Annotated in this window: 56 protein-coding genes (1 of these 56 only partly in view); 17 read left to right on the top strand and 39 right to left on the bottom strand. The window is 71.4% G+C overall.

From position 1 onward, the window contains the following. The 13 genes from atpD to IXW69_RS02100 all read right to left on the bottom strand — a co-directional run. Positions 1-1,269, bottom strand: the 5' portion of a protein-coding gene (gene atpD / locus IXW69_RS02160; RefSeq protein WP_194784742.1) for a F0F1 ATP synthase subunit beta. 177 nt of this gene lie to the left of the window's left edge; 1,269 of the gene's 1,446 nt are visible here — the first part of the coding sequence; it begins with the start codon at positions 1,267-1,269; its stop codon lies off the left edge, out of view. A gap of 48 nt (positions 1,270-1,317) precedes the next feature. Next, the gene (locus IXW69_RS02155; RefSeq protein WP_194784741.1) at positions 1,318-2,268 is read right to left on the bottom strand and encodes a F0F1 ATP synthase subunit gamma; all 951 of its coding nucleotides are present in this window, start codon (positions 2,266-2,268) and stop codon (positions 1,318-1,320) included. Between the two features lies 1 nt (position 2,269). Continuing rightward, entirely contained in the window at positions 2,270-3,901 is a 1,632-nt protein-coding gene (gene atpA / locus IXW69_RS02150) for a F0F1 ATP synthase subunit alpha (protein ID WP_194784740.1), read from the bottom strand. 73 nt (positions 3,902-3,974) lie between these two features. Then, on the bottom strand, positions 3,975-4,790 hold the full coding sequence (locus IXW69_RS02145; RefSeq protein ID WP_194784739.1) for a F0F1 ATP synthase subunit delta: 816 nt from the start codon (positions 4,788-4,790) through the stop codon (positions 3,975-3,977). Continuing rightward, positions 4,787-5,362 carry a F0F1 ATP synthase subunit B gene (gene atpF, locus IXW69_RS02140; protein ID WP_194784738.1) on the bottom strand — a complete coding sequence of 192 codons (576 nt, stop codon included), beginning with the start codon at positions 5,360-5,362 and terminating at the stop codon, positions 4,787-4,789. Before atpF ends, IXW69_RS02145 begins: the two co-directional genes overlap by 4 nt. A gap of 1 nt (position 5,363) precedes the next feature. Then, positions 5,364-5,567: an ATP synthase F0 subunit C gene (locus IXW69_RS02135; protein WP_194784737.1), complete on the bottom strand. Its 204-nt coding sequence runs from the start codon at positions 5,565-5,567 to the stop codon at positions 5,364-5,366. A 105-nt stretch (positions 5,568-5,672) separates the two neighbouring features. Continuing rightward, positions 5,673-6,470: a F0F1 ATP synthase subunit A gene (gene atpB / locus IXW69_RS02130; RefSeq protein WP_194784799.1), complete on the bottom strand. Its 798-nt coding sequence runs from the start codon at positions 6,468-6,470 to the stop codon at positions 5,673-5,675. A 316-nt stretch (positions 6,471-6,786) separates the two neighbouring features. Then, entirely contained in the window at positions 6,787-7,281 is a 495-nt protein-coding gene (locus IXW69_RS02125; RefSeq protein ID WP_194784736.1) for a hypothetical protein, read from the bottom strand. Continuing rightward, positions 7,278-8,411, bottom strand: coding sequence for an MraY family glycosyltransferase (locus IXW69_RS02120; RefSeq protein ID WP_194784735.1), 1,134 nt, complete (start codon positions 8,409-8,411; stop codon positions 7,278-7,280). Before IXW69_RS02120 ends, IXW69_RS02125 begins: the two co-directional genes overlap by 4 nt. Continuing rightward, positions 8,408-9,136 (bottom strand): L-threonylcarbamoyladenylate synthase, encoded by a 729-nt coding sequence (locus IXW69_RS02115; RefSeq protein WP_194784734.1) that lies wholly within the window; start codon positions 9,134-9,136, stop codon positions 8,408-8,410. The genes IXW69_RS02120 and IXW69_RS02115 overlap by 4 nt, the downstream gene beginning before the upstream one ends. 56 nt (positions 9,137-9,192) lie before the next feature. After that, positions 9,193-9,675: a DUF456 domain-containing protein gene (locus tag IXW69_RS02110; protein ID WP_194784733.1), complete on the bottom strand. Its 483-nt coding sequence runs from the start codon at positions 9,673-9,675 to the stop codon at positions 9,193-9,195. A gap of 129 nt (positions 9,676-9,804) precedes the next feature. Next, positions 9,805-10,455, bottom strand: coding sequence for a response regulator (locus tag IXW69_RS02105; RefSeq protein WP_194784798.1), 651 nt, complete (start codon positions 10,453-10,455; stop codon positions 9,805-9,807). Positions 10,456-10,517: 62 nt separating this feature from the next. Then, complete coding sequence (locus tag IXW69_RS02100) at positions 10,518-12,032, bottom strand: ATP-binding protein (RefSeq protein ID WP_194784732.1); 1,515 nt, start codon at positions 12,030-12,032, stop codon at positions 10,518-10,520. A gap of 136 nt (positions 12,033-12,168) precedes the next feature. Here IXW69_RS02100 and IXW69_RS02095 point away from each other — a divergent pair, with 136 nt between their 5' ends. The 4 genes from IXW69_RS02095 (at position 12,169) to IXW69_RS02080 (ending at position 16,468) form a co-directional block, all read left to right on the top strand. Then, complete coding sequence (locus tag IXW69_RS02095; protein ID WP_194784731.1) at positions 12,169-14,148, top strand: PspC domain-containing protein; 1,980 nt, start codon at positions 12,169-12,171, stop codon at positions 14,146-14,148. 56 nt (positions 14,149-14,204) lie between these two features. Continuing rightward, the gene (locus tag IXW69_RS02090) at positions 14,205-14,717 is read left to right on the top strand and encodes a hypothetical protein (protein WP_194784730.1); all 513 of its coding nucleotides are present in this window, start codon (positions 14,205-14,207) and stop codon (positions 14,715-14,717) included. 202 nt (positions 14,718-14,919) lie between these two features. Beyond that, positions 14,920-15,465, top strand: a complete 546-nt coding sequence (locus tag IXW69_RS02085; RefSeq protein WP_194784729.1) for a glutathione peroxidase — start codon at positions 14,920-14,922, stop codon at positions 15,463-15,465. Between the two features lie 88 nt (positions 15,466-15,553). Continuing rightward, the gene (locus IXW69_RS02080; RefSeq protein ID WP_194784728.1) at positions 15,554-16,468 is read left to right on the top strand and encodes an aldo/keto reductase; all 915 of its coding nucleotides are present in this window, start codon (positions 15,554-15,556) and stop codon (positions 16,466-16,468) included. A 195-nt stretch (positions 16,469-16,663) separates the two neighbouring features. On the opposite strand, the gene IXW69_RS02075 is transcribed toward IXW69_RS02080, so the two are convergent. After that, positions 16,664-17,245, bottom strand: coding sequence for a DJ-1 family glyoxalase III (locus IXW69_RS02075; RefSeq protein WP_194784727.1), 582 nt, complete (start codon positions 17,243-17,245; stop codon positions 16,664-16,666). 151 nt (positions 17,246-17,396) lie between these two features. Continuing rightward, complete coding sequence (locus tag IXW69_RS02070) at positions 17,397-20,858, bottom strand: ABC transporter ATP-binding protein/permease (protein ID WP_194784726.1); 3,462 nt, start codon at positions 20,856-20,858, stop codon at positions 17,397-17,399. Between the two features lie 495 nt (positions 20,859-21,353). Here IXW69_RS02070 and IXW69_RS02065 point away from each other — a divergent pair, with 495 nt between their 5' ends. Continuing rightward, the gene (locus IXW69_RS02065) at positions 21,354-21,752 is read left to right on the top strand and encodes an MFS transporter (RefSeq protein ID WP_194784725.1); all 399 of its coding nucleotides are present in this window, start codon (positions 21,354-21,356) and stop codon (positions 21,750-21,752) included. A gap of 112 nt (positions 21,753-21,864) precedes the next feature. Here IXW69_RS02065 and IXW69_RS02060 read toward each other — a convergent pair whose 3' ends face one another. Continuing rightward, positions 21,865-22,047 carry a hypothetical protein gene (locus IXW69_RS02060; RefSeq protein WP_194784724.1) on the bottom strand — a complete coding sequence of 61 codons (183 nt, stop codon included), beginning with the start codon at positions 22,045-22,047 and terminating at the stop codon, positions 21,865-21,867. Continuing rightward, entirely contained in the window at positions 22,044-22,523 is a 480-nt protein-coding gene (locus IXW69_RS02055; protein WP_194784723.1) for an SIR2 family NAD-dependent protein deacylase, read from the bottom strand. Before IXW69_RS02055 ends, IXW69_RS02060 begins: the two co-directional genes overlap by 4 nt. A 230-nt stretch (positions 22,524-22,753) precedes the next feature. On the opposite strand from IXW69_RS02055, the gene IXW69_RS02050 reads away from it, so the two are divergent. After that, on the top strand, positions 22,754-23,209 hold the full coding sequence (locus IXW69_RS02050) for a hypothetical protein (RefSeq protein ID WP_194784722.1): 456 nt from the start codon (positions 22,754-22,756) through the stop codon (positions 23,207-23,209). Between the two features lie 63 nt (positions 23,210-23,272). On the opposite strand, the gene IXW69_RS02045 is transcribed toward IXW69_RS02050, so the two are convergent. Further along, positions 23,273-24,070, bottom strand: coding sequence for an alpha/beta hydrolase family protein (locus IXW69_RS02045; RefSeq protein WP_323745119.1), 798 nt, complete (start codon positions 24,068-24,070; stop codon positions 23,273-23,275). 127 nt (positions 24,071-24,197) lie between these two features. Between IXW69_RS02045 and IXW69_RS02040 the strand changes: the two genes are divergently transcribed. Next, a complete protein-coding gene (locus IXW69_RS02040; protein ID WP_323745118.1) occupies positions 24,198-25,640 on the top strand; it encodes a glycosyltransferase 87 family protein in 1,443 nt (480 codons plus the stop codon). Here IXW69_RS02040 and IXW69_RS02035 read toward each other — a convergent pair. After that, positions 25,570-26,163 carry a TetR/AcrR family transcriptional regulator gene (locus tag IXW69_RS02035; protein ID WP_194784720.1) on the bottom strand — a complete coding sequence of 198 codons (594 nt, stop codon included), beginning with the start codon at positions 26,161-26,163 and terminating at the stop codon, positions 25,570-25,572. The genes IXW69_RS02040 and IXW69_RS02035 overlap by 71 nt on opposite strands. Before the next feature lie 97 nt (positions 26,164-26,260). Between IXW69_RS02035 and IXW69_RS02030 the strand changes: the two genes are divergently transcribed. Then, the gene (locus IXW69_RS02030; protein ID WP_194784719.1) at positions 26,261-27,118 is read left to right on the top strand and encodes an ABC transporter ATP-binding protein; all 858 of its coding nucleotides are present in this window, start codon (positions 26,261-26,263) and stop codon (positions 27,116-27,118) included. A 3-nt stretch (positions 27,119-27,121) separates the two neighbouring features. Beyond that, complete coding sequence (locus IXW69_RS02025) at positions 27,122-28,714, top strand: ABC transporter permease (protein WP_194784718.1); 1,593 nt, start codon at positions 27,122-27,124, stop codon at positions 28,712-28,714. A 132-nt stretch (positions 28,715-28,846) separates the two neighbouring features. Here the strand turns inward: IXW69_RS02025 and IXW69_RS02020 are convergent, their stop codons facing one another. Further along, on the bottom strand, positions 28,847-29,518 hold the full coding sequence (locus IXW69_RS02020; protein ID WP_228524507.1) for a methylated-DNA--[protein]-cysteine S-methyltransferase: 672 nt from the start codon (positions 29,516-29,518) through the stop codon (positions 28,847-28,849). A 34-nt stretch (positions 29,519-29,552) separates the two neighbouring features. Between IXW69_RS02020 and IXW69_RS02015 the strand changes: the two genes are divergently transcribed. Both IXW69_RS02015 and IXW69_RS02010 read left to right on the top strand, forming a co-directional pair. Further along, complete coding sequence (locus IXW69_RS02015; RefSeq protein WP_194784717.1) at positions 29,553-29,921, top strand: VOC family protein; 369 nt, start codon at positions 29,553-29,555, stop codon at positions 29,919-29,921. Beyond that, positions 29,922-30,245: a VOC family protein gene (locus IXW69_RS02010; protein WP_194784716.1), complete on the top strand. Its 324-nt coding sequence runs from the start codon at positions 29,922-29,924 to the stop codon at positions 30,243-30,245. It begins immediately after the preceding gene. 99 nt (positions 30,246-30,344) lie between these two features. Here the strand turns inward: IXW69_RS02010 and IXW69_RS11970 are convergent, their stop codons facing one another. From IXW69_RS11970 to guaA, 6 genes are all read right to left on the bottom strand, one after another. Continuing rightward, positions 30,345-30,683 (bottom strand): DUF1905 domain-containing protein, encoded by a 339-nt coding sequence (locus tag IXW69_RS11970; RefSeq protein ID WP_323745117.1) that lies wholly within the window; start codon positions 30,681-30,683, stop codon positions 30,345-30,347. Positions 30,684-30,766: 83 nt separating this feature from the next. Beyond that, a complete protein-coding gene (locus IXW69_RS02000; protein ID WP_194784714.1) occupies positions 30,767-31,537 on the bottom strand; it encodes a carboxymuconolactone decarboxylase family protein in 771 nt (256 codons plus the stop codon). Between the two features lie 164 nt (positions 31,538-31,701). After that, the gene (locus IXW69_RS01995; RefSeq protein ID WP_194784713.1) at positions 31,702-32,841 is read right to left on the bottom strand and encodes a glycoside hydrolase family 3 N-terminal domain-containing protein; all 1,140 of its coding nucleotides are present in this window, start codon (positions 32,839-32,841) and stop codon (positions 31,702-31,704) included. A 126-nt stretch (positions 32,842-32,967) separates the two neighbouring features. Next, positions 32,968-33,993, bottom strand: coding sequence for an aldo/keto reductase (locus IXW69_RS01990; protein WP_194784712.1), 1,026 nt, complete (start codon positions 33,991-33,993; stop codon positions 32,968-32,970). 88 nt (positions 33,994-34,081) lie between these two features. Further along, complete coding sequence (locus IXW69_RS01985) at positions 34,082-34,903, bottom strand: SDR family NAD(P)-dependent oxidoreductase (protein ID WP_194784711.1); 822 nt, start codon at positions 34,901-34,903, stop codon at positions 34,082-34,084. Positions 34,904-35,193: 290 nt separating this feature from the next. Further along, on the bottom strand, positions 35,194-36,750 hold the full coding sequence (gene guaA / locus IXW69_RS01980; protein WP_194784795.1) for a glutamine-hydrolyzing GMP synthase: 1,557 nt from the start codon (positions 36,748-36,750) through the stop codon (positions 35,194-35,196). 90 nt (positions 36,751-36,840) lie between these two features. Between guaA and IXW69_RS01975 the strand changes: the two genes are divergently transcribed. From IXW69_RS01975 to IXW69_RS01965, 3 genes are all read left to right on the top strand, one after another. Beyond that, entirely contained in the window at positions 36,841-37,905 is a 1,065-nt protein-coding gene (locus IXW69_RS01975; RefSeq protein ID WP_194784710.1) for a LacI family DNA-binding transcriptional regulator, read from the top strand. A 138-nt stretch (positions 37,906-38,043) separates the two neighbouring features. Continuing rightward, positions 38,044-40,098, top strand: a complete 2,055-nt coding sequence (gene pta, locus IXW69_RS01970) for a phosphate acetyltransferase (RefSeq protein ID WP_194784709.1) — start codon at positions 38,044-38,046, stop codon at positions 40,096-40,098. A 38-nt stretch (positions 40,099-40,136) separates the two neighbouring features. Next, complete coding sequence (locus IXW69_RS01965) at positions 40,137-41,324, top strand: acetate/propionate family kinase (RefSeq protein WP_194784708.1); 1,188 nt, start codon at positions 40,137-40,139, stop codon at positions 41,322-41,324. Between the two features lie 93 nt (positions 41,325-41,417). On the opposite strand, the gene IXW69_RS01960 is transcribed toward IXW69_RS01965, so the two are convergent. Together IXW69_RS01960 and IXW69_RS12155 are read right to left on the bottom strand one after the other, a co-directional pair. Beyond that, positions 41,418-41,717 carry a hypothetical protein gene (locus IXW69_RS01960; protein WP_194784814.1) on the bottom strand — a complete coding sequence of 100 codons (300 nt, stop codon included), beginning with the start codon at positions 41,715-41,717 and terminating at the stop codon, positions 41,418-41,420. Further along, on the bottom strand, positions 41,636-41,923 hold the full coding sequence (locus IXW69_RS12155) for a helix-turn-helix domain-containing protein (protein ID WP_407646517.1): 288 nt from the start codon (positions 41,921-41,923) through the stop codon (positions 41,636-41,638). The genes IXW69_RS01960 and IXW69_RS12155 overlap by 82 nt, the downstream gene beginning before the upstream one ends. A 206-nt stretch (positions 41,924-42,129) precedes the next feature. Here IXW69_RS12155 and IXW69_RS01950 point away from each other — a divergent pair, with 206 nt between their 5' ends. Then, positions 42,130-42,732 carry an NAD(P)H-dependent oxidoreductase gene (locus IXW69_RS01950; protein ID WP_194784706.1) on the top strand — a complete coding sequence of 201 codons (603 nt, stop codon included), beginning with the start codon at positions 42,130-42,132 and terminating at the stop codon, positions 42,730-42,732. A 109-nt stretch (positions 42,733-42,841) separates the two neighbouring features. On the opposite strand, the gene IXW69_RS01945 is transcribed toward IXW69_RS01950, so the two are convergent. After that, positions 42,842-43,483, bottom strand: a complete 642-nt coding sequence (locus tag IXW69_RS01945) for a ribonuclease H family protein (RefSeq protein ID WP_194784705.1) — start codon at positions 43,481-43,483, stop codon at positions 42,842-42,844. On the opposite strand from IXW69_RS01945, the gene IXW69_RS01940 reads away from it, so the two are divergent. Continuing rightward, on the top strand, positions 43,482-44,066 hold the full coding sequence (locus IXW69_RS01940; protein WP_194784704.1) for a GRP family sugar transporter: 585 nt from the start codon (positions 43,482-43,484) through the stop codon (positions 44,064-44,066). The two genes, IXW69_RS01945 and IXW69_RS01940, sit on opposite strands and share 2 nt — an antisense overlap. A 77-nt stretch (positions 44,067-44,143) precedes the next feature. Here the strand turns inward: IXW69_RS01940 and IXW69_RS01935 are convergent, their stop codons facing one another. From IXW69_RS01935 to IXW69_RS01895, 9 genes are all read right to left on the bottom strand, one after another. Further along, complete coding sequence (locus tag IXW69_RS01935) at positions 44,144-44,401, bottom strand: hypothetical protein (RefSeq protein ID WP_194784703.1); 258 nt, start codon at positions 44,399-44,401, stop codon at positions 44,144-44,146. A 38-nt stretch (positions 44,402-44,439) separates the two neighbouring features. Then, positions 44,440-46,122: a sodium:solute symporter family protein gene (locus tag IXW69_RS01930; RefSeq protein WP_194784794.1), complete on the bottom strand. Its 1,683-nt coding sequence runs from the start codon at positions 46,120-46,122 to the stop codon at positions 44,440-44,442. Positions 46,123-46,282: 160 nt separating this feature from the next. Continuing rightward, a complete protein-coding gene (locus IXW69_RS01925; RefSeq protein ID WP_194784702.1) occupies positions 46,283-47,308 on the bottom strand; it encodes a GNAT family N-acetyltransferase in 1,026 nt (341 codons plus the stop codon). Between the two features lie 40 nt (positions 47,309-47,348). Continuing rightward, a complete protein-coding gene (locus tag IXW69_RS01920) occupies positions 47,349-47,993 on the bottom strand; it encodes a MarC family protein (protein ID WP_194784701.1) in 645 nt (214 codons plus the stop codon). Between the two features lie 137 nt (positions 47,994-48,130). Next, positions 48,131-48,397: an HPr family phosphocarrier protein gene (locus tag IXW69_RS01915; RefSeq protein ID WP_194784700.1), complete on the bottom strand. Its 267-nt coding sequence runs from the start codon at positions 48,395-48,397 to the stop codon at positions 48,131-48,133. Between the two features lie 221 nt (positions 48,398-48,618). Beyond that, positions 48,619-49,989 carry an ABC transporter substrate-binding protein gene (locus IXW69_RS01910; RefSeq protein WP_194784699.1) on the bottom strand — a complete coding sequence of 457 codons (1,371 nt, stop codon included), beginning with the start codon at positions 49,987-49,989 and terminating at the stop codon, positions 48,619-48,621. A 9-nt stretch (positions 49,990-49,998) separates the two neighbouring features. After that, positions 49,999-50,961 carry a carbohydrate ABC transporter permease gene (locus tag IXW69_RS01905; protein WP_194784698.1) on the bottom strand — a complete coding sequence of 321 codons (963 nt, stop codon included), beginning with the start codon at positions 50,959-50,961 and terminating at the stop codon, positions 49,999-50,001. A 17-nt stretch (positions 50,962-50,978) separates the two neighbouring features. Next, positions 50,979-51,890 (bottom strand): carbohydrate ABC transporter permease, encoded by a 912-nt coding sequence (locus IXW69_RS01900; protein ID WP_194784697.1) that lies wholly within the window; start codon positions 51,888-51,890, stop codon positions 50,979-50,981. A gap of 118 nt (positions 51,891-52,008) precedes the next feature. Then, entirely contained in the window at positions 52,009-53,133 is a 1,125-nt protein-coding gene (locus IXW69_RS01895) for a GuaB3 family IMP dehydrogenase-related protein (RefSeq protein WP_194784696.1), read from the bottom strand. Positions 53,134-53,199: 66 nt separating this feature from the next. On the opposite strand from IXW69_RS01895, the gene IXW69_RS01890 reads away from it, so the two are divergent. Continuing rightward, the gene (locus IXW69_RS01890; RefSeq protein WP_194784695.1) at positions 53,200-53,955 is read left to right on the top strand and encodes an exonuclease domain-containing protein; all 756 of its coding nucleotides are present in this window, start codon (positions 53,200-53,202) and stop codon (positions 53,953-53,955) included. A gap of 141 nt (positions 53,956-54,096) precedes the next feature. On the opposite strand, the gene guaB is transcribed toward IXW69_RS01890, so the two are convergent. Beyond that, the gene (gene guaB, locus IXW69_RS01885) at positions 54,097-55,626 is read right to left on the bottom strand and encodes an IMP dehydrogenase (protein ID WP_194784694.1); all 1,530 of its coding nucleotides are present in this window, start codon (positions 55,624-55,626) and stop codon (positions 54,097-54,099) included. Positions 55,627-55,697: the final 71 nt, after the last annotated feature.

Genomic DNA, 55,697 nt, shown 5'->3' with positions numbered 1-55,697 from the left:
CATGTTCTGGGAGAGGAACTGCTCGATGCGGCGGGCACGGTTGACGGTGACCTTGTCCTCCTCGGAGAGCTCGTCGACACCGAGGATCGCGATGATGTCCTGGAGCTCCTTGTTCTTCTGGAGGATGGACTTCACGCGCGTGGCGACCTCGTAGTGCTCCTCACCGACGTAATGGGGGGCGAGGAGGCGCGAGGACGAGGCCAGCGGGTCGACCGCGGGGTAGATGCCTCGGGAGGCGACCTCGCGGGAGAGCTCGGTGGTGGCGTCCAGGTGCGCGAAGGTCGTCGCCGGGGCCGGGTCGGTGTAGTCGTCCGCAGGGACGTAGATCGCCTGGAGGGAGGTGATCGAGTGCCCGCCGGCGGAGGTGATGCGCTCCTGGAGGAGGCCCATCTCGTCGGCCAGGTTCGGCTGGTAACCCACGGCGGAGGGCATGCGCCCCAGCAGCGTGGAGACCTCGGAGCCGGCCTGCGTGAAGCGGAAGATGTTGTCGATGAAGAGCAGCACGTCCTGGTGCTGCACGTCGCGGAAGTACTCGGCCATGGTGAGGGCCGAGAGGGCGACGCGCAGGCGCGTGCCCGGCGGCTCGTCCATCTGGCCGAACACGAGCGCGGTCTTGTCGAAGACGCCGGCCTCGCCCATCTCGACGATGAGGTCGTTGCCCTCACGGGTGCGCTCGCCGACGCCGGCGAAGACGGACACGCCGTTGTGGTTGAGGGCGACTCGCTGGATCATCTCCTGGATGAGGACGGTCTTGCCGACGCCGGCGCCGCCGAAGAGACCGATCTTGCCGCCCTGGACGTACGGGGTGAGCAGGTCGATGACCTTGACGCCCGTCTCGAACATCTGCTCCTTCGACTCGAGCTGGTCGAAGGCCGGGGGCTGGCGGTGGATGGGCCAGCGCTCGGTGATCTCGAGGGACTCGCCCTCCTCGAGGTTGAGGACGTCACCGGTGACGTTGAAGACGTGGCCCTTGGTGACGTCGCCGACGGGCACGGAGATCGGGGCGCCGGTGTCGCGCACCTGGGTGCCGCGCACGAGGCCGTCGGTGGGCTTGAGGGAGATGGTGCGCACGATGTTGTCGCCCAGGTGCTGGGCGACCTCGAGCGTGATCTCGCGGTCCTCGTCGCCCTCGCCGGTGCCCTTGATGGTCACCTTGAGGGCGTTGTACATCTCGGGCAGCGCCTCGGGCGGGAACTCGACGTCGACGACGGCGCCGATGATCCGCGTGACGCGGCCGGTGCCCGGCGTCGGGTTGGTGGTGTCAGCCATGGTTCGTTCTTCCGTGTCCGTTTCTGGCAGTGGTCGTTGGCCGTGCGCTCACTCGGCGCCGAGGGCGTCGGCACCCGAGACGATCTCCGTGATCTCCTGGGTGATGTCGCCCTGTCGCGCCGCGTTGGCGAGGCGGGTGTAACGGGTGATGAGGTCCTGGGCGTTGTCCGTGGCCGTGTGCATGGCCTGCTGACGGCTGGCGAGCTCCGAGGCGGCGGCCTGGAGGACGGCGTCACGGATGCGGCTGCGTACGTAGCGGGTGAGGAGGGCGTCCAGGACGACCTCCGCGCTCGGCACGAACTCGTACAGCGGCTGGAGCCCGCTCGCGTCGGGGCGCTCCAGGACCTTGGCGCCCTCCTTGGAGACGTCGGCCCAGCTCACCTCGTCCCGGTCCTCGAGGTCCACGACGGTCAGCGGCAGCATGCGACGCACCTCGGGGACCTGCTTGACCATGGAGACGTAGCGGGTGAACACGACGTGCACCTGGCTGACGCCGCCGTCGGTCGCCGGGGCCAGGAAGTAGCGCAGCAGGACGCTGGAGACCTCGTCGATCGTCGCGTCGGTCGGGCGGTCCGACTCCCCCACCCAGGAGCGCTCGACGTCGCGCCCGCGGAAGGTGAAGTACGAGTGGGCACGGCGTCCGAAGGTGAAGACGACGGGCTCCTTGCCCTCCTCGACGAGCTGGTCGATGAGGCGCTCGGACTCGCGCAGGATCGTCGCCGAGTAGGCGCCGGCCATGCCGCGGTCCGAGGTGACGACGAGGACGGCGACGCGCTTGGTGTCGGTGCGCTCCTGCGTGATCGGGTGGTCGAGGTTGGAGTAGGTGCCGACGGCGGCCACCGCCTGGGAGAGGGCGTGGTCGTAGGGCCCGGCCTCCTCCGCGTTGCGCCTGGCGGCACCGATCCGGGAGGAGGCGATGAGCTCCATGGCCCGGAACACCTTCTGGAGGGTCTGGGTCGACCGGATGCGCTGCTTGTAGACGCGCTGGTTGCCTGCCACGTCAGCCCCTCTTGAGGACGATCTGCTCGCTCGTCCGCTCGGCCGGGACGTCCTCCTCGCCGGGGGCGACCTCGCCGGACAGCACACGGTCGCCCGCCATGTAGGTGTTGCGGAAGGTCTCGACGGCGTCGCGCAGGGAGGCCTCGGTCTCCTCGGACAGGTCGCCGGACTCGCGGATCGTGGTGAGGACGCCGGTGTTGCGGCGCAGGTGGTCGAGCAGGGCGTGCTCGAAGGGCAGCACGTCCTTGACCTCGAGGTCGTCGAGGTAGCCGTTCGTGCCGGTCCAGACGCTGACGACCTGCTCCTCGACCGGGTACGGCGTGTACTGCGGCTGCTTGAGGAGCTCCATGAGCCGCTCACCGCGGGTGAGCTGCTGACGGGTGGCGGCGTCGAGGTCGGAGGCGAACATCGCGAAGGCCTGCATCGAGCGGTACTGCGCGAGGGTCAGCTTGAGCGTTCCGGCGACCTTCTTCATGGCCTTGACCTGGGCGGCGCCACCGACTCGGGAGACGGAGACGCCGACGTCGACGGCGGGGCGCTGGTCGGCGTTGAAGAGGTCCGACTGGAGGAAGATCTGGCCGTCGGTGATGGAGATGACGTTCGTCGGGATGTAGGCGGACACGTCGTTCGCCTTCGTCTCGATGACCGGCAGACCCGTCATCGAGCCGGCGCCGAGCTCGTCGGAGAGCTTGGCGCAGCGCTCGAGGAGGCGCGAGTGCAGGTAGAAGACGTCACCGGGGTAGGCCTCGCGGCCCGGCGGACGGCGGAGCAGGAGGGACACCGCTCGGTAGGCCTCAGCCTGCTTCGAGAGGTCGTCGAAGACGATGAGGACGTGCTTGCCGGAGTACATCCAGTGCTGGCCGATGGCCGAGCCGGTGTACGGCGAGAGGTACTTGAAGCCGGCCGGGTCGGAGGCCGGGGAGGCGACGATCGTCGTGTACTCCAGGGCGCCGCGCTCCTCGAGGGCGCCGCGAACGGCGGCGATGGTGGAGCCCTTCTGGCCGGTCGCGACGTAGATGCAACGGACCTGCTTGTCGGGGTCCCCGGACTCCCAGGCCGCCTTCTGGTTGAGGATCGTGTCCAGCGCGATCGCGGTCTTGCCCGTCTTGCGGTCGCCGATGATGAGCTGGCGCTGGCCGCGGCCGATCGGGATCATGGAGTCGATGGCCTTGAGCCCGGTCTGCAGCGGCTCGTGGACCGACTTGCGGGCCATGACTCCGGGAGCCTGGAGCTCGAGGGCGCGGCGCCCCTCCGTCTGGATCTCGCCGAGGCCGTCGATGGGCCGACCGAGCGGGTCGACGACGCGGCCGAGGTAGCCGTCGCCGACGGGGACGGAGAGGACCTCGCCGGTGCGGCGGACCGTCTGCCCCTCGTCGATACCGGTGAAGTCGCCGAGCACGACGACGCCGATCTCGCGCTCATCGAGGTTCATCGCCAGGCCGGCGGTGCCGTCCTCGAAGGTGAGCAGCTCGTTGGCCATGACGCCGGGCAGGCCCTCGACGTGGGCGATGCCGTCCGCGGCGAAGATGACGTGCCCGACCTCCTCGGCGGCGACCTCGGAGGGCTTGTAGGACTCGACGAACTCATCCAGGGCGGAGCGGATCTCCTCCGGCCTGATGGTCAGTTCAGCCATCTGTCGTCTCCTTGCGGTTCGTGGGTGGTGCCGGGCGGCGGCGCCGTCGGCACGGGTTGTCTGTGGGGCGGGCTCAGCCCGCGAGGGCGGTGCGCAGCTCCGCGACGGAGGAGCGCACGGTGGAGTCGATGACGAGGTCGCGCACCGAGACCCTGACCCCACCGACGACGGCGGGGTCGACCTCGGTGTTGAGCTCGACCTCCGTGCCGAGGCGCCGCGAGAGGATCTCGCGCAGGCGGGTCTCCTGGGCGGTGGTCATGGGGACGGCGGTGACGACGTCGGCGATGGTGCGGTTCTGCAGGCCGGCGGCGAGCTCGGCGACGCGGCGCAGGTTGCGCGGCACGCCTCCCTCGGCCTCGTGACGCACGCACCAGGTGACGAGGTCCATGGCGGCCTGGGACAGGTGCGGGGCGAGGAGGCGCTGTGCCAGCCGGACGCGGTCCTCGGTCCGGGTCGTCCGCGAGGGCTCGAGCGCCTGGCGCAGCTCCGGGTCCGAGTCGAGGGCCTGGGAGACCTCGAGGACCTCCTGCTCGACGTGCGAGATCGACTCGTCGGCCTGAGAGCCCACGAGCACGGCCTCGATGCCGAGGTCGTGGAGGGCCGAGATGAGGTCGACTGGGCGGGACCAGCGCCCGCGCACGAGCGCCTGCAGGAGGGCGACGACGCGGTCGTCCACCTTGCCCGCGAACAGCCTGGAGGCGAGCCGGGCCTTGTCCTCGGCGGTGCGCCCGGGGTCGGTCAGCGGGCCGCGGAGCCCCTTCGACGCGATCTCGTGGGCGACGGCGAGGATCTGCCCGCCCAGGACACGGCCGTCCGCGCCGGCGGAGCGCAGGACGGGCGTCCAGGCCTCGGCGGCGGCAGCTCGGGTCGCGGCGCTTCCGGTGTTCACCGGATCGCCTCGCTCGAGGTGATGGCGCTCGCGTCCGAGGGTGCCTGCTCGAGCTCGTCGAGGAAGCGGTCGATCGAGCGGCTCGCGGCGGCGGAGTCACTGAGGTGCTCACCGACGATCTTCTCCGCGAGCGAGGTGGCCAGCAGACCGACCTCGCTGCGCAGCGAGATCTGGGCGGCCTGCTTGTCCGCCTTGATCTGACGCTGTGCGGCGTCCATGGCCTTGCCGGCCTCGCCGGCGGCCTCGGTCCGTGCCTCTGCGACGATGGCCTTGGCCTCCGCCTGCGCCTGGGCGCGGATGTCGGCGGCCTCACGGCGAGCCTTCTCGACGAGCTGCGCGGCCTCGATCTCGGCGTGCTTCTGATCGCTCTTCGCCTTGTCCGCGAGGTCGAGACCCTCCTGGATCTTGCGCGAGCGCTCGTCGAGCGTCGTGTTGAACCGAGGAAGCGTCCTGGCGACCGCGATGGCGATGATGATGAAGCACAGGGTGCCCCAGATCAGATCCGGCCACGCTGGCAGCAAGACCGACGGGGACTCCTCGGCCCCCGACGCGGCGATGATCGTGGCGAGCATGTCAGAAGACGAAGCCGGCGGCGAAGCCGATGAGCGCGAGGGCCTCGACGAAGGCAATACCGATGAACATGTTCGTGCGCAGGGCGCCGGCCATCTCGGGCTGGCGGGCCATGCCCTCCTGCGTCTTGCCGACGATGGTGCCGATGCCGATGCCGGGGCCGATGGCGGCGAGACCGTAGCCGACGGCCATGAGTGATCCGGACATGTTGTCTCCTCTGGTGGAACGGGCAGGGACCGCGTGCGCGGACCCTGGCGCTTGGTGATGGTCGCCGCGACGCGACGACCGCTGGACGGAACGGCTGACCGGCTGTCAGTGCTCCGAGATGGACAGGTCGATGTAGACGGCGGTGAGCAGGGCGAAGATGTACGCCTGGAGCGCCGCCACGAAGATCTCGAACAGGACGAAGGCGAAGCCCAGGCCGAGGGTGAGGACGCCCAGGACCTTGATCTTGGCCGCGGCCTCGAAGAAGAAGAAGCTCGTGCCGACGTAGCACAGGACGAGCAGGAGGTGGCCGGAGATCATGTTGGCGAGGAGTCGGATCGTCAGCGTGAAGGGCCGGATGATGAAGGTCGAGAAGAACTCGATCGGCGTCAGCAGGATGTAGAGGGCCTTGGGCACACCGGCCGGGAACAGCGAGGAGTGGAAGTAGCCGCCCCACCCCTGCTCCTTGACGCCGGCGACGATGAAGGCGACGTAGGCGACCACGGCGTAGATGAGCGGCATGCCGATGATCGACGTGCCAGCGATCTGGAGGCCCGGGATGATGCCGGAGATGTTCATGAAGAACACGCCGAGGAAGATCGTCGTGATGAGGCCGACGTACTTGCGTGCGTTGCCACCGAGGATCTCCTCGGCGATGTTGGTGCGGATGAAGCCGAGGCTCATCTCCATCATCGACTGGCCCCGCGAGGGCACCAGACGGACGCGGCGCGAGGAGATCGCGAGGATGAGGACGAGGACCAGCGTCGCGATGATCCTCACGAAGAGGATGCGGTTGATCGCGAAGGGCGTCCCGGTGAACCAGAACGCGTCGGGGAAGAACTCGTCGATCGACGGCGGGTTGAAGGCCGTTGCCGTGACGGCGGGAAGGGCGGAGCTCACGAGCATCGACACCGAACGGTCCTCCTAGGGGTTCATCCACAGCCTTGGGGAATGGCCGTCGCCGGGGCGAGCCGCCGGCGGTCACCCTTGCGGGCACGAGGGAACCCTAACGCACTTCACGGTCGTGGCGGAGGTCGGTGCGCGCGCCTCCGCGTGGCGCACACCACTCATAGCACGTCGTACCCGGTGGCGGCCACTGAGCACGGCCTCGGGCCGGGGCCGTTGGTCCCCGTCAGCGGGTTCCGAGCCTCACGTCAGGGCTCGCCGGCCCCTCCCGACCGTGCGCACCGTCGGCTCCGACACGGCCGTCCGCCAGACGCTCTCAGTGGTCCGGGCGGGCACCGGGCTCGACGACGGGGGCGCGCCGCGAGGCGAGAGCAACCGCCTCGACGAGCATCGAGACGAGCACCCCGACGACGATGACGAGAAAGGTCGTCAGGTGGGAGAAGCCGCCTCGGTGGGCGAAGGCGAGGACGACGACGCCCACGACGACGAGCTTGCTGACGAAGGAGACGAGCGGCGCGACGCCGGCGAGGAGTGGACGCCGCTCCCAGGGCACGAGGAGGATCCCGACGCTCACGGCGCTCAGGAGGAGAACGGTGCCGCCACCGAGGAGGCCGCCCATCAGCCCCTCGTGTCCCGCGAGCAGCGCCCCGAGGCCGGTACCGCCGATCGCCACGAGAAGTCCCGTGAGGGCGACGAGTCGCGCCGCTCGGCGGTAGAGCGCCGAGTAGGAGACGAGCGCGGAGGCGGATCCGGCGAGCCCGGGTGCGTCGTCGCGCTCGCCGTCCTCGACGGGGTCGGTGGGTGCGCTCATGGGCGTGGTGCCTCCTGGGACTGGGCGCCGCCCCGTGCCGCGCGACGGCGGAACAGGCCGGGCATGGCGTTGAGCGTGACCGCCACGGCGAGCGCCACCCCGACGGCCGCGGCGAGCAGCACCCAGCCGATCGGGAAGAAGGCCATGGCGGCGAGCGAGAAGGCGGCGACGGCGGTCCACGTGTACATGACGAGGACGGCGCGCTCGTGGGAGTGCCCGGCCGCGAGGAGCCGGTGGTGCATGTGCATGCGATCCGGGTGGAACGGACTGTGCCCGGCCCGGGTGCGACGGACCACCGCCATGACCATGTCCGTCAGCGGGAGCACGAGGACCGCCAGGGGCAGCAGCACGGGAAGGAAGACGGGGATCGCCGTCGAGGAGGAGAAGGAGCCCGGATCCACCTGCCCGGTGACGATGATCGTCCCCGCGGCGGAGATGAGTCCGAGCTGCATGGAGCCGGAGTCGCCCATGAAGATCGTCGCCGGGTGGAAGTTGTGGGGCAGGAAGCCGGCGCAGATCCCGATGAGGGCGGCGACGACGGTCGCGGCGAGGGACGTGTACGAGTCCGGCGAGGTCTGCCGGGTGAGGACGTAGACGTAGGCGAGGAAGGCGGTCGCACCGATCCCGATGATGCCGGCGGCCAGCCCGTCGAGCCCGTCTACGAAGTTGACGGCGTTCATGACGACCACGACGACGAGGACCGTCGAGATGAGGGAGAGCCTCGAGGAGCCGATCGTGAGGCCCCCGACGGGGAAGGTGATGAGCTGGACGCCCTGCCAGGCCATGACGCCGGCGGCGAGCACCTGCCCGGCGAGCTTCGTCATCCAGTCGAGGTCCCACAGGTCGTCGACGACACCGAGGAGGCAGACGAGACCGGCGCCGAGGACGACGGCCCAGGCCGAGGAGTCGATGACGCCGGAGAGGTAGGGCACGCGGGAGGCGACGGTGACGGCGGTCGCGAAGCCCGCGAACATGGCCACTCCGCCGAGGCGCGGGGTCGGCGTGGTGTGGACGTCGCGGGCGCGGACCGGAGTGAGGGCGTTGGAGACGAGCGCGACGTGCCGGACGATCGGCACGGCGACGAAGGTGACCGCGGCGGCCACGAGGAGGATGAGGAGGTAGACCCTCACTCGCCGCTCCCGATCACGGGTGCACCCGCGGCAGCGAGGACCGGGTCAAGGACCTCGGCGAGCTGGGCCCGCGTGAGGACGCCGTCTCGGACGAGGGCGGGAGCGAGGGCCTTGTCCCCGGCGAGGGACACGATGGAGCTCGGGACCGGGCCGGGCGTGGGGCCGCCGTCGAGCAGGAGGATGTCGACGTCGTCGGCCGCCTCGGAGGCGGGGGTGACTCGTCCGGGGAAGGCCGCGGTGCCGCTGGTGGCGTCGGTGGCGGGAGGCTCGCCGGTGTGGTTGGCGCTCGTGACGGCCATGGGGCCGGTGGCTCGCAGGAGGGCGAGGGCGGTCGGGTCGTCCGGCATGCGAACGGCGATCGTGCCGCCGGTCTCGCCGAGGTCCCAGCCGAGGTCGGGGGCGGCGTCGAGGATGATGGTCAGGGCGCCAGGCCAGAAGGCCCCCATGAGGGCACGGGCCGTGTCCGGGACCTCGGCGACGACCCCGTCGAGCTGCTCGGGACCGGCGACGAGGACGGGCGGCGGCATCTGGCGGCCGCGTCCCTTGGCGGCGAGGAGACGGGAGACCGCGTCGGCGTCCGAGGCGATGGTCCCGATGCCGTAGACGGTGTCCGTCGGCAGGACGAGGAGGCCGCCCGCGGCGACGTGCGCGGCCGCGCGGTCGAGGAGCTCCTGGCTCACGGAGGCGCTGGACGGGGTGATGGACTGCTCGCTCACGGCCGTCATCCTCCCACGGATCGTGGTGAGCGCGGCTGAGCGGCCCGGGGCGGACGGGCCGCCGGTCAGCCCCAGATGAGCCCGGCACCCCAGGCAGCGGTGGCCACGAGGCAGCCCGCGAGCTCGAGGAGGATCGCGAGCCCCTGCGCCTTGACAGCCGCCCAGGCGGCGGAGCGCCCCGCGCGCTCGGAGCCCTGGCGGGCGGTCTCCCAGAGGTAGACACCAAGGGTGAAGCCGAGCGGCAGGCCCACGACGGGGACGACGAAGAAGCCGAGGATGCCGAAGATCCCGCCCACGAGCATCGAGGTGCCGGGCACGCCGGCTCCCTTGAGGTGCCGTCCCATGAGGAGGTACTTGCCGACGGCGGTGCCGGCGATCGCAAGCGCGCTCACGGCGAGGACGCCCCAGCCCCACGGCCCGCCCGTGACGACCGCCCACACGGCGACCGCCGCGAGGACGACGAGCGGCCCCGGGTAGAGCTGGGTGAGAGCGCCGCCGAGCCCGACGAGGATGACGAGGCCGACGATGACGGTTCCGAGGGTTCCCACGGGCGCAGCCTCGCACAGACCGCTCGCCGCGGTCGGGCCCGGGCGCCTCGGCGCGGCGGGGCGCACCCCGCGGAGCGCACGCGAGTGGGCGTCCGGTCAGTGCGGGCACTGCCGTCGCCCTCCAGGGGCTCAGACGATCCGGCGCGCGGCGGCCCAGCGCGTGAGCTCGTTGCGGTTGGAGAGCTGAAGCTTACGCAGGACGGCGGAGACGTGCGTCTCGACGGTCTTGACGGAGATGTAGAGCTCGGCGGCGCACTCCTTGTAGGTGCAGCCGCGGGCGATGAGGCGCATGACCTCCCGCTCCCGGGCGGAGAGGCGGTCGAGCTCGGAGTCGGCAACGGCGACCTCGCCGGTACCGGCGCCGAAGGCGTCGAGGACGAAGCCGGCCAGGCGCGGGGAGAAGGCGGCGTCCCCACCGGCAACACGCCGGACGGCGTCGGCGAGGTCCTCGGGACTGATCGCCTTGGTGACGTAGCCGCGGGCGCCGGCGCGGATGACGGCGACGACGTCCTCGCTGGCGTCGGAGACGGACAGGGCGAGGAAGCGCGTGGCGGGGACGTCGTGGCAGGAGCGGACGACCTCGGCCCCTCCCCCGCCGGTGCCGCCGGGCAGGTGAACGTCGAGGAGGACGACGTCGGGCGTCAGGGCGTGGACGGCGGCGACGGCGCCGTCGACGTCGTCGGCCTCGGCGACGACCTCGAGGTCGGGAGCCGTGGCCTCGATCTCGGCGCGCACGCCGGCGCGGACGAGGGCGTGGTCGTCGACGACGAGGACGCGCAGGCGGGGGCCCGTGGCGTCGGGCCGGGACGGGGAGCCCGGACGGGCGGTGGGGTCGGGGGCGGTCACGCGGTCTCTCCGGGAGTGCTGGGGAACGGGGACGGGACGGGCGGCTGGACGTTTCCGGAGGGCCGGGCGGGCAGGTCCGGCGCGGGCAGGACGAGGCGGACCTCGGTGCCGTGCTCGAGGCGGCGGACGGCGCCGAGCCCGCCATGACGGCGCATCCGACCGACAATGGACTCGCGCACACCGTGGCGGTCGTGGGCGACTGCGGCGGGGTCGAAGCCGGGTCCGCGGTCGCGGACGAAGACCTCGAGGCGCTCGGGGCTGATCTCGGCGTAGACGGAGACGGGCGGGGCGCCGTGGCGCACGGCGTTCGAGAGGGCCTCCCGGGCGGCGGCGATGACGACCTCGGTCTCGCGGTCCGGCGCACGGTCCCCGACGACCACCAGCTCGACCTGCGCGGCGTAGCGGTCCTCGATCTCGCCGACGAGGTCGCGCAGGGCGTCCGCGACGGAGGTACCGGCCTCGGGACGGTCCGTGTAGAGCCACGCTCGCAGCTCGCGCTCCTGGGAGCGCGCGAGCCGGGCGACGGTCTCGGGCTCGTCGGCGCGCTTGCGGATGAGGGTGAGGGTCTGGAGGACGGAGTCGTGGAGGTGGGCGGCGATGTCGGCGCGCTCGGCCTCGCGGGCCTCGGCGGCTCGGGTCTCGGTGAGGGCCCGGTTGGTGCGCAGCCAGAAGGGCGCGAGGACGAGCCCGACGCCGAGTACGAGGGCACCACCCGTCGCGGCGCCCGTCATGAGGACGCGCGGCGGGGTGTCCGCGCCGACCCACAGGAGGATGCCGACGACCGCGAGCACGACGCCGCCCGCGAGACGCAGCACCGCGCCGGTGTCCCGGTCGGGGCCGGTGACGTCGTCGACCTGGGACCAGGCGAGGGCCGCCCCGCAGCCGACGACGAGGACAGGGAGGAGCCAGCTGCCCGTCGCCAGGCCCGCGAGCGCGTCGGCGCGCCAGGCCAGGAGCAGGATCGCGGCGGCGAGGAGGGCGGCGCCTCCGGTGAGGGTCGACAGGCGGCCCGAGGTCGAGCGGCTTGACCGGGGGCGGGCGGCGAGGCGAGCCCGGGCCGGCGGGACGACACCCGCGACCTCCGCCCACGGGTCCCCAGCGGGGACGGAGACGGCGAGGAGGAGGTAGAGGAGGGCGCCCGTGCCCCCGACGAGCGTGAGGGCGACCATGAGGAGGCGGACGCGTGCGACGGGCTGGTCGAGGTGCACCGCGAGCCCCGCGCAGACACCGGCGAGGACGCGTCCCGCGGGCCGCGGCCGGAGGACGGGGGCGCCGTCGCGCCCGGGCCGCACCGCCCACGCCGGCGGGACGGGGGCGGGGCGGTACGGAGGACGGCGCAGGGGCGGTCGGGTCAGGACGGGGGCGGGGGGCTGGGCCGGGGCCGCCCCGACGCCGGCAGCGAAGTCGATCGGGTGGGCGGGATGGCTCCCGGGCACGGGCGCGCCCGGGGCACAGGCCACGGGGCCGGGCGCGCCGGGGCGCGGTCCGGGTGGCGGTGCCGTCGTCGTCATGGCGCCATCGTGGCACGGCGGAGGGCGTCGGAGACCGCCCGGAGGGTGGAACCAGGGGCGCCGGGGACGAGAACCAGGGGCCGCTCAGGGTGTCCCCCGATCCTCCCGCCGTCCGGCGCCCACGACGATGGATGCCATGAGCAACCCCCAGCCCTCCCCCTACGGCTACTGCCCCGCCGGCCAGCCGCCGCGTCCGCCGGCCGCCGGCTTCTTCGACTCGCTGCGCCGCACCGGTCTCCTGCGCACCCGGGAGAGGTGGGTCGGCGGCGTCGCCGGCGGCGTGGCCCGCCGGCTCGGCGTCGACCCGGTCCTCGTGCGCTGCGTCTGGATCGTCCTGTGCGTCTTCACCGGTCTGGGCCTCCTGCTCTACGGGCTCGGCTGGGCGCTCCTGCCCGAGGAGGAGGACGGTCGGATCCACGCCCAGCAGGCGCTCACCGGTGACCTCACCGCCGGGCTCGCCGGTTCGGTGATCGCGACGATCGCCGGCCTGTCCTCGACGGACCACGGGCTGCTGCCTGTCTGGTACCTCGACGTCCAGACCTACAGCGCCATCCGAGCCCTCTGCTCGATCGCGATCACCGTCCTCATCGTGTACGGGATCGTCGCCGCCGTGCGGCGCTCGCGTGAGCGGCGCAGGCGGGCGGCCGGCTGGACGCAGCCTCAGCCGGGGCAGCCGACGCCGCACGCACCGGCCACCGCTGCCGCCCGGTGGCAGTCAGGTCCGCTGCCGAGCACGCAGCCCCTCGGCCCCACGGACGCCACCCGTACGGAGGACCACGGCGCTCCGTCCGGCCCCGCCCCCGCCGCCTCCGCCCCGTCAACCAGCGCACCAGCGGCCTGGTCGGGCACGACCACCCCCACGAGCGGTTCCCGTTCGGTCCCCGCCTACCCCACCCCAGTCGCACCGGGCGGGCCGGCGCCTCAGTCATGGGCCGTACCGGCACCGGCCCCCGCGCCGCGCCCTCGCCGTCCGAGGCGCCCCGGCCCGGGACGCCGCACGAGCCTCCTCGTGCTCGGGCTCGTCCTCCTTGCCGTCGCCGGCTGCGGAGCCGCGGCGGCCTCCGGTGCCCTGGGCCCCGTGGGCGCCGGGCTCCTCGCCGCAGGAGCCGTCGTCGCGGGTCTCGGACTCGGCGTCCTCGTCTCAGGGCTGCGCGGGCGCCGCGGCGGGTGGATGAGCTGGGTCGCGTGGCCCGTCGTCCTCCTCCTCGGCCTGCCGGCTCTCGCCGTCGGCACCCTCATGCCCGCGTCGACCGTCAACGCGCCGGTCGCGACCGGCGACGTCGTCCTGCGCCCGACCACCAGCGAGCTCGAGGGCGCGCGGCAGCGCACGGGCTCGCGAACCGTCGACCTGGGCCGCTACTCCGCGGGCACCGTCACCCTCGACCTCACCGGGCTCGACGCCTCGCCGACCACCACGACCATCGCGGTCACCGTGGGAGTCGGCAGCCTCCACGTGCGCACCGCAGAGGGCCAGTCCGTCGAGGTTCGCGCCACCAGCACGCTGGGCGGCGCAGGCGGGACCGTCGGTCCGGGCTGGGCGGTCAAGGGGGCCCGGACCTCATCGGACGTGTACGACGGCGGGGTCTCGAGCGAGTACGACGCCGACGGCACCACCTTTACGAGGACGTGGATCTATCCGGGCGCTCCCTTCCGGTCGCACGTCGTGATGAGCTCGCCCGCGGCGCGCGCTGCGGCTGGTCCCGACGTCATCGTTGAGGCGACCACCGGCGGCGCCGCCATCGACGTCACCGAGGCGCAGCGTCACGCCACGTGGGAGGGCGCGAAGTACGACGGCTACTGGGTCGTCGGGTCCTGGACGGACTCGCGGGGCCGGCCCCACGACGGGGACTCGCTTCCCGTCGAGGGGATGACCCACCGGGCCGTCTCCGCCGACGCGCTCCAGACCTGCATCAGCACGGTCCTGCCGGACTCGGCCACGGACGACGGCTTCTACGCCTCCTACACGGACCTCGGCTCACTCACCGCTGGCCAGCGGGCGAAGGTCGACGACTGCGTCGACGAGGCGATCACCGCCGGCGGCGGGACGACCGCCACGACGGTCCCGACCGACGCCCCAGCCCCGTCGGCGTCAGCGTCAGCGTCAGCCACCCACTGAGCGCGGGCCGGCCGCGCCCGCATCGACCACTCCCCCTCACTGAGCAAGGAGCTCCCATGACCACCGATGACACCCCCACGACCCAGTTCCCACAGACGCCCGCCTCCCCCTCCTCCAACGACGTCCCGACGACGGCGCTCACCCCTGAGGAGGTCGAGGCGATCGGCCTCACCGACACCATCACCCGCCCGTTCCCGGTCGTCGAGGGCGGGGACGGCACCGCCTCGCCCACGACTGCGACCGACGCCTGGTCCGCGCCGTCGGGCTCCGCGCCCTCCCCCGACGCCTCGCCGGCGTCCAACGCGCCACGCACGGGGCCGGGCGGCACCGACGCCGTGTGGCACGGCCCGATCGCGCCGCTCGACACCGACGCGCCGAGCGGACCCAACCCGCCCGCGATCGTGTGGGGGCTCGTCCTCCTCGTCGTCGCCGCGCTGCTCGTCGCCGTCGTCGCCGGAGCGCGGATCGACCCTGTCACCGCCGGGATCGTCGTCCTCGCGGGCCTGGGAGCCGCCCTGCTCCTCGTCGCACTCGTGCCGCGCGGGCGTCGCGAGCGCTCGGTCGACTGAGCGGACGAGCCGCCCGTTCACGGTACCCCCGGGGCATGACCCCACGCCCACCCCCGGCGCCGTCCGGACCCGTTTGCGGGTTCGGACCGCGCCGGTTCTCATCGGGCCCCGACGCCCTGCGCCCAACTCACCCCCGCACGATGCAGGCCCGTCTCCGCCCCGGAGGCCGTTGCGGTCACCTTCGCCCGGCACCCTGGCTCCCATGACATCGATCTCCAGCTTCACGGTGACCGGCCAGGACGGCGCCGACGTCGAGCTCTCCCAGTACGCCGGCAAGGTCCTCCTCGTCGTCAACACGGCCACCGGCTGTGGCTTCACCCCTCAGTACGAGGACCTCGAGCGGATCTACACCGAGCACCGCGACGCGGGCCTCGAGGTCCTCGACTTCCCCTGCAACCAGTTTCACGGGCAGACTCCGGGCTCCGACGAGGACATCCACGAGTTCTGCACCCTCACCTACGGCACGGACTTCCCCCAGTTCTCGAAGATCGAGGTCAACGGCGAGGACGAGTCCCCGCTGTACACGTGGCTCAAGGAGTCCCGTGGCTTCGAGGGCTTCGGCAAAGGGCGCAAGGCTCTCGCGATGAAGGCGATGATGCTGGCGTCGGACCGCGCCTACGCGAGCAAGCCGGACATCAAGTGGAACTTCACGAAGTTCCTCATCGGCCGCGACGGGCAGGTCGTCGCCCGCTTCGAGCCGACCGTTCCCATGGAGGACGTGGAGCGGGCGGTCGTCGCCGCGCTCTGAACGCACGTCGCGCCGAGCGCGAACACGCTCAGCGGGCCGAGCGGACCAGATACACCTATAATGAAGGCGAACGGAAGGATTCTTATTCATGATCACCTCCATCGCTGACACCGTCCGACTCTCCAACGGCAACGAGATCCCCGGCGTCGGCTACGGCACCTGGCAGATCACCGACGCCTCCCAGGCCACCGAGGGCGTCAAGGCCGCCATCCGCGACGGCTACCGCCACATCGACACCGCCGCCGCCTACGGCAACGAGGAGGCCGTCGGCAAGGGCATCGCCGAGGCCCTCGAGGAGAACGGCCTCACGCGCAAGGACCTCTTCATCACGACGAAGCTCTGGAAGGAGGACTTCCTCGGCGCCGTCATCGAGGACGCCGAGACCTCCACCGAGGACCTCCCCGGCCTCAAGGAGGCCGCCGTCGCCGCCTTCGAGACCTCCCTCGCCCAGCTCGGCCTCGACTACGTCGACCTCTACCTCATCCACTGGCCGGCCAACGCCAAGGGTTACGACAACTGGCGCGAGATCAACGCGATCCTGTGGTCCGCCCTCGAGGAGGTCTACCGCGCCGGCAAGGCCCGCGCCATCGGCGTCTCCAACTTCCTCGAGCACCACCTCCAGGCGCTCATCGAGGACGGGGACGTCCCGCCCATGGTCAACCAGATCGAGTACCACCTCGGCTTCGCCCAGAAGGCCGCCGCCGACTACGCGGCCGCCAACGGTCTCGTCGTCGAGGCCTGGAGCCCGCTCGGCTCCGGCAAGGTACTCGACAACGAGGTCCTCGGCCAGGTCGCCGACTCCCTCGGGAAGACACCCGCCCAGGTCGCGCTGCGCTGGCTCCTCCAGAAGGACATCGTCGTGCTGCCCAAGTCGGTGACCCCCGAGCGGATCGCCTCCAACGCGGAGCTCTTCGACTTCGAGCTCGACGCGGCGCAGATGGCGACGCTCGACGCCATCGAGATCGAGGGCGACCACCCGGACCCGGACACCATCACCTTCTGAGTCCCTGATCCCCACCGGTCGACCGTCAACGCACCCGTCGACCGCCTGATTTCCAGGAATCAGACGGTCGAGCGGTGAGCAGAGGGTCGACCACGGATGGGGCGAGAACGACGACGGCGCCGCGCCCCTGTCACGGGGACCGCGGCGCCGTCGCGTGCTCGGGCGGTCAGTCGGGCGCTCCCGCCCGACCGGGGCTCAGCCCTGATAGACGATCTTCTTCTTGACCTCCTCGACGGCCTCGTCGCCGAGGTAGTGGCGGACGATCTCGAGGCCGAAGTCGGTGGCCGTGGCCATGCCGCGGCTCGTGATGAGGTTCCCGTCGACGACGACGGCGTCCTCGCTCACCTCGACGTCGTTCTCCTCCAGGACGTTGACGAAGCCGGGGTTCGCCGTGGCACGGCGTCCGGTGATGAGGCCGGCGCCAGCGAGGATGGACGGCGAGGCGCAGATGGCGGCGACGGGCCGGTCCGCCTTGACACGGGCGGAGACGGCGTCGATGACGCGGGAGTCGCCCTTGAGGTTGGGCATGCCCGGGATGCCGCCGGGCAGGACGAGCATGTCGTAGTCCTCGAGGCTCGCCTCGTCGAGGGTCCGGTTGCAGGTGACGACGACGTTGTGGGACGAGGTCACCTCACGGCTGCGCGTAATCGAGACGAGGTCCGTGGGCACGCCGGCGCGCCACAGGACGTCGAGGGGAGCGAGGGCCTCGATCTCCTCGAGGCCGGGGGCGACGAGGATCGCCACCTTCTTGGTCGTTGCCGCCTTGAAGTCCGCCACGCTTCCTCCTGTGGGTCGGCGCCGGGACTCGGCCGACGCGTCGGGGTCGTCGCGACCGATTTTAGCCGCCCTGCGCGCCGCCCCGACAGGCCTTCCGACCTGCGGATTCGTCCGATGACCGAGCCCTGCGCAGGCGCGACGACAGGGCGGCTCACTCGCTGCGCAGCGCCTCGACCGGGTCCTCTCGCGCGGCCTTGCCCGACGGGATGAGCCCGGCCAGCACGGTGAGGGCCACGGAGATGAGGATGAGCACGACGCCGGCCGTCCACGGGAGCTGCGCGATCGGGTAGACGCCGAAGCGGTCGTTGACGATCGCGTTGACGGGCAGGCACAGCAGGAGCGTGATGCCGACGCCGAGGAGGCCGGCGAGGAGCCCCTCGATGACGGTCTCAGCGTTGAAGACGTGGCGCACGTCCGGCTTCGAGGCGCCGATGGCGCGCAGGATACCGATCTCCTTCTTCCTCTCGAGCACGGAGATGTAGGTGATGATCGCGATCATGATGCTGGAGACGACCAGCGAGATCGCGACGAAGGCGATGAGCATCCAGCTGATGATGTTGACGATCCGGGTCACCGAGCTCATGAGGGTGCTGACGACGTCGGTGTAGGTGATAGCGCGGTCCTTGTGCCCCTCGGCCGTCTGGTCGGAGCTGTAGTCGGCGAGGAGTGTCTTGACCTCGTCCTTGGACTCGAAGTCCTTGGGGTAGATGTCGACGCCGGAGGGGTTCGCGGGGTCCGCCCAGCCGAGGTCGGAGAGGTTCGTGTCGTAGGTGGGCGTGTCGGTCGTGACGAGCGTGCTCATGAGCTCGGCGAGCTCGGTCGGCGTCATGTCGAGCGTGAAGGCGTCCTTGAAGGCCGACTGGTCGACCGTCATCGCGGCGGGGATCTGCTCGGTCACGCGGGTCATGGCCGCCTGGACCTGCGTCTGGATCTGCTGCTGGACGGCCGTCATCATCTGCGTCATCGCCTGGCTCATGGCCGCCTGGACCGAGGCGGCCAGGGCCTGCGTGATCTGGCTGCCGACCTGCTCGGCGACCTGCTGGCCGATGGCGGTGACGAGCTGGTCGCGCACGGAGGCGGAGACGTCGGCGACGGCGGCGTCGTCGCCAAGCGCCTTGGTGAGGTTCTCGGTGAGCCGCGCCGAGTCGATGACCTCGCCGGAGCCGAGGGTGTCGGAGATCGTCCTCTGGACGGAGGGCTGGGCGAGGTAGTCGGCCGTGAGGGTGGCGAGGTCGGGGTCGTCGGCGGGGTCGGAGGCGTCCGCGCCCGCGGCGTGCTCGGCCTGGTAGTCGGCGAAGCCGGCGATGACCTGCGTCATCATCTGCGAGACGCGGCCGCTGGCGCCGTCCTTGATGACGCCGTCGGCGAGGGCGGTGCTGATGAGGGTCGGGTAGTCGACGTCGGCGAGCTCGGGGTACTGGGTGGCGAGGCCGGACAGGCTCGTGGAGGACAGGTCGATGCCGCTGAGGTCGATCTGCGGGTTGGCGTCCTGGAGGGCGGAGAGGTCGAGGCGCGAGAGGTCGAGGGGCTCGCTCGTGATCCCGCTCAGGTCGAGCCCGGACAGGTCGAGGGCGGAGGCGTCGATCTTGCTCGGGTCGATGGAGAAGGCGCTCTTGAGCTTGGACGAGTCGATGGTGAAGAGGCTGGAGAGGTCGACGCTGTCCGCGCCCTTCCCGGCGGCGAGGTCGGCGAAGGAGGTGCCGGAGAAGACGTCCTTGTCGGGGTGGGCGAGCTGGTCCTTGACGATGTCGGCGCCGTCGGCCACCTTCATGAGGTGGCTCGTGAGGGCCGGCGTGTAGTAGACGCCGGGGTTGAGGGATCCCTGCTTGTCCTTGGCCTGGATGACGCCGACGACCCGGACGTCCTCACCGGAGTCGACGAGGGACCCCATGAAGGAGGCGTCGTCGGACTTGTCGACCCAGACGCCGCGGGCGTCGTCGTGCTGGTAGCGCTCGTAGGCCGGGACGAGCTTGAGGGTGCGGCCGATGAGGTCGTTGCCATGGAGGGTCCGCTCGGCGGGAGCGGCCGTCGACGTCGCGGCAGGGGTAGCACCTGCCGACGCCGTCGCGCTCGGTGCCGCACTTGCCGTCGTCGTCGGGCTCCCGGTCGGGGACGGCGTGGACGCACTCGAGGCGAGGGGCGACCCGGACGCCTGCCCGGAGGCATAGGTCTGCATCATCGCCTCGAGCTCGGCGTGGTCGCGCAGGCCCAGGGCGTACTCGGTGGCGTCCGTGACGCGACCGTCCGGCGTGAGGACGACGACGAGCTCGTTCGCACCACTCGGCCAGCGCCCGGAACGGAGCCGGTACTGGTCCTGGTAGAGCGAGGTGTCCGAGGCGAGCTGCTTGAAGGTGCTCATCTGGCTCTGCCGTGACAGGGCCCCGAAGGAGGAGAAGGCGGAGTCGGGGTTGACCTGGGTCGGGGCGCCGCCGAGGCCCGTCGTGCCCGCGTCGCGCGGCAGGTAGAGCTGCGGGGTGACGTCGTAGCGGTACTCGACGGCGTTGGTGAGGGCGTCGATCCCGCCGCCGTCGTGGTCGAGGTAGGTCTTGAGGTGGGCGAGGTCGTTCGTCGTCGCCGAGCCGAACATGTCCTTGAGGGTGCGACGCTCGCCGATCGCGCCGCTGGGGAGGTCCGAGGCGCTCGAGCTGTCCGCCGCCTGGGACAGGATCGCGGTGTAGTCCATGCCGAGGCGCTCGATCTGGAGCGGGTAGCTCGAGAGGGTCTCCTCCTCGGTGCGGGCGATGTAGCCGTTGACGCCGTTGGCGAGGGCGAGGATGAGCGCGATCCCGATGATGCCGATCGACCCCGCGAAGGAGGTCATGATCGTGCGGCCCTTCTTCGTCATGAGGTTGTTGAAGGACAGGGCGAGGGCGGTGAGCGCCCCCATCCGGGTGCGGCGGGCCGCCTTGGCGCGGCGCTCGAGCGCGGCGTCCGGCTCGAAGGGGTCGGTGTCGGAGACGATGGAGCCGTCGGCGAGCTCGACGATGCGGGTCGCGTACTCGTGGGCGAGCTCGGGGTTGTGGGTGACCATGATGACGAGGCGGTCGCGGGCGACCTCGCGCAGGAGGTCCATGACCTGGACACTCGTCGCGGAGTCGAGGGCGCCGGTGGGCTCGTCGGCGAGGAGGATCTCGGGGTCGTTGATGAGGGCGCGGGCGATGGCGACGCGCTGCATCTGGCCGCCGGAGAGCTGGCTGGGGCGCTTGCCGACGTGGTCGGCGAGTCCCACCTGTTCCAGGGCGGAGAGCGCCCGCTGCCGTCGCTCGGCACGCGAGACGCCGGAGAGGGTGAGGGCGAGCTCGACGTTGGCGAGGACGCTCTGGTGCGGGATGAGGTTGTAGGACTGGAAGACGAAGCCGATGCGGTTGTTCCGGTAGGCGTCCCAGTCGCGGTCCCTGAAGTCCTTGGTGGAGACGCCATCGATGACGAGGTCGCCGTCGTCGACGTGGTCGAGGCCGCCGACGACATTGAGCATGGTGGTCTTGCCGGAGCCGGACTGGCCGAGGACCGCGACGAACTCGTTGTCGCGGAAGGCGACGCTGACGCCGTCGAGGGCGGTCTGGGTGAAGGTCGAGGTCCGGTAGGCCTTGACGATGTCGCGCAGCTCGAGCACGGGGAGCCTCTTCCGGGACGACGGGACGGGTGGTGCGGGGTGGCTCGAGCCTAGCCGGGCGCACGCCAGCGGCTTCCGGGTCCCGGACGTCCCTGCGGGCCCGGTGCCGTCCCGGCCACATTTCCGGCGTGACCTCCCCCGCTACTCCCTCACCCGCCGCGCGTCCGCTGCCACTCCCCCGCGGCACGCTCGTCGGACTGACGATGGCCGCCTGCCTCGTCTACGGCCTCGGTGCGGGGACGCGCTCGAACTTCGGGATGCTCGTCCAGCCGCTCGTCACGGCGACGGGCCTGTCCTACGACCGGATCAGGCTCGTCATGGCGGTCACGCAGCTCGCGTCGGGACTCGCGGGGCCCCTCGCCGGGGCGATGGCGCTGCGGACCTCGGACCGGACGGCGCTCGTCACCGGAGCGCTCATGGTGGCCGGCGGGCTCCTCGCTGCTCGCGGCGCTCGGGCTCGCGGCGGCGCTGTCCGTCCTCGCGGCACCGGCTCTCATGGCGATCCCCGTCATCGCGGGCTGGCTGTGCGGCCACCTCCCCATGCGCGTCGTCCTGGTGGCGACCTACGGCTCGCGCGCCGTCATCGTGGCGGTCTTCTTCGCCCTGGCGACCTCCTCGGTCACCCTGGTGGGCTTCGCGATCCTGCTGGGCCTCACCGGGAACTCAACGGTGCCTCCGACCTCCGGGATCATCGAGGAGCGCTCCGGGGCGGCGAGCCTCGGCACGCTGTTCGGGGCGGCCTTCCTCTGCCACCAGGTGGAGGCCTTCGTCTCGGCGTGGCTGGGCGGCGTGACGGCGACGGCGACCGGGAGCTACGGACTCATCTGGGCGATCGCCTCGGTCCTGTCCGTCTCGGCAGCGGTGGGCTCCTGGTTCGTCCCCGAGCGGGGCTGACCGACGCCGCCCGTGCCCGCGCCGGGACCGTGCGACCGTGCGCCCGCCTCTGAGCCCACCGCACCGGGCGGAGGCAGCCCGCCGCCGCCGGGGCGGAAGGGGCACCGTCGGGTCAGGATCCGAGGCGCTCTCGCAGGCCAGCGAGGACGGGCGCGGATCCCGATCGGAGGACGACGGAGCGGTCGACGATCTCACGGACCGTGACGGCCTGCGGGTCGACGCTGGCGAAGGTCGCCTCTGGGTTGTCGTGGACCCGGCGCCAGAACGGGTACTTGATGATGGCGGGGGTGTTCATGCCGACGCCGAGCCCGAGGTGGAGGACTCTGCCGGTCCGGTGCGTGTCGGCCCAGTCGCGGTAGCGCTCCGCGGCGGCGTACCAGTCCTCTCCTGGACGAAGCGGTCGTCGACGCGCAGGTTCGTCGTGAGCGGGGCGCCGCAGCGCGGGCAGGTCGGCAGGGTCTCCGCGGGGACCCGGAGGCCGTCGTCCGTGCCCTCCTGTCCTGCCACCATCGCCTCGACGTAGCGGCGCGCGTCGAAGGTGACCTGGGCGCATGGCACGGAGCACTGGAGGAGGCCGTAGTCGCCCTGGGTGGAGAAGAGCCGCTGCTCGTCCCATCCGGCAGCCCGGAAGCGGTGGTCGACGTTCGTCGTGAGGACGAAGGCGTCGCGCTCGGCGAGGACGGCGTCAGCGGTCTCGACGGCGCGGACGAGAGCGTCGAGGCCGCCAGCCAGGGCGGGGTCGACGTCTGGGCGGGGATCGGTGCCGGTCACGCACCCCATCATGTCGATTCGATGCCTTTCGGTCCTGAAACGTTCACCCCTCCTCCGACCTTCATCCGCAGTATCGCAGTGCGACAACGTTTGACAGACGCGATTCACCCTCCGGCCTGCGCCGATACCGCGAGACTCAACCGCAATCGAATGGATACGCTCCTGAATCCGATAAGTCCCTTCGCGCAGGAGAGCATGGGCTCACTCATTCCAAGCCAGGAGAATGAAACATGTCCATCCAGTCAGCCACCTCGCGATCATGGATCGCTGAGGAGCTCACCACGCGCGTCCGCGCAGCCCTCGCCCAGGCCATCAGCCTCCGGCTCGACGAGGACCTGCTCCTCGTCCCGACCGTCGAGCAGCAGCTCGACCCGTCACCGCGACCGGCCGACGACGCCCGCGACTCCCACGCCCGCCGACTGTGGAACCTCGACGACCGCGAGGACACGACCGCCTACCTCAACCGCGTGTGGTGGGAGGAGGCCGAGGACGTCGTCCGCGACCACCTCACCGCCCTCACCGTCAACGTCGACGGCGACGTCCGCTCGCACGGGTTCTTCCCGGAGACGACCGACGCCGCCGCGCCCGAGCTCGTCGGGATCATGTACGGGGACCGCACCGAGACCCTGCGCACGGCGCTCGACCTGCACCGCGCGCGCGTCGCCTGGCAGATGCTCGTCGGCTGAGCACCTCGCAGCGAGCCCCTCCGCCCGCTCTCGGCACGGGTCGCGAGAGCGTGCGGAGGCAGGTCACTCCCCGAGCGCCCCGACCCAGGACAGGAAGCCCGTCGTCGCACCGACGGCGTTCTCCCAGTGCTCGCCGCCGAAGCCGTGCCCCGCACCGGGCAGGACCTCGAGGCGGGCGTCCGGCAGGACGCGCAGGGCGTGACGGGAGACCTCGAGCGGGACGGCTCGGTCGGCGTCCCCGTGCACGATGAGCACGGGGACGCGCAGACGCCGCAGCTCCGCGTCGACGTCGAGGTCCCACACGTCGAGGGCGTACCGCGCACCCAGCGGGACGGGGCGACCATCCACCTCGATCATGTAGGAGGCGGGCACGGCCTGGCGGGTCCGGAACCGCGAGCGCTGGGCCCCCGGCGACCCCAGGGCCGGGTACCACAGGGCCAGTGCGGCGATCTCGGTGCGTCGGCGCGACGCTGCCAGTGCGGCCACGAGCCCGCCGAGGCTCCGGCCGAACAGCGCCGTGCGCGAGGCGTCGACGAAGGGCCACGCACGGGCGGCGTCGAGGACGGCGCCGACGTCAGCCATCTCCGTGAGCACGCTCATCGTCGTCGTCGGACCGGCACCGTCCGCGCCACCGCCTCGGAAGGAGGGGCTCACGACGACGGCCCCCGCCTCACCGAGCCGGCGCGCCAACGGCGCGACCCGGAGTGCCGACTCCCCCATGCCGTGGCAGCACACGGCGAGCGGCGCTCGGCGACGGCCGGCAGCGACGTCGCGCGGCATGTGGACGAGGGCGGTGAGCCGGGTGCCGGCGCCGTCGTCGGGGACGGTGAGCGCGAGCTCACGGGTGACGCAGTCGTTCACGGATCCTCCTGGTGCGGGTGCGGACCCCAGGCTAGAGCCCCCGCAGCGCGGCGGCGCCTCGGAGGTCACGGGTCGGAGTCCAGTCGCTCCCAGCGGGCCCACAAGCCCGGGTGCCACAATGCCCGTCGTGCCTCCTACCGCTGCAACCCCCTCGGTCCTCACGGAGCCGGAGGAGGCGTCCGCACCGGAGGCGGCCGCCGCGGCCCGATCCGCCGGTCGCCCGGGCCCCGACTCGCGTCGCAGGCCCACGCGGCACCGCCGTTCCGTCAGGGCGGTCGCGCGGGCCCGGGGCCGGGCGGGCACGCTGCTCTCGCACCCGCTCACCGCCCTCCTCGGTTGGCTGAGCCTCATCTACCCGTGCTGGATCTGGTCCGTCTCCGACGGGCACCTCGTCTCCGACTTCGACGCCTCCGTGTACTACGGAGCCGTGCACGCGTGGGCGGGGGGCGCGAGCCTCTACGACTGGTACGCGTTCCCGTTCCTCAAGGAGTACCCCTTCACCTACCCGCCCTTCGCGGCATGGGTGCTGCGTCCGCTGACGGCCCTCGGCGAGACAGGGACGCAGCTCGTGCTCACCGCGCTCACCCCGACCTGCACGACGATCACCGTATGGGCGCTGCTGCGCGGTCTCGGGACGGAGCGCCGCCGGGCGCGCGGCCTCGCGCCGTGGCTCGCGCTCCTCGCGTGCCTGCTCCTGGAGCCCTACCGCGAGACGCTGTACGAGGGGCAGGTCAACGCGGTGCTCATGGCGCTCGTCGCCGTGGACCTCGTCCTCGTGCGCGAGCCGTCACGGTGGCGTGGTGCGCTGTCGGCGCTGGCGGCCTGCTTCAAGCTGACACCCGCGATCTCCGGTCTCGTGCTGCTGGCGCGCCGCGAGTACCGGGCGGCGGCGATGATGACGGGGACGGCGGTGTGGGTGACGGCGCTCGTGTGGCTGGCGAGCCCGTCAGAGTCCTGGCGCTTCTTCACGTCGGCCATGTTCGACACCTCCCGGACGGGCTTCGCGGAGTTCGCCGGGAACCAGAGCCTCAAGGGCACGATCGCGCGCCTGGCGCCGGAGTCGACGTGGGTGGCACTGTGGGCGGCGTGCGCGGCGACCGTGCTCGTGGGCGCCTGGCTGCTCCTGCGCCGCCTGGACGCCCTTCGCGGCCAGGACGACAGCCTCGCCCTGGAGCTGCAGCTGGTCGTCACGATGATGACGGGGCTGCTCGTCTCCCCGGTGTCGTGGACCCACCACTGGGTCTGGTGCGCCCCGGCGCTGCTCGTGCTCGCGGTGGCCTCGTGGCGGTGGCGCTCGTGGTGGTTGGGCGGCGTGACGCTGCTCGGAGCGGTCGTCCTGGGCACCGGGATCCAGTGGTCCTTCCCCTTCCAGAACCACGTCGAGCTGAGCTGGCCGCTGTGGATGAAGATCGTCGGCGCGGGCTACGTCTGGTGGGCGCTGCTCGCCGGGGCGGCGCTGTGGCTCGTGGCCGGGCGCCACGCCCAGGCACGCACCGCTCTCACTCGCCCAGGAGGACGTCGAGCCCCGGCCCTATCCGCGCCGCGAGCTCGGCGACGCTCAGCTCGGTGAGGACCGGGATCTCGGCGACGTAGCGCGCCATGGCGACGCCGAGGAGCTGGGCTCCGACGAGCCCTATGCGGCTCACGTCGTCGGCGGTGAGGTCGAGGGCCCGGGCGACGGCTGCGGGCAGCGCCTCACGCAGGATCATGCGGGCACCCTCGGAGGTGACGACCGAGGCGACGACGGCGGTGAGCGCGGGACGGACGTCGTCGTCCTCCCAGGCGCTGAGGTAGGCGAGCGCGAGCCGCTCCCCACGGCGCTCGCCGTCGTCGCGCAGCTCGGCGAGGACGTGATCGACGATGCCGGCGCGCGACATGACGGACTCGACGAAGAGGGACGACTTGTCACCGAAGTAGTGGCGGACGAGGGCGGGGTCGACGTCCGCGGCCGTGGCGATGGCCCGGACGGAGGCGCCCTCGTAGCCGCGCTCGGAGAAGAGCTCGACGGCGGCGTCGAGGATGTCCTGACGCGCGTCAGACCCCCCGGGCCGGCGCCCGGTCCGGCCCTGCCCCTTCGCTCCGCTCGTGCTCACGACCACAGCATATCCCCACTTGAGGAATTCCTCAGCCGGGGATTTACTGGTTCCGTCACCGGGCAACCGTCCCGCCCTCCGAGCACAGCGAGGAACCATGTCAGGCAAGCACGCCATCAGCACCCCGGAGTCCCAGGACTCTCCCGGGGCCCGCGGCCTCGCTGAGCGGGCCGCGGAGACCTCCGGCCCGCGCCCCGACCGGACCTTCAGCGAGCAGGTCATCAAGATCGAGGACCTCGTCAAGTCCTTCGGCTCCTTCCGGGCGCTCGACGGCCTCGACCTCCGACTCGGCCGCGGCGAGGTCCTCGGTTTCCTCGGCCCCAACGGCGCCGGGAAGTCGACGGCGATCCGCACCCTGCTGGGGCTCCTCCGTGCCGACTCCGGCACGATGCGCCTCTTCGGGCAGGACCCGTGGAAGCACTCCGTCGAGCTCCACAAGCGCCTCGCCTACGTGCCCGGCGACGTCAGCCTGTGGCCCTCCATGACCGGCGGTGAGGCCATCGAGCTCCTCGGTGAGCTCCGCGGCGGGCTCGACGAGAGGCGCCGTGAGGAGACCATCGAGCGCCTCGAGCTCGACCCCACCAAGCGCGGACGCCAGTACTCCAAGGGCAACCGTCAGAAGGTCGCCCTCGTCGCGGCGCTCGCCTCCGACGCCGAGCTCCTCATCCTCGACGAGCCGACCTCCGGCCTCGACCCCCTCATGGAGGACGTCTTCCAGCAGCTCGTCCGCGAGGCGGTCGACCGCGGCGCCTCCGTCCTCCTGTCGAGCCACATCATGAGCGAGGTCGAGAACCTCGCCGACCGGGTGAGCGTCATCCGCGCCGGCCGGATCATCTACGACGCCACCATGCCCGAGCTCCGCCACACCCTGGACGGCAGCGGGCAGGACCTCGAGGAGTTCTTCCTCAGCCTCTACGCGCGCAGCGCCGGCGACGCCACGAGCCAGGGGCGCTGAGCCGTGCGCACCCTCACCGGAACCCGTCCTCTCCTGCGGGCCTCACTGCGGCACGACGGGCGCCTCCTGGCACCCTGGGTCGTCCTCCTCAGCCTCCTGGGCGCCTCCATCCCCCTCGTCTACCCCCACGTCTTCCCGACCATGGCGGACCGGGAGGGGCTCGCCGCAGCCCTGTCCTCGAACCCGGCGATCGGTCTCGTCTTCGGACCCGCCGAGGTCCTCACCACCGTTGACGGCTTCAACGTCTGGCGCACCCTGTGCCTCGGCGGGCTGCTGGCCGGCATCGGCATGGCTCTCGCGGTCGTCCGCGCCACCCGCGCGCAAGAGGACTCCGGGCAGGCGGAGCTGCTCGCCTCCGGTGTCATGGGCCGCGGCGCGCGCCTCGCCACCGGCGTCATCATGGGCACCATCGGCTCCCTGCTGTGCGGCGTCGTCCCGGCCCTCGCCACGGTCCTCTCGGGCGGGGGCGCCACCGCGTCGTGGCTCATGTGCGCCACCTGGACCGTCACCGGCCTCATGGTGACGGGACTGGCCACCGTCGCCGGCGAGCTCGCCCCGGACCGCCGCACCGCCTCGACCATCACCATCGGGACCCTCGGCGCGCTCTACGCGCTGCGCGGCATCTCCTACTCCCTCACACTGCCCGACTGGACTGTGTGGGCCAATCCCCTCGGGTGGATGACGGAGGCGCGCGCCGCCTCCGACGCCCGCTGGTGGCCGCTGCTCCTCGGCGTGGTCCTGTGGGCGGTACTCGTCCCGCTGGCCTTCGTCCTGCTCGGACGGCGCGACTTCGGCCAGGGCGTCATCGTCCCGGGTCGGGGCCCCGCCGTCGGGCGCGTGCGCAGCGCGCTCGCGCTCGTCACCCGGCTCAACCGGGCGCCAGCGATCACCTGGACGCTGGTCGCCGTCCTCCTCGGCTCGGTCTTCGGCTACATGACGGCCTCCGTGGCGGACATCCTCTCCGGCGACGAGGCCGTCCAGAAGGTCCTCGCCTCCGGCGCCACGAGCCAGGACCAGCTGACGACGGCCTTCCTCGTGACGATCCTCAGCCTGCTCGGCATCATCCTGTCGGTGCCCGGGGTGCAGATCATGCTCCGGGTGCGCTCCGAGGAGATGGAGGACCGGCTCGAGCCGCTGCTCGCCACGGGCCTGTCCCGCCGCCGCTACTACGCCGTCCAGGCGCTCGTCGCGCTCGGCCTGGCCGCGACGCTCCAGGTGCTCGCGGGAGTCGTCCTCGGGATCGTCGCCCACGCCGCCGGCTCCACCGTCACGGTCGGTGACGCCACCGTGCAGGCGCTCGCGACCGTGCCGGCGACGCTCGCCGTCGTCGCCGTCTCGGTCATGGTCATCGGGGCGCGGCCGAAGGTGTCCGTCGCGTCCTGGGCCGGGGTCCTGCTCAGCTTCGGGCTCACGCTGCTCGGCCCGTCCTTCAAGCTGCCCGGCTGGGCGCTCGGGATCAGCCCGTACCACCACGTGCCCAACACGTCGCTGGACGACGCCACGTGGACGGGGCTCGCCGTCGTCGGCTGCGTCGCCCTGGCGCTGTCCCTCGTCGGGTGGGCGGCCTTCCAGCGCCGCGACCTCGCGCGCTCCTGAGTCGGTGCGCACCTCGAGATCGAAGGGTGGCTGCCCAGATCGCACTCGCACGGTGCGATCTGGGCACTGGCCCTTCGATCTCGGTGTCGGGGACCCCGGTATCGAGCTCGGGCGCCGGCTCGATGCAGCGCCTCACAGCCCGGGCAGGGAGTCCTGCGGGAGCTCCGGACCGGGCAGGTCGACGCCCTCGGCGAGCAGCAGGCGCGTCTTGCGGTCGGTGCCTCCGGCGTAGCCGGTGAGCGCGCCGTCGGCGGCCACGACACGGTGGCACGGGACGACGACGCTGAGCGGGTTCCGCCCGACCGCTCCCCCGACGGCGCGCGGGGACACGTAGTGGCCGGCGCGCTCGGTCACGGCCTTGGCGATCTGCCCGTAGGTGCGCGTCCACCCACGCGGGATGGCGCGCAGCTCCTCCCAGACGAGCTCCTGAAAACCGGTACCGGAGGGCGCGAGCGCCGGCCGCTCACCCGGGTCGCCGCCCGCGAGCGCGACGTCGAGCCACGCGCGAGCCCGGCCGAGCACAGCGGGCTCCTCCGGCTCCCCCGCCTCGACCGTGACAGCGTCGTCGGGCAGTCCGGCGCGGTCGTGGGCCTGCCCGTCGAACCAGACGCCCGTGAGCGCACCGCCCTCGGGGAGCTCCTCGCCGACGGCGGCCGCGAGGGTCATCGGACCGAGCGCGCCCTCGTAGGAGGTCACGAACACGGTCCGGTGCGGCGCGGACGCCGAGTCGGTTGCGGCGTCAGTCGCAGAGGCAGTCGCGCCGTCGGTCGCGGCGGCAGACTGGGAGGTCTCGGCGGTGCTCATGGGGCCAGTCTGCCCCGCAGGGAGCCTGCGAGGCATGACGCAGCAGGTCCCCGCGCCGTACCAACGCATCGTCCCGGCGATCTGGTTCGACCACGACGCCCTCGAAGGCGCCCGCTTCCACGTCGAGGCGTTCCGCTCGACGCTCGGGGACCTCGCAGGTGACGAGGCCGCCACGGGGCTCGTCACCGTCACCCACTACCCCACCGGCGAGGACCTCCCCGACTTCCAGAAGGGCTTCGCGGGCGCGCCGCTCGAGGTCCGCTACCGCGTGTGCGGCCTCGAGCTCTCCGGCATCAACGCCGACGACACCTTCGCCCTCTCCCCCGCGATCTCCGTCTCGGTCGCGATCGACGCCGACCTCGTCCCGGACGCCGCAGAGCGCGTCACCGCCCTGCACAGGTAGGTGGAGGTCATCGGGCGCCTCTACCCCGACGAGGACACGCACCTGGACCCGATCGCCCGCTACCAGCGAGAGGGCTCCGACGAGGCGGATGCGCTCCTCCATGGCTCGGCGGTGCTGGCGGGCCTGCCGGTGCAGGCGATGGACAACGGCGGCGAGCAGGACTTCGGCTTCACCTCCGCCGTGTCCCTCATAGTCCTGGCCACGCGGCAGGAGCAGGTCGACGGGTTCTTCGACGCGCTGCCGACGGACCCGGGAGATCTGCGGCTGGATGGTCGACGAGGCCGGCTTCTCCTGGCAGACGGGACCACCGGCGGACCTCGGTGAGCTCATGGACCTTCCGGGCACCTACGGCGTCATGATCGCCCGGCCACGCCCGGTCCTGGCCGACTACGAGCCCCTGCGCGCGCAGCGGCCCTAAGCACCTCAGGGGTTCGGCACGTGGAGGACGAGGTCGACGGCGTCTCCGGCTGACAGCCCGGCGGGCTTCCGGATCGCGTTCTTGAGCGGGATGACGAAGCCGCCGTCGTGCGGCATGAGGGCGGTGCGCCAGGTGACGGGCTCGCCCACCCCGGCAGCGCCGTCGCCCGGGGCGTCGTCGTCGGCTTCCGCAGTGCCGGGCAGGAGCGTCACCTCCGCGTAGAAGCAGTCCCAGCCGTAGGACAGGGCAGCGAGCTCCTCACGGACGACGTCGACGGCGCCGTCATCGAGGGGCGCGAAGTAGGAGGGGGCCGGACCGCGCCACTCGATGACGCGGGTGCTCACGGAAAGGTCCACGGTGCGGACGCCAGTCGCCCGCACCGACCGTGAAGATCGACGCGGGCGACGCTCTCAAGCCGGTGAGCGTCTCAGCGGTAGGCCTCCGAGGAGGCGTTCTCGTCGTACTGGGCGACGAGGACGAGCCCGGACAGCGCGTAGGGGCCGCCGATGTAGGGCAGCACCTGGACGAGGGCCCCGGTCACCTTCTGCCTGGAGTTGCCGGCCTTGATGGCACCCGCGACGTGCGGCTTGAGCTGGGTGGCGGCACCGAGGGCCGCGATGGCGACGAGGCTGACGAGCTCGCGGTTCGCGACGTCCAGGACCCCGCGGGTCTCGACGTCGCCGAAGCCGTTGGCGGTGAGCAGGTGCGGGAGGAAATCGCCGTAGGGCTCGGGCAGGGAGGCGAAGACCTCCTTGACCTCGGTGCCGTAGAGGGGCTCCTGGATGGCGGCGCCAGCCGTCTCCCGGTCCTCGTAGGCGACGGTGCCGGCCTCCTCGAGAGGGAGCTCGACGCCGCGGTCCTTGAGAACCTCGGCGAGGGTCGTGGTGGCGTTGAGGGTCTTGGGCCAACCGATGTAGGGGGCGAGCTGGTAGAGCGTCTCGCGCAGCTGCAGGGGCGTGAGGCCGACGTTGAGAGCGGCGTTCAGGTGCGCCCTCAGCTGGGGCAGGGTCTGCATGGCGGCGAGGACGGCGACGGTGAGCTGCTCGCGCTCGGCGTCGGTCAGGCCAGGCGTCGCGAAGACCTCGCCGAAGATCTCGTTCTGGAGGATCTCCATCGCCTCAGGGTCGGTGGGGTGCCGCTGCGGCTCAGTCCCGAACAGTCGGGTGTAGGTCGCACGAGCGGCCGGCGTCAGTGTCATGTCTGCTCCTCCGCAAGATCCACGGCGCCCGGGACCGGGTCCGTCCTCGTGGCGCGTGGCGCACCACGCGGCGCTGCGCCTCGATCCCGCCCCCCTGCGCCGTCCGGGGAGCGGGGCACGGCTCGGTCGCGCCTGAGCGCGTCAGGCGCGACCGAGCACCGGTCTCACTTCTGACGGGTGGCGGGCGCGGCCGCGTTCCCGAGCAGGCGGGCCATCCGCACCACTCGCGCGGCCGCCTTCTCCAGGTCGGCCCTGCTCAGCGCGACGCCGCCCTCGGCCCCACCGGTGAGTCCGGCGATGACGTCCTTGCGGTCCTCCTCGCACCCGGGCATGAAGAGCTCGTTGCCGGCCTTGATCGTGGCGGCTGCCGTCGCCCGGGGGTGCTTGAGGTTCGTGCGGGTCATCGAGTAGACGACCCAGTCCGTCATGACGAGCCCCTGGAAGCCCCACTCACTGCGGAGGACGTCCTCGAGGAGCTCGCGCGACTGCGAGGTGTGGACGCCGTTGACGAGGTTGTAGGACGTCATGATGGCGTGCGGCTGGGTCTCCCTGACGACGTACTCGAAGGTGCGCAGGTACAGGTCGCGGGCGGCGCGCTGGGAGACGTGGCTGTTGGAGTTGAGCCGGTTCGTCTCCTGCTCGTTGAACGCGAAGTGCTTCACCGTGACGCCGCGGCCGGGGTGCGACTGCACGCCGCGGGTGACGCCGCCGGCGATCCGCCCGCCCAGGAGCGGGTCCTCGCTCAGGTACTCGAAGTTGCGACCGCACAGGATGGAGCGGTGCAGGTCGAAGGCCGGGGCGAGCCAGAGGTGAGCGCCGAAGTAGTCCATCTCCGCCCCGACGAGGGCGTCGGAGGCCTGGCCGATGATGGACTGGGAGTCCGCGGTCTCGGCGTACTGGCCGAGGACGATGTACGAGAGGTCCTCGTCCGACAGGGACCGGACGAGCTCGAGCGCGTCACTGAGGTCGACGGGCTGGGTGGTGTCCTCACGGCGCACGACGGACGGCTCGAGCGCGAGGCGTGGCGCGTCCGCGGGAACGTCGACGGCGACGGCGACGGGCGAGGCGGGCTTGAAGTCGGTGAAGCCGGGGTCACCGAGGACGTCGTGGACCTTGCGCACGATCGCCGTCTCACGGAGGTCGACGACCGCGGCGGGAACGGTGTCGCGGCTCGAGGTGCCGACGCGGACGACGTCGTCGCCCGACTCGAGGACGGTGGCGACCCGAGCCGCGTCGAAGGAGGCGAGGTCGGCCAGGTCCGCCCTGACGGTGACGGTCTGCGAGGCGCCGGCGGCGATCCTCATCGCGCCGGCGCTCGCTTTCACGCCGTGGGGCCTGTGAGGACGACCGTCGCACCGGTGCGGCTCCGCTGCCGACGACGACGCGCCACCGTGCCCATCAGGAACGACGGCGCGCTGTGAGCCGGATTCTCAGCGCCGGTCGGGCACCCGGGTCGCGGTGCTGCCGGCGAGGGCCCTCTCCCCCGGGCGCGGGATGAGGCCGACGAGCTCGTGGGGCCGGTACGCCTCCTCGAGGAGCTCGAGGTCCTCGGCGGTCAGCTCCAGGTCGAGGGCGCGCACGGCGTCGTCGACGCGACTCGGACGGGAGCAGCCGACGATCGGGGCGGCGACGCCCGTGGCCCAGTGCCAGGCGAGAGCGACGTGGGCCATGGGCACCTCGTGGCGCTCGGCGACCTGGGCGACGCGCTCGATGACGGGCATGTCGAGCTCGCGGGTGGCGTCGTACTTGTTGCGCATCGTGCCGTCCGTCGTCGAGCGGATCGAGTCGGAGTCCCAGGTCGGGCGGGTGAGGTGACCGGAGGCGAGCGGGCTGTACGGGGTCAGGCTCATGCCGTACTCCTGCGTGACGGGGATGAGCTCGCGCTCGTCCTCGCGGTAGAGCAGGTTGTAGTGGTTCTGCATGCTGGAGAAGCGGGTCCAGCCGTTCTGGTCCGCGACGACCTGCATGTCGTGGAGCTGGTAGCCGTACATGGCGGAGGCGCCGAGAGCCCGGACCTTGCCGGTCTTGACGAGGCCGTCCAGGGCCTCCATCGTCTCCTCGATCGGCGTGTCGTAGTCGAAGCGGTGGATGATGTAGAGGTCGAGGTAGTCGGTGCCGAGGCGCTTGAGCGTGCCCTCGATCTCCCGGTTGATGGCCTCGCGGGACAGGTGTCCCTCGTTGAAGAAGACCTTGGAGGCCAGGACGACGTCCTCGCGCGCCACACCGAGGTTCCTCAGGGACTCGCCGATGTACTCCTCGCTGGTGCCGTGGGCGTAGGTGTTGGCGGTGTCGATGAAGTTGACGCCGAGGTCGACGGCGCGGGCGATGACCGCCTGCGTTCCCTCCTCGTCGATGACCCACTGGTGGAAGTCCGGGAAGACCTTCCCGAAGCTCATGCCGCCGAGGCACAGGCGCGGGATGGTGATGTCAGTCTGGCCGAGGGTCGTGTACTCCATGGCGCTATCGTCGGCCGCCCCGGTCCCGGGCGCCAGACCCTCGTGGTGCCTGGCACCCCAGCCGCCAGCCCCGTGGCGGGCCGATGCCTTACCTGGCGGGAGCGGACTGCTGGTCGGCGACGAAGCCCATCATCGCCTTGCGCGGCAGCACCGGGGCGAGGGTCATCATGGGCTTCTGCCAGCGGGGCAGCCCGGAGACGACGTTGAGCTCGCCGGCCAGTGCGCCGTCGTAGCCGTCCTGGGCCACCTTCATGGGGTCCACGGCGTTGGCGAACATCTTGGTCTCGGAGAGGCCCCCGGTGGAGATGAAGCCGGTCTGCATGGCGCCCGGCATGAGGGCGGTGACGGTGACGCCTGTGCCCTTGAGCTCGTGCCAGAGGGCGTTGGACCAGCTCGTGACGTAGGCCTTGGTCGCGTAGTAGACGGCCTGGAGGGGGCCGGGCAGGAGCGCGGCGGTGGAGGAGACGTTGAGGAGTCGGCCGCTCCCGCGCTCGATCATCTCGGGGAGGAAGAGCTTGGCCAGGCGCGTGGGGGTCTCGATGTTGACGGCGATCATGGACAGGTCCTGGTCCATCGTGCGCTCACGGGAGAAGTCGCCCTGGCCGCCGAAGCCGGCGTTGTTGATGAGCAGGTCGGGGACGATGCCCCACTCCTGACACTGGGCGTGGATCGTCTCGGCGGCCTCGGGGGTGGAGAGGTCGACGGCGATGGTGCGGGCCGTGATGCCGTAGGTCCGGGTGAGTCCGGCGGCCTGGGCATCGAGCTTGTCCTGACTGCGGCCGACGAGGACGAGGTCGCCGCCGCGGCGGGCGTGGATCTGGGCGAAGCAGGTGCCGAGCCCGCCGTAGGAGCCGGTGAGCAGAGCGGTGCCGGGGTTGGGCGGAGTGGTGGGGGTCGTGGGCGTCGTCATCGTCGTCAGGTCCTTTGGCCGGGATTGGCTCTTCTGAGATCGAGCCTACAGACCGGATCGCGCCATCGGCACCTCCCTCGACAGCGCGGGTGCGCGAGCAACCACACCGCGGACGGAGCGCTCGCTGGACGACGGCGGATCGGGCCAAGCTCACGGCGCACCAAGTCCCGGTCTCGGGGTCAACGAGTCCCGATCTCGGGGGCGATACGCGGAACCGCCCCGGTGCCTGGATCCTTCGATCCGGCGCCGGGGCGGTCCGTCAGCGCAGCCTCAAGATCGAGACCCTGCGCTCACTCCCACTCGATGGTGCCCGGCGGCTTGCTCGTGCAGTCGAGCACGACGCGGTTGACCTCCGGCACGGAGTTCGTGATGCGCGTCGAGATGCGGGCCAGGACGTCGTAGGGCAGGCGCGTCCAGTCGGCCGTCATGGCGTCCTCGCTGGACACGGGGCGCAGGACGATCGGGTGACCGTAGGTCCGGCCGTCGCCCTGGACGCCCACCGAACGGACGCCCGCCAGCAGCACCACCGGGCACTGCCAGATCTCCTCGTCGAGGCCGGCGGCGGTGAGCTCCTCGCGGGCGATGAGGTCGGCGGCGCGCAGGATCTCGAGGTTCTCTCGCGTGACCTCTCCGATGACGCGGATGCCCAGGCCCGGCCCAGGGAAGGGCTGGCGGGCGACGATCTTCTCGGGCACGCCGAGCTCGCGACCGATGGCGCGGACCTCGTCCTTGAACAGGGTGCGCAGCGGCTCGATGAGGGCGAAGTCGAGGTCCTCGGGCAGGCCGCCGACGTTGTGGTGGCTCTTGATGTTGGCTGCGCCGGTACCACCACCGGACTCGACGACGTCGGGGTACAGCGTGCCCTGGACGAGGAACTTGATCTCCCCGCCCTCGGCGCCGACCATCTCGATGACCTGGCGCTGGGCGGCCTCGAAGGAGCGGATGAACTCGCGGCCGATGATCTTGCGCTTCGTCTCGGGCTCCGTGACGCCCGCGAGCGCGGTGAGGAAGCGCTCGGACTCGTCGACCGTGATGACGCGGATGCCCATCCCCTCGGCGTAGTCCTTCTCGACCTGCTCGCGCTCACCGGCCCGCAGGAGACCGTGGTCGACGAAGATGCAGGTCAGCTGGTCGCCGATGGCGCGGTGGACGAGGGCCGCGGCCACGCTGGAGTCGACGCCGCCGGACAGGCCGCAGATGACGTGGGCGTCGCCGACCTGCTCGCGGATCGCGACGACCTGCTCCTCGATGATGTTGCCGGCGGTCCAGGTGGCCGGGATGCCGGCACCGTCGTGGAGGAAGTTCTCCAGGGTCTTCTGCCCGAACTCGGAGTGCATGACCTCGGGGTGCCACTGGAGGCCGAAGAGACGGCGCTCGCGGTCCTCGAAGGCGGCGACGGGCGTCTGGCTGGTGGAGGCGGTGACCGTGAAGCCCTCGGGGGCGGCCTGGACGGCGTCGCCGTGGCTCATCCACACGGTCTGCTCGAGCGGCGTCCCGGCGAAGAGGCAGGAGCCGTCCTCGACGGTGGCCTCGGTGTGCCCGTACTCGCGGGTGCCGGTGCGGCCGACCTTTCCGCCGAGGGTCTGGGCCATCGTCTGGAAGCCGTAGCAGATGCCGAGGACGGGGACGCCGGCGTCGAAGACGGCCGGGTCGAGGCTCGGGGCGCCGTCGGCGTAGACGGAGGAGGGACCGCCGGACAGGATGATGGCGGCGGGCTGCTTGGCAAGCATGTCCGCGGCTGACATCGAGGAGGGCACGATCTCCGAGTAGACGGAGGCCTCGCGCACCCGGCGGGCGATGAGCTGGGCGTACTGGGCGCCGAAGTCGACGACGAGGACGGGGCCCACGGGGGTGAGCTCGTCCACGACCGGCTGGTCGGCGTTGTCAGGGGTGGTCGTCACGAGGCTCAGGATAGCGGGGCGCCGTAGGCTGCTCACGTGCCCGCCGCCCGACACCTCCCGCTGCCCCCGCGCGAGGGCCGTCCCGTGCGGATGGTCGACGTCGCGCGCCGCGCTGGCGTCTCGCGCGCGCTCGTCTCCCTCGTCCTGTCCGGCAAGCCCGGCGCCTCCCCGGCCAACCGGGAGAAGGTCCTCGCCGCGGCCGCCGAGCTGGGCTACTCCCCCGACTCGAACGCGGCCCGGCTGCGTTCGGGCGGCGGCAGGCTGGTCGGCGTCGTCTTCGACGGGCACGACGCCTTCACCGCACGGGTCCTCGACGCCGCGCACGAGGCTGTCGCGGCACGCGGCGAGGACCTCGTCCTCACGATGGCCTCGGCCTCCGTGCCCCTGGCACGGGCGCTGAGGACCCTCCGGGCGCAGCGCGTGCGCGGCGTCCTCGTCATCTCCTCGGCCCCGGTCGACGAGGCGGCCGCGGCCCTGCTCATGAGCGGGCCGGCGGTCTTCGTCGGCGCGTACCCACCCGCGAGCCTGGACGGCGCCGTCGGCTCGGTCCACACCGACGACGACGCAGGCATCCGTGAGGTGGTGCGTCACCTCGTCGGCCTCGGACACCGCAGCCTCCTCGTCACTCGAGTCGTGGGCCGGCGCAGCGGGGACGTCCGCGCCGACGCCGCCCTGGACGAGGCCCAGTCCCTCGGGGTCGAGGCGCACGAGGTGCCGGCCACCGCCTACGACGAGTCCGCCGGCGTCCTGGTCGGCCGCGAGATGCTGCGGCTCTCCGGAGCCCGGCACGGCGGGGGGAGCCGGTCGACGGCGCTCGTCGCCGCCAACGACGCTCTCGCCCTGGGGGCTATCCAGGCGCTGCGCGCCGGGGGCCTGCGCGTGCCCGAGGACGTCTCGGTGACCGGCTTCGACGACGCCGGCTCGGGCCCCTCTCCCGCCGTCGCGGCGCTCGGCCTCACCACCGTCCGTCAGGACGCGGAGGCGCTCGTGTCGGCGGCCCTCGACCTGCTCGACACGGCCGCCAGCACAGCGGCAGGTACGGAGCGGGTGCTCCCGCCCGAGCTCGTCCTCCGCTCGACGACGGCGGCGCCGTCCGCCTGAGGCCGACGTGGGCCGCACCACCCCGCCCGATCTGCCGGACGGTCGCACGGGGCAGTGCCTTGGGGGCACAATTCCACTGGGAGGCTCTGGCGAAGGGGTCCCCACCTCGATGTCGAGACCCAGAAGGACGAAGAAACCGTGGCGCGAAGCATCTACATCGCCTCCCCCAGTGCCGGATCCGGCAAGTCGACCGTGGCCCTCGGGCTGGTCGCCTCGCTGACCAAGGTCGTCGCGAAGGTGGGCGTCTTCCGCCCCTTCGTCGAGTCCCGTGAGGACGACCCGTTCCTCAACCTCCTCCTAGCCCGCTCGGGCTCGGCCGCCGAGGCCGCCTCCTGCGTCGGCGTCACCTGGGACGAGTACTACGAGTCCCCCGAGGACTCCCTGTCGACCATCGTCGACGCCTACCGCGCCGTCGCCCGTGAGCACGACGTCGTCGTCATCGACGGCTCCGACCACGACGGCGCCGCCGGCACGCCCGAGCTCGCCCTCAACGGGCAGGTCGCCGCGAACATCGACGCCCCCGTCCTCCTCGTCGTCAACGGCCAGGAGGGCGCCGACGGCGTCCGTGCCTCCGTCGAGGCCTCCATCGCCGACCTCGCCGACCACCACGCCCGCACGGTCGCTGTCATCGCCAACAAGTGCGAGCCTGAGGACCGCGAGGCCGTCGCCGCCAACCTGGCCGGTATCGACGGTGTCACCGTCTCCACCCTCCCGGAGGTCCCGCTCCTCGGCGCCGCGACCGTCCGCGAGCACATGAACGCCCTGGACGGCACCTTCATCGCCGGCGACGAGGCCCTCCTCGACCGCGAGGCCGAGTCCCTCCTCGTGGCCGCCATGGACGTCTCCCACGTCCTCGAGCGCCTCAAGGACGGCCAGCTCGTCATCGTCCCGGCCGACCGCTCCGCCGCGCTCATCTCGATCGCCGCGGCCAACGCCTCCGCCGGCTTCCCGAACCTCGCGGGCCTCGTCCTCAACGGCGGCTTCGAGCCCGCCCCCTACGCCCTCGACCTCGTCAAGGGCCTCGAGCAGCCGCTCCCCGTCATGGCCTCCCCGCTCGGCACCTTCTCGGCGGCCTCGACGAGCGCCTCCATCGAGGGCGGCCTGGCCCGCGGATCGCAGCGCAAGCTCGACGTCGCCGTCACCACCTTCGAGCAGGAGATCGACTTCGACTCCCTCCTCGAGGCCATCGAGGTCGAGCCGAGCGGCGTCGTCACCCCGATCATGTTCCAGGCCGAGCTCGTCGAGCGCGCCCGCGGGGACAAGCGCACGATCGTCCTGCCCGAGCCCGACGACGACCGCATCCTCCACGCGGCCGACGCGATCCTGCGCCGCGGCATCGCCGACCTGGTGCTCCTGGGCGACGAGACCGCGGTGCGCGCCCGCGCCACCGAGCTGGGCCTCGACATCTCCGGCGCCCGCGTCGTCGCCACCGACGACCCCGAGCTCCTCGAGAAGTACGCCGCCGAGTTCGCCCGCCTGCGCGCCAAGAAGGGCGTCACCCTCGAGCAGGCCCGCGAGAAGGTCCAGGACGTGTCCTACTTCGGCACGATGATGGTCCACATGGGCGACGCCGACGGCATGGTCTCCGGCGCGGCCCACACGACCGCCCACACGATCGTCCCGTCCTTCCAGATCATCAAGACGAAGCCGGGCACCTCGATCGTGTCCTCGGTCTTCCTCATGCTCCTCGAGGACCGCGTCCTCGTCTACGGCGACTGCGCCGTCAACCCGGAGCCCACCGCGGAGGAGCTCGCCGACATCGCCATCTCCTCCGCCGAGACCGCCAAGCAGTTCGGGGTCGAGCCGCGCGTCGCGATGCTGTCCTTCTCCACCGGCACCTCTGGCAAGGGCGCGGACGTCGACAAGGTCCGCGAGGCCACCGAGCTCGTCAAGTCCAAGGCCCCCGAGCTCGCCGTCGAGGGCCCGATCCAGTACGACGCCGCCATCGACCCAACCGTCGCCGCCAAGAAGGCCCCCGGCTCCGCCGTCGCCGGCAAGGCCGACGTCTTCATCTTCCCAGACCTGTCCGCCGGCAACATCGGCTACAAGGCCGTGCAGCGCTCCTCCGGCGCCGTCGCCATCGGTCCGGTCCTCCAGGGCCTCAACAAGCCCGTCAACGACCTGTCCCGCGGGGCCCTGGTCGAGGACATCATCAACACCGTCGCGATCACCGCGGTCCAGGCCCAGGCCTGATCCACCCCCACCGACCAGACCCTCACGAAAGGCCATTCATGACCACGCGCACCGTCCTCATCATCAACGCGGGCTCGTCCTCCATCAAGTACGCCCTCGTCGACCCCGACTCCGGTGAGAACCTCGCCAACGGCAACGTCGAGAAGATCGGCAACCCGACCGGCATCATCACGCACAAGCACGACGGCGAGAAGTTCGTCGTCGAGGAGCCCGTCCCGGACCACGGCTTCGGTCTGTCCGAGGTCCTGCGCCTCTTCGAGGAGCAGGGGCCCTCCCTCAAGGACGCCAACGTCGTCGCCGTCGGCCACCGCGTCGTCCAGGGCGGCAAGTACTTCTCCGGCCCGGCCCTCATCGACGACGACGTCGTCGCACGGATCGAGCAGCTCGTCCCGCTGGGCCCGCTGCACAACCCGGCCCACCTCAAGGGCATCGCGGTCGCCCGTGAGCTCCTCTCCGACGTCCCGCACGTCGCCGTCTTCGACACGGCCTTCTTCCAGGATCTCCCGGAGGAGGCCGCCCGCTACGCCCTCAACCGCGAGGTGGCCGACAAGTACGAGATCCGCCGCTACGGCGCCCACGGCACCAGCCACCAGTTCGTCTCCGGCGAGGTCTCCAAGATGCTAGGCCGCGACGACCTCAAGCAGATCGTCCTGCACCTGGGCAACGGCGCGTCCGTGTCCGCCGTCGTCAACGGCAAGGCCGTGGACACCTCGATGGGCCTCACCCCGCTCGAGGGCCTGATGATGGGCACCCGCACCGGCGACATCGACCCGGCCGCGGTCTTCCACCTGGCCCGCGTCGGCGGCATGTCGATCGACGAGATCGACCACCTCTTCAACCGCGAGTCCGGCTTCAAGGGCCTCGCCGGCGAGAACGACATGCGCGAGATCTGGAAGCTCTACGAGGCCGGAGACCAGAACACGATCGACGCCGTCGACGTCTACATCCACCGCCTGCTCAAGTACGTCGGCGCCTACACCGCCATCATGGGTGGCCTCGACGCCCTCACCTTCACCGCCGGCATCGGCGAGAACGACGAGTTCGTCCGCCAGCACCTGCTGGACCGCCTCGCCTACATGGGGATCAAGTACGACCACGAGAAGAACCTCATCGTGCGCAACCCCGACCCGCGCATCATCTCGACGGAGGACTCCTCCATCCCCGTCATCGTCTACCCGACGAACGAGGAGCTGGCGATCGCCCGTCAGGCGCTCACCCTCATCTGATCCGAGCGATCAGCCCACGACGGCGGCGCCGTCACCCTCAGCACCCGCTGAGCGGTGGCGGCGCCACCGTCGTCCGCCGGTTCCTGTCCGGACTCAGCGGTCGAGGACGGCCGCCGCGACGCCGCGCGTCGCGACGCGCGCGGCGTCGCCGGGCCCGGCCGGCCGCAGGGCCTGCTGCGCGACGGCGTCGACGATCCCGGCAGCGAGGAACCGCGCCCGGTCCTCCATGTCCTCAGGCGCAGCGTCGCCGAGCCGGGCCTCATGGCTCGCCGCGAGCGCGGGCGCGACCTCGTCAACGAGGAGGCCCGCCGTCATGCTCCACGTCGAGGAGCGACGCCGCAGGCCCGCCATCCACGGCACCGTGTGCAGCGCGTCGAGGAGCGCGCTGCCCACCCGACCCGCGAGCTCGTCGACCGGCAGCGCGTCCTGCGGGTCGATGCCGTTGACGATCTCGGCCCGCAGCCTGCCCAGGAGGTGTCCGAGAGGTCGTCCTTGCCGGAGAAGTGGCGGTAGAAGATCGTCCGGCGGACCGACGCTCGCTCACACACCGCGGAGACGGTGACCGTCTCGTAGGACTCCTCGACAAGGAGATCCCGCATCGCCTCCGCCATGGCGTCGATGACGCGCTCGCTGCGCGGGTCCATGCGTCCTCCCGGTTCGTGGACAGTCCGCCCCGATTGTCCCCTCACGGTGCACTCGTGCCGATGTGCCACTCGCCCAGCGGAGGGCGGCTCCCGCTCATGGTGCCCAGCGCGCGTCATCACTCCGCCGGCACCAGGCCGGCACGTCACCCAGGAGGCGCACCATGCCCACGACACTCATCGTCCTCGACCACCCGTACACGCTCGCCGCGTCGGAGAACGTTCCCCACAACCGGTCCTGCACGGCGGCCATCGCCGAGCGAGCCATCGAGTCGGCGCACTCCGAGGGGCACGACGTCGACGTCATCGACCTCCACGCCGACGGCTTCAACCCCGTCATGACGCGCGAGGACCTCGTCAGCTGGCGGACCGTCCAGGAGATGGACCCGCTCGTCGCCGACTACCAGCGGCGGCTCCTCCAGGCCGACCGGATCGTCCTCGTCCTCCCCGTCTGGTGGGAGCTCATGCCGGCGATCACGAAGGGCTTCATCGACCGCGTCTACGCCAAGAACGTCCTCCACACCCAGCCCGGGAAGGGCCGCTTCCACAGCCTGCTCAAGAAGGACGTCGAGGTCGTCGCCGTCACGGTCATGTCCACGCCGAAGGGTCTGTACCGCTGTCTCTTCCACCGCCCCGTCGTCGCCGCCCTCAGGTGGGGCATCTGCTGGAGAAGCGGCCTCAAGCGCTCCCGATGGATCCCGATCACGGGCGTCGGGCGGACGACCGCCGAGCGCCGCGCCCGGATGCTCGCCGACTTCGCCCTGTGACGTCGTCGCGGCCATGCCGACCCGGCCGACGTCGGTCCGTTCAGCGACGCCCCCCGTGTGGAGAACAGACCGATCTCACCGGAAGGATGTCCCGATCTCGGCGAGGGGCTCAGAAGAGCGTGCCGGGCTCGGCCTGCTGGGCGCGCAGCGCCGCTCGGCGCGCCGCCGTCGTCCCGGGGACGACGGCGGCGGTGTCGCTGGAGGCGGAGGCGCGAGGCAGGGTCGTCGCTGCCGACGCGCCCGACGTCGAGGTCGCGGTGGCGCCCGGGGCCGCTGCCGCCGCTCCCCCACGGGTCCATCCGGGCCCGGACGGAACGGCGGTGCCGCGCTGGTAGGCGGTGGCGGCCGCGCGAGCGAGGACGTCCGCGCGCTCGTTGGCGGGGTGCCCCGCGTGGCCCTTGACCCACTCGAAGCGCACCGTGCGGCCGACGAGCGCCTCGTCGATCGCCTTCATGAGGTCGTCGTTGAGGACGGGCTTGCCGTCGGCCTTGCGCCAGCCGCGGCGCTTCCAGCCCTTCATCCACTTGGTGACCGAGTTGATGACGTACTGGGAGTCGGCCTGGACGAGCAGGTCCTCACCGGTGTGCGCGGTGGCGCGCAGGAGCTCGAGCAGGGCGGTGAGCTCGCCGCGGTTGTTCGTGGACTCGGGCCAGCCGCCGGCGGCCCAGCAGGACTCGTCGACGTACCAGGCCCAGCCGGCCGGGCCGGGGTTCCCGAGGGCGGAGCCGTCCGCCGCGGCGATGATCGTCATGAGCGGCACCCTACCGGGCAGCTCCAGGCCCCTCCGATCCCGCAGTCGAAGCGGCACCGTCGCCGGGGGCGTCTGGTCCGTCAAGGCGTCGCTCCTCGGCGTCCTGTCCGGACTCATGTGGTCCTGCGGGCAGATCCTCGTGCTGCGTGGCTTCGCCACGTGGGGAGTGAGCCGCACGATGCCGGTGACGACCGCACTGCAGCTCGTCCTCAACGGTGTCATCGGGATCATCGCCTTCGGCGAGTGGCGGGCGCCCGGGGCGATGCCGCTCGGGCTCACCGCCCTCGGCCCCGTCATCCTCGGCGCCGTCGCCTGCTCGTGGAACGAGGGAACGGGAGCCGGCCCGACGGCGGCTCAGCGCCGTACGGGCCTCACCGTGACCATCGGCTCCGCCTTCATGTACGGGCTCTACCCATCGATCCTCAGGGGCGCCGGCGTCTCCACCCCGGACGCCCTGGCGCCCATGAGCATCGGGCTGCTCCTCGGCCAGACGCGCACCCGCAAGGAGACCGCGGTGACCGTCGTCGGGGTCGTGGCCGCGGTCATCGGAGTCGTCCTCCTCGGCACCGCCTCCTCGCGCTGAGGGCGGCGCCCGAGGACTCCGTCGCGCTCGGACGCGAGGCGGCGGGAGCAGGCGAGCGTCTCAGGAGCGCGGTGGGCTCAGAGCACCTCCTCGGCGGAGACCTCCTCCGTGAGGACCTCGCCCTGGGTGAGCGGCTTGAGCCACCACCACAGGCCCATGCCGCCGCCGATGACGAGCAGGGCGACGCCGGCCCACAGGTTGGCGTTGATGTCGCCGGTCTTGGCCATCTCGGCCGGCCCGTTGGCGACGGCTCCGCAGAGGATGAGGAAGAGCCCGATGAGGCCCAGGACCATCGCGATGATGGCGCGGATGTCGGAAAGCGAGTGCGTGCGCATGTTCGATTGCCTCTCTGGCGTGCTGCGGCGGGGCGGACTCAGTGGAAGACCGTGTTGAGGACGACGACGAGGACGCCGGAGATGACGGCCAGGGGCACGGGGCGCCGGTACCACGGCAGCGCGACCGCAGCCGCGTCGACGAAGTGGTCCTTCGGGGTGAGCGAGTACACGAGTCCCCGCAGCTCGGCGTCCGGCTTCGGTTCGGTAAGGAGGGAGACGATCACGGTCACGATGACGTCGACGACGAAGCCGACGCCGGCGGCGATGAAGGCGCCTCCCTGCCCCGGCATCGTCATGACACCGGTCCAGGCCATGAGGTTGACGACGAAGGCTCCGAGCGTGCCGACGACCAGGCCGGACCAGCCGGCGTGAGACGTGGCCCGCTTCCAGAACATCCCGATGATGAACGTCGCGAACAGCGGCGCGTTGAACATCGAGAACAGCGTCTGGAGGTAGTCCATGAGGTTCGAGTAGTTCGACGCGATGAGGGCCGTGAAGATCGCGATGACGGAGGCGGCCAAGGTCGAGAGGCGCGCCACGCCCAGGTAGTGGGAGTCCTCGGCGTCCTTGCGCAGGTAGTGCTGGTAGATGTCGACGCCCCACACCGTGTTGAAGGCCGAGATGTTCGCAGCCATGCCTGCCATGAATGAGGCGAGCAGGCCGGTGATGGCGAGACCGAGGAGGCCGTTCGGAAGGACGTCCCGCATGAGGTAGAGGATCGAGTCGTTGTACTCGACGCCGGTGGTGGCGCCGGCCTTGAGAGAGACGATCTCACTGACGAGGACGCCCGCGACCATGCCCGGGATGATGACGAGGAACGGGATGACCATCTTGACGAAGGTGCCGATGATCGGGGTGGAGCGCGCGGCGGCGATCGAATCAGAGGCCATGGCGCGCTGGACCTCGACGAAGTTCGTCGTCCAGTAGCCGAAGGACAGGACGAAGCCCAGGCCGAAGACGATGCCGATGACGGAGACCACCGGCGAGGTGAAGCCGGACAGCGCGGAGCCCGGCCAGGAGTGAAGCTGAAGGTTCGGGTCCGTGCCCGCGGTGAGCGCGTCGGCGGTGATGCGCTCCTTGAGCCCGCCCCAGCCGCCGACGCGGTGAAGGCCGATGACGGTGAGCGGGAGGAGGGCGGCGACGATGACGAAGAACTGGAGCACCTCGTTGTAGATGGCTGCGGACAGCCCGCCGAGCGTGATGTAGGCGAAGACGATGACCGCTGCGACGATGAGCGCCACCCACAGGGGCCAGCCGAGCAGCCAGTTCATGATCTTCCCGAGGAGGAAGAGGTTGATCCCGGCGATGAGGAGCTGAGCGAGCGCGAAGGAGATCGCGTTGACGAGGTGAGCAGCCGTTCCGTAGCGGCGCAGCATGAACTCGGGGACGGAGCGCACCTTCGAGCCGTAGTAGAACGGCATCATGACGAGCCCGAGGAAGATCATGGCGGGGATCGCGCCGATCCAGAAGTAGTGGAAGGTCGGCATGCCGTACTGGGCCCCGTTGGCCGACATCCCCATGATCTCGACGGCGCCGAGGTTGGCCGAGACGAAGGCGATACCCGTCACCCACGCCGGCAGGGAGCGGCCCGACGTGAGGAAGCCGTCGGAGGTCCGGGCCTTCGCACGAGCCGCCAGACCGACGCCGATGACGAAGGCGAAGTAGATGACGATCGGGACGTAGTCGTACCACGCCGCGTTGATGAGGGTGCCCGAGGACATCGGGAGAGTGGGGTGCACCGTCGTACCTCCGTTGGGGAATCAGCGCCGTCGCTGTCAGGGGCCCCAGGCTATACCCGCAGCCGCACCAGCCCCGCGGTGGGCTCGGACGTCCGTGGGACGTCCATGGTCGGAACCGTCCCGTCGTCGACCGTGCAGCGGCTCAGGAGGCCGGGACGCCGTCCTGGTCCCGGGTGAGGACCCAGGCCTCGTGCACCTCGCCGGCGTCGTTGCGCCACTGGCGCGCCTCCCCGGTGCGGCGGCGGTATCCAAGCGTCTCCCAGAAGCCGAGTGCCTCAGCGTTGGAGTCGACGACGTTGAGCCGCCAGGTCCGCGTCCGCGGGAACCGGGCTACGAGCTCATCGTGGAGCGCCCGGCCGATCCCGCGCCGCTGTGCCGCACCGCGCACCTGGAGCAGCGCGACGTGGGTGGTGCCCACCGTGGGCCAGTCGGTCATGACGACCGCGACGCCGTCGAGCCTGCCGTCCTCCTCGAGGCCGAGGACGTGGTGCTGCCCGGGGTCCGTACCGGCCGGACGGTCCGTGAGGACCGCGACGGCGTCGGCGGCCTGCGGCGGGCGGCCGTTGACTCGCAGGCCGTAGCCGCCGTCGTCGGCGAGGAGGTCCGCGAGCGCCTCGACGTCCCTCGGTTCCTCGGCCGAGAGCTCGCGAACGTGCAGCGCCTTCCTCGGGAGCTCACGCAGCGGACGAACCATGACGCCGTCGGCCTGCCTCCCCGGCACGGCGACGAAGCCCTCGCTCCGGTAGAGCGCGAGCGCCACGTCGTTCCCGGCCTCGACCGACAGCGAGAGCCTCTCCCAGCCCGCACGAGCGGCAGCGTCAGTGAGGCTGCGCACGAGCCGTCTGCCGGTTCCGTGACCCCGCGCGCCCTCGACGACCCAGAACGAGGCCTCCGGGGTGGCGGCGTCGATGAACCCGTAGCCGGGATCGTCCTCCGGTAGCAGGAGTGCCCAGCCCACTCCCACGACCTCGCCCGCGTCGTCCTGAGCGACGACGCCGAGGTCGCCCCGCCCGGGATCGAGCACCGTGTAGTGGGCGAGGTGGGGTGCCGCCAGCACGTCCGCCCGCGTGAAGCGCTGCCCGCACCAGTTCATGGTGCCCAGCGTCGCGGTGACGAGGAGCTCGCCCTCGTCCTGGCGCAGCGGACGCAGGGTCACGGCGAACGTCATGGCCAGATCGTAGGGGGGGCACGCGCTCCACGGTACGGCCTCAGCCGGCAAGTCCGGGAAGGAGCGCCTTGAGCCCGGCCGCCAGCATCCCCACGGCGATCGCGGCGAGGACCATCCCCATGAGACGGGTCATGATGGTGCGCAGGGTGAGCGACATGTGGTGGCCGATCGAGCCCGCGAAGTGGAGGACGACGCCCATGAGGGCGATGACGGCCGCCATCGCCACGAAGACGGCGACGTAGCCCTCCGCCCCGCTCGCCTGGGAGTACAGGACGACGATCGTGGTGATCGTCCCTGGGCCGACGAGCATGGGGAAGGTCATCGGGTAGAAGGAGACGTCGCTCGACGCGGCCTGCTGCGCCTGGTGCGCCTTCTCCTCCCCGCTCCCCTCGTGGGCGCTGGAGCCGTGGCCCGAGAGCATGCCCAGGGCGATCGTGAGAAGGACGAGACCGCCGGCGACTCGGAACTCGTCGATCGAGACGCCGAAGAGCCGCAGGAGACCCGATCCGGTTGCGGCGACGACGGCGCACATGATCGCCGTGGCCAGCACCGTCCGGTGCGCGGTGCGCCGCTGGGAGGCGGGCTCCTGGCCGGAGGTCATCCCCAGGAAGATCGGCAGGTTGACGAAGGGGTTCATGATCGCGAAGAACGCTCCGAGCGCCTTCACGAGGAGAGCTGTGTCCACGGAGCGATCCTCGCACGGGGCCCCGCCGCCCGGGCACGGCGCGATCTGGTGGGATGCACGGCGAGGGGGCGCGCACCGTGCGGTGCGCGCCCCCTCGTGGGCACTCAGTGCGCGGCGGACGCCGCGTCAGGCGACTCTCAGGCGTCGAGGTCGGTCTCGAGGAGGCCCTTGAGCTCCTCGAGGGCGCCCTCAGCGCCGTCGGCGTCCGAGGCGAGGGTGACGACGTCGCCGAAGCCCGCGCCCAGGGTCATGACACCCAGGATGGAGGAGGCGTCGACGGGGGCGCCGCCCTCCTTGGCGATGGTGACCGGAACGCCCTTCTCGGCGACCGCCTTGACGAAGGTGGCGGCGGGACGGGCGTGGAGGCCGACCTTGGAGGCGATGGTGGCGTTGACCTGTGCCATGTGAGGCTCCTTGAGTTGCTGGAGGGGAGGACCGCTCGCGGGTCGGGTGGCTCGGTGAGCCGGTGCGGCGGGTTCCCAGCCGGTGGCTGGTAGGCGCCCCTCACACTACCCGAGATCACGTCACGAGGTCACCGCGATGACACCGCAGCGATACGGATCGGGCCGGTCCAGGAGGTCCTGGACCGGCCCGAGCGCCAGTGCGTGCGGTCGAGGTCGGAGCCTCAGTCGTGCGTCGAGGTGTCGAAGAGCAGGTTGACCTGGTCGTTGTACTCCGTGAGCGTCGACGCCGGGACCCGGTTGGCCCAGACCGCCTCGATCGCCGGCGTCATGATGGCCTTGACGTCCGCCCCGAAGTACGTGAGCGGGAAGAAGAAGGTCGTCCCGTCATCGACGTGCTTCGTGAAGGGCTCCGTGGGCAGCCCCGTCTTGGCGAAGACGGCCTTGGCCTTCTCGGTGGAGGCCGTGATCGCCGGGAAGACGATGCCGTAGGAGGCGACGATGTCCTGGGCCTCCTGCGTGCCGAGGAAGGACACCCACTGCGCGGCCTCCTTCGCGTTCGGGGACGCCTTGACCACGGAGTCGCCCAGGCCGTTGAACAGGGACTGGCTCGTCCCGTTCGGTCCCACCGGCGTCGGCGCGATCCCGACGTTGAGGTCGAGGTTGGCGAAGGTGTTGAACATCCAGGCGCCGTGGACGGCCATGGCGATGGACCTCGACCCGAGCTGGATGTCCGTGCTCGTGGCGTCGGAGAAGGCGCCGTTGGGGTTGAGGAACCCCTTGTCGACGAGTCCGAAGTACCAGTCCAGCGTCCGCTGGAAGGTCTCGTCGTCGTAGCGGTAGTGGGTGCCCCAGGTCGTCTTGTCCGTGTAGTACCAGTCGCCCGCGGAGGCCGTGAACGGGCTCCACTGGGTCTGGCCGTCGGCGGATCCGGAGTCCTGGATGCCCAGGCCGTAGACCTTGACGTGGTTCGGGTCGAAGCCCTCCTCGTCGCCGCGCCTGCCGTTGCGGTCGACGGTGAGGCGCGCGAGGACCTTCTCGAAGGTGCCGCCGTCGTCGGGGTTCCACTCCATCGAGGCGATGTCGTCGTCGGCGAGGCCGGCCTCGGCGATCATGTCCTTGTTGTAGAAGATCGCCTCGGTGTCCCAGTCCTTGGGACAGCCGTACTGGTGGCCGTCCTCGCCCTTCCACAGGTCGATGAGGCCGTCCTGGAAGGCGGACTCGTCAACGCCGGACCAGGCCTCCTGCCTGTCGAGGGGCAGGAGCACGTCGAGGTCGACGAACTGGGCGAACTTCTGGATGTGGTCCGTGAAGCAGTCGGGCGCGGTCCCCGCGATGAAGCCGGCTGTCAGCTTGGTCCAGTAGTCGTCCCAGCCGATCTGACTGATCTTGACCGTGATGCCGGTCTTCTCCTTGAAGCGGTCCGCGCACTTCTGGTACGCGGGCTGCTGGAGGGAGTCCCACAGCCAGTAGGTGACGACCTTCCCCGAGGCGTCCTTCTTCGAGGACCCGCAGGCGGACAGCGTGAGGGCGGCGGCTGAGGCCGCGAGCGCGGTGAGGGCGCCGCGCCGGGTGAGCATGGTGTCGCTGAGCATGGGCCTTCCTCACTTGATCCCGGTGAAGCCGATGGAGTTGACGACGCGCTTCGCGGCCGCCATGAAGAGCAAGAGCATCGGCAGGGCGGCGACGAGCGTGGCGGCCATGAGGCCGGACCAGTCGGTGCCCGACGTCGGCGCCTGCGACTTGAAGACGGCGACGGCGACGGTGAGCACCCGTGAGGAGTCCGTGTAGGACACGAGCAGGGGCCAGAAGTAGTCGTTCCAGGCCGTGATGTAGGTCAGGATCGCCAGGGTCGACAGGGGCGCCTGGGCCATCGGGAGGATGAGGGTCCAGAAGACGCGCACCTTGCTGGCGCCGTCGAGGAGGGCGGCCTCCTCGAGCTCGCGCGGGACGTTCATGAAGAACTGCTTGAGGAAGAACACCGCGAAGGGCGTCATGAACATCGTGGGGAGGGCGACGCCGAGGAGCGTGTCCACGAGGTGGAGCTGCTTGACCAGGACGAAGTTCGGCAGGAGCGTGAAGATCGACGGCACCATGAGGGCCGCGAGGAAGACCATGAAGACCGCGTCGCGTCCGCGCCAGCGCAGGCGCGAGAAGGAGTAGGCGGCCATCGCGGAGAAGAGGACCTGGAAGACGGTCACGAGGGTCGCCACGATGATCGAGTTGCGCAGGTAGACCCAGAAGTTGAGGGCGGCGCCGGAGCCGCCGTCCTTGATGGCGTCGGCGGTGGACTGCATCCCGAAGACGCGCTCGAAGCCGCGCAGGTTCGTGTCGACGGGAAGCACGGAGGTCGGGTGGGCTGCGATGCCGGCGTTCGAGGACAGCGCAGTGCGCAGGACCCAGTAGAACGGCAAAATCGTGATGATCATGACGAGGACCATGAAGATCCAGGCGATGACGCGGCCGGCGGAGAGCCTGCGACCGGCCGTGCGGGTGCCGACGGGGGCGCCGTCGGTGTCGGCGGCGTCGGGGCTCGCGGTGAGGTCGGTGGCGGTTGCGGTGCTCATGCTCGGTCCCCTCTCTCTCAGTCCAGGTCCGTCTCGCCGGCGCGCGTGAGCCGGTACTGGAGGACCGTGATGGCTGCGAGGACGATGAGCAGCCCGACCGCCATCGCCGAGGCGTAGCCGAACTGGAAGCGGCCGAAGGCCATGTCGTAGATGTAGTACTGCAGGACCCGCGAGGCGTTGACAGGTCCGCCCGCGGTGGTGACCGAGACGGTGTCGAAGACCTGGAACGAGCCGATCATCGTCATGATGAGGACGAGGGCGAGGATCGGGCGCAGGAGCGGCACGGTGATCCGCCAGAACATCGTCCACTCGCTGGCGCCGTCGACCTTGCCGGCCTCGTAGACCGTGTTCGGGATCGACTGGAGGCCCGCGAAGATGAGCAGCGCCGTGTAGCCCATGTGCCGCCACACGTTGATGAGGGCGATCGTCGGGATGGCGAGCGAGGTCGAGAAGAAGTTGACCGAGCTGCCCGTGATGGCCTGGATGATCTGGTTGGAGATGCCCAGGGTGTTGTCGAGGATCCAGAGCCAGAGCATGGCGACGACGACGTTCGAGACGAGGTACGGGGTGAGCACGATGGCTCGCACGAAGGTCGACTGGGTCAACCGCTGCATGAGGACGGCGATGACGAGCGCCATGATCGTCTGGACGCCGATGTTGATGACGACGTACTCGAGGGTCACCTTGACGGCGTTCCAGAAGATCGAGTCGTGCACCATGCGCGTGTAGTTCGCGCCGCCGGTGAAGGTCTCCGGGGTGAGGAGGTTGTACTCCGTGAAGGACAGCCAGATGCCGCGGATGAGCGGCCAGACGTAGAAGGCGATGAGGCCGATCCCGGCCGGGATGATGAAGGCGATGCCGAGCACCCGGTCGTCCTTGGGACGCCGCCGGGTGCGAGTTCGCGAGGCCACGGTGGTGGCTGCTGACACGGTGACTCCGTTCGTCGTTGAAGGAGACCGGCGGACGCCGGCAGGAGCGGCGCAGGGAAACCGCTTCGTTTCGCAGGAAAATATACCGCGCGTCAGACGGTTCCGGAGCGGCTCGCCGTCAGCTCGGGTCGTAGGGGGCGATGACGACGTCGACGCGCTGGAGCTCCTTGACGTCGGAGTACCCGGTGGTGGCGAGCGTGCGGCGCAGGGCCCCCATGATGTTGAGCGTGCCGTCCGCGCGGTCCGAGGGGCCGTTGAGGATCTGCTCCATAGTCCCCACGGTGCCGACGTGGCTGCGGTAGCCGCGAGGCAGGTTCGGGTGCCGGGACTCGCTGCCCCAGTGGAAGCCGCCGCCGGGAGCCTCCTGGGCGCGCGCGAGGGCGGCGCCGAGCATGACGGCGTCGGCCCCGCAGGCGATGGCCTTGACGACGTCACCGGAGTTGCCGACGGAGCCGTCGGCGATGACGTGGACGTAGCGGCCGCCGGACTCGTCCATGAAGTCACGGCGGGCGGCGGCGACGTCGGCGACGGCGGTCGCCATCGGGGCGTGGAGGCCGAGGACCTGGCGGACCGAGGAGGAGGCGCCGCCACCCTGGCCGACGAGGACGCCCGCGGCGCCGGTGCGCATGAGGTGGAGGGCGGCGGTGTAGGTGCTGACGCCGCCGACGAGGACGGGCACGTCGAGCTCGTAGATGAAGCGCTTGAGGTTGAGGGGCTCGGCGTTGCCGGAGACGTGCTCGGCGGAGACGGCGGAGCCTCGGATGATGAAGAGGTCGACGCCGGCGTCGACGACGGTGCGCCAGTGCCGCTGGGTCTGCGCGGGCGAGAGGCGGCCCGCGACGACGACGCCGGCCTCCTTGATCTCGGCGAGGCGGGCGCGGATGAGGTCGGGCTGGACCGGGCTGGCGTAGACCTCCTGGAGGACGCGGGTCGCCTCCTCCGGGCCCGCCGTGCGGATGCGCTCGAGGGCGGGCTCGGAGTCCTCGTAGCGGGTCCACAGGCCCTCGAGGTCGAGGACGCCGATGCCGCCGAGGCGCCCCAGCATGATGGCGGTGGCCGGGCTCATGACGGAGTCCATGGGGGCGGCCATGACGGGGAGGTCCACGTGGTAGGCGTCGATCTGCCAGCCGACGCGGACGTCGGCGGTGTCACGCGTGCGCCGCGCGGGCACGAGCGCGATGTCGTCGAAGGAGTAGGCCCGGCGGGCGCGCTTCCCGCGCCCGATCTCGATCTCACCGCTCATGGCGCGATCGTAGCGGGCCGTCAGCGGACGCCCCGACGTGTCGTGGCCCGGTGGCACACTCGCCCCATGAGCGAGCAGCGCGCCACGAGCCCCTCCCCCGCCTCCTGGGCGGACGGACCCCTCCTCGGCTTCGACACGGAGACGACGGGCGTCGACCCACGCTCGGACCGCCTCGTGACGGCGGCGCTCGTGTCACGCGGGCCGCGGCGGCCAGACGGCGGCCGCGACCAGGAGGTCGTCACGTGGCTGGCGGACCCCGGGGTCGAGATCCCGGCCGGGGCGGCGGCCGTGCACGGCATCTCGACGGAGCGCGCCCGCGCGGAGGGGCGCCCGGTGGAGGAGGTCCTCGAGGAGGTCGCGGCCCGCCTGGCCGCGGCGATGTCCGAGGGCACGCCGGTCGTCGCCTTCAACGGGTCCTACGACCTCACGCTCATGGAGTCCGAGCTCGCCCGTCACGGGCTGCCGACGCTCCGGGACCGCCTCGGCCGGGGGCTCGGACCGGTCCTGGACCCGCTCGTCCTGGACAGGAAGGTGGACCGCTACCGCCGGGGCAAGCGCCGCCTGGGCGACCTGTGCGCGGTCTACGGCGTCGTCGTCGACGAGGCGCTGCACACCGCGGAGGTCGACGTCGCGGCGACCCTCGACGTCCTCGAGGCGATCCTGCGGACCCACCCGGAGGTCGCGCGCCTGGACGCGGACGGGCTCGTCGCCTTCCAGGCGGCGGCGCACCGGGACTGGGCGGTCTCCTTCAACGACTTCCTGCGCCGCAAGGGGCGTCCGGCCGACGTCGAGACCGCGTGGCCCCTGCCCGAGGGCCTCTGAGGCCTATCGCCTTCACCCACCCGCCTCAGCCCGCCCCGCCCCGGTGACGCCCCGGGGGCCCGGCCCCGCGCACGCTGTGAGCCCCTCCGAGCGCAGGTTCGGAGGGGCTCACCGCGTGCGCGGCTCGAGGTCGCGGAACTGTCAGCCGCGACCCGTGTAGTTCGGGGCCTCGACGGTCATCTTGATGTCGTGCGGGTGGGACTCCTTGAGCCCCGCGCTCGTGATCCGGACGAACTGGCCGTTGGCCTGGAGCTCGGGGATCGTGCGTGCGCCGACGTAGAACATCGACTGGTGCAGGCCGCCGACGAGCTGGTAGACGACGTCAGCCAGCGAGCCTGAGAAGGGCACCTGACCCTCGATGCCCTCGGGGACGATCTTGTCGTCCCCGGTGACGTCGGCCTGGAAGTAGCGGTCCTTGGAGTAGGACTTGCGGCCGCGCGAGCTCATGGCGCCGAGCGAGCCCATGCCGCGGTAGCGCTTCCACTGCTTGCCGTTGACGAAGACGAGGTCACCCGGGGACTCGGTGCAGCCGGCCAGGAGCGAGCCGAGCATGACGGTGTCGGCGCCGGCGACCATGGCCTTGGCGATGTCACCGGAGTACTGCAGGCCTCCGTCGGCGACGAGGGGCACGCCCGCAGGACGGCAGGCCTTGGCGGCCTCGTAGACGGCCGTGACCTGGGGGACGCCGACGCCCGCGACGACGCGCGTGGTGCAGATGGAGCCCGGGCCGACACCGACCTTGACGCCGTCGACGCCGGCGTCGATGAGGGCCTGCGCGCCCTCGCGGGTCGCAACGTTGCCGCCGATGATCTCGATGCCGGAGAAGGCCGAGTCGTTCTTGAGGCGGGTGATCATCTCGAGGGCGAGCTTGGCGCCGCCGTTGGCGGTGTCCACGACGATGACGTCGACGCCCGCGTCGGCGAGGGCACCGGCCCGGTCCCAGGTGTCGCCCCAGTAGCCGACGGCGGCGCCGACGACGAGACGCCCCTCGGAGTCCTTGGTGGCGTGGGGGTACTTCTCGGTCTTGACGAAGTCCTTGACGGTGATGAGGCCGGTGAGGTGGCCGGCGTCGTCGATGAGGGGGAGCTTCTCGATGCGGTGCTCGGCCAGGAGCGCCTTCGCGTCCTCGCGGGAGATGCCGGTCGGGCCGGTGACGAGGCGCTCGCGCGGCGTCATGCACTCGCTCACGGTGAGGGCCGACCACTTCTCGGCCGGCACGAATCGCAGGTCGCGGTTCGTGATGATGCCGAGCAGGTTGCCGCCGCCGTCGACCACCGGCAGGCCCGAGACCTTGTAGTGGCCGCAGAGCTCGTCCAGCTCGGCGATCGTGGCGTCCGGGCCGATGGTGACGGGGTCGGAGACCATGCCGGACTCGCTGCGCTTGACGCGGCGGACCTGCTGGGCCTGGTCCTCGATGGAGAGGTTGCGGTGGAGGATGCCGATTCCGCCCTGCCGCGCCATGGCGATCGCCATGTCCGACTCGGTGACGGTGTCCATGGCGGCGCTGAGCAGCGGCGTCTGGAGGGAGATCTTCTTGGTGAGCCGGGAGGTCGTGTCGACCTCGGAGGGGATGACGTCGGTGAGCCTCGGCAGGAGGAGGACGTCGTCGTAGGTCAGGCCGGTGGGTGCGAAGAGGTCAGAGTTGGTGATCGAGTCGCTCACCCTTCGCATGGTAGGTCCGCAGGCGCCTACGACGCACACCGATCTTCCTCACGTGGAGTCCCCGCCGGTCAGGTGCGGCG

Source organism: Actinomyces haliotis, assembly GCF_015355765.1.
Lineage (GTDB): Bacteria > Actinomycetota > Actinomycetes > Actinomycetales > Actinomycetaceae > Actinomyces > Actinomyces haliotis.
The sequence above is the reverse complement of the archived record's forward strand: the minus strand, read 5'-3'. Positions and strand labels throughout refer to the sequence as shown.

Excerpts from the sequence above, each read along its gene's own strand:
- atpA (WP_194784740.1), bottom strand. The coding sequence starts at position 3,901 with ATGGCTGAACTGACCATCAGGCCGGAGGAGATCCGCTCCGCCCTGGAT.
- atpF (WP_194784738.1), bottom strand. The coding sequence starts at position 5,362 with ATGCTCGCCACGATCATCGCCGCGTCGGGGGCCGAGGAGTCCCCGTCG.
- IXW69_RS02135 (WP_194784737.1), bottom strand. The coding sequence starts at position 5,567 with ATGTCCGGATCACTCATGGCCGTCGGCTACGGTCTCGCCGCCATCGGC.
- atpB (WP_194784799.1), bottom strand. The coding sequence starts at position 6,470 with ATGCTCGTGAGCTCCGCCCTTCCCGCCGTCACGGCAACGGCCTTCAAC.
- IXW69_RS02125 (WP_194784736.1), bottom strand. The coding sequence starts at position 7,281 with ATGAGCGCACCCACCGACCCCGTCGAGGACGGCGAGCGCGACGACGCA.
- IXW69_RS02115 (WP_194784734.1), bottom strand. The coding sequence starts at position 9,136 with ATGACGGCCGTGAGCGAGCAGTCCATCACCCCGTCCAGCGCCTCCGTG.
- IXW69_RS02100 (WP_194784732.1), bottom strand. The coding sequence starts at position 12,032 with ATGACGACGACGGCACCGCCACCCGGACCGCGCCCCGGCGCGCCCGGC.
- IXW69_RS02095 (WP_194784731.1), top strand. The coding sequence starts at position 12,169 with ATGAGCAACCCCCAGCCCTCCCCCTACGGCTACTGCCCCGCCGGCCAG.
- IXW69_RS02090 (WP_194784730.1), top strand. The coding sequence starts at position 14,205 with ATGACCACCGATGACACCCCCACGACCCAGTTCCCACAGACGCCCGCC.
- IXW69_RS02085 (WP_194784729.1), top strand. The coding sequence starts at position 14,920 with ATGACATCGATCTCCAGCTTCACGGTGACCGGCCAGGACGGCGCCGAC.
- IXW69_RS02080 (WP_194784728.1), top strand. The coding sequence starts at position 15,554 with ATGATCACCTCCATCGCTGACACCGTCCGACTCTCCAACGGCAACGAG.
- IXW69_RS02065 (WP_194784725.1), top strand. The coding sequence starts at position 21,354 with ATGGCGATCCCCGTCATCGCGGGCTGGCTGTGCGGCCACCTCCCCATG.
- IXW69_RS02060 (WP_194784724.1), bottom strand. The coding sequence starts at position 22,047 with ATGAACACCCCCGCCATCATCAAGTACCCGTTCTGGCGCCGGGTCCAC.
- IXW69_RS02050 (WP_194784722.1), top strand. The coding sequence starts at position 22,754 with ATGTCCATCCAGTCAGCCACCTCGCGATCATGGATCGCTGAGGAGCTC.
- IXW69_RS02030 (WP_194784719.1), top strand. The coding sequence starts at position 26,261 with ATGTCAGGCAAGCACGCCATCAGCACCCCGGAGTCCCAGGACTCTCCC.
- IXW69_RS02020 (WP_228524507.1), bottom strand. The coding sequence starts at position 29,518 with ATGAGCACCGCCGAGACCTCCCAGTCTGCCGCCGCGACCGACGGCGCG.
- IXW69_RS02015 (WP_194784717.1), top strand. The coding sequence starts at position 29,553 with ATGACGCAGCAGGTCCCCGCGCCGTACCAACGCATCGTCCCGGCGATC.
- IXW69_RS02000 (WP_194784714.1), bottom strand. The coding sequence starts at position 31,537 with ATGACACTGACGCCGGCCGCTCGTGCGACCTACACCCGACTGTTCGGG.
- IXW69_RS01995 (WP_194784713.1), bottom strand. The coding sequence starts at position 32,841 with ATGAGGATCGCCGCCGGCGCCTCGCAGACCGTCACCGTCAGGGCGGAC.
- IXW69_RS01990 (WP_194784712.1), bottom strand. The coding sequence starts at position 33,993 with ATGGAGTACACGACCCTCGGCCAGACTGACATCACCATCCCGCGCCTG.
- IXW69_RS01985 (WP_194784711.1), bottom strand. The coding sequence starts at position 34,903 with ATGACGACGCCCACGACCCCCACCACTCCGCCCAACCCCGGCACCGCT.
- IXW69_RS01965 (WP_194784708.1), top strand. The coding sequence starts at position 40,137 with ATGACCACGCGCACCGTCCTCATCATCAACGCGGGCTCGTCCTCCATC.
- IXW69_RS12155 (WP_407646517.1), bottom strand. The coding sequence starts at position 41,923 with ATGCGGGATCTCCTTGTCGAGGAGTCCTACGAGACGGTCACCGTCTCC.
- IXW69_RS01950 (WP_194784706.1), top strand. The coding sequence starts at position 42,130 with ATGCCCACGACACTCATCGTCCTCGACCACCCGTACACGCTCGCCGCG.
- IXW69_RS01940 (WP_194784704.1), top strand. The coding sequence starts at position 43,482 with ATGAGCGGCACCCTACCGGGCAGCTCCAGGCCCCTCCGATCCCGCAGT.
- IXW69_RS01945 (WP_194784705.1), bottom strand. The coding sequence starts at position 43,483 with ATGACGATCATCGCCGCGGCGGACGGCTCCGCCCTCGGGAACCCCGGC.
- IXW69_RS01935 (WP_194784703.1), bottom strand. The coding sequence starts at position 44,401 with ATGCGCACGCACTCGCTTTCCGACATCCGCGCCATCATCGCGATGGTC.
- IXW69_RS01930 (WP_194784794.1), bottom strand. The coding sequence starts at position 46,122 with ATGTCCTCGGGCACCCTCATCAACGCGGCGTGGTACGACTACGTCCCG.
- IXW69_RS01925 (WP_194784702.1), bottom strand. The coding sequence starts at position 47,308 with ATGACGTTCGCCGTGACCCTGCGTCCGCTGCGCCAGGACGAGGGCGAG.
- IXW69_RS01915 (WP_194784700.1), bottom strand. The coding sequence starts at position 48,397 with ATGGCACAGGTCAACGCCACCATCGCCTCCAAGGTCGGCCTCCACGCC.
- IXW69_RS01910 (WP_194784699.1), bottom strand. The coding sequence starts at position 49,989 with ATGCTCAGCGACACCATGCTCACCCGGCGCGGCGCCCTCACCGCGCTC.
- IXW69_RS01905 (WP_194784698.1), bottom strand. The coding sequence starts at position 50,961 with ATGAGCACCGCAACCGCCACCGACCTCACCGCGAGCCCCGACGCCGCC.
- IXW69_RS01895 (WP_194784696.1), bottom strand. The coding sequence starts at position 53,133 with ATGAGCGGTGAGATCGAGATCGGGCGCGGGAAGCGCGCCCGCCGGGCC.
- IXW69_RS01890 (WP_194784695.1), top strand. The coding sequence starts at position 53,200 with ATGAGCGAGCAGCGCGCCACGAGCCCCTCCCCCGCCTCCTGGGCGGAC.
- guaB (WP_194784694.1), bottom strand. The coding sequence starts at position 55,626 with ATGCGAAGGGTGAGCGACTCGATCACCAACTCTGACCTCTTCGCACCC.